The 57,671-nt window shown below is 42.6% G+C and carries 52 protein-coding genes and 2 pseudogenes (1 of these 54 running past the window's edge); 37 read left to right on the top strand and 17 right to left on the bottom strand.

Going from position 1 to position 57,671, the window contains the following annotated elements; genetic code table 11:
- Window positions 1–1,011, bottom strand: the 5' portion of a protein-coding gene (locus tag KL866_RS04635; RefSeq protein ID WP_214993706.1) for a hypothetical protein. Its footprint begins 243 nt before the window's first position; the window shows 1,011 of its 1,254 coding nt (coding positions 1–1,011); the start codon lies at window positions 1,009–1,011; the stop codon falls past the left edge of the window.
- A 268-nt stretch (window positions 1,012–1,279) separates the two neighbouring features.
- Here KL866_RS04635 and KL866_RS04630 point away from each other — a divergent pair.
- Window positions 1,280–1,722: pseudogene (locus tag KL866_RS04630) on the top strand (transposase); the annotation flags it as partial.
- A gap of 176 nt (window positions 1,723–1,898) precedes the next feature.
- Here the strand turns inward: KL866_RS04630 and KL866_RS04625 are convergent.
- Window positions 1,899–2,570, bottom strand: a complete 672-nt coding sequence (locus KL866_RS04625; protein WP_214993704.1) for a haloacid dehalogenase type II — start codon at window positions 2,568–2,570, stop codon at window positions 1,899–1,901.
- Between the two features lie 26 nt (window positions 2,571–2,596).
- Window positions 2,597–3,181 (bottom strand): TetR/AcrR family transcriptional regulator, encoded by a 585-nt coding sequence (locus KL866_RS04620; protein ID WP_214993698.1) that lies wholly within the window; start codon window positions 3,179–3,181, stop codon window positions 2,597–2,599.
- 309 nt (window positions 3,182–3,490) lie between these two features.
- Here KL866_RS04620 and KL866_RS04615 point away from each other — a divergent pair, with 309 nt between their 5' ends.
- The 5 genes from KL866_RS04615 to KL866_RS04600 all read left to right on the top strand — a co-directional run bounded on the left by KL866_RS04615 (window position 3,491) and on the right by KL866_RS04600 (window position 6,419).
- The gene (locus KL866_RS04615) at window positions 3,491–4,039 is read left to right on the top strand and encodes a carboxymuconolactone decarboxylase family protein (protein WP_214993696.1); all 549 of its coding nucleotides are present in this window, start codon (window positions 3,491–3,493) and stop codon (window positions 4,037–4,039) included.
- Window positions 4,040–4,117: 78 nt separating this feature from the next.
- Window positions 4,118–4,918 carry an SDR family oxidoreductase gene (locus tag KL866_RS04610; protein ID WP_214993694.1) on the top strand — a complete coding sequence of 267 codons (801 nt, stop codon included), beginning with the start codon at window positions 4,118–4,120 and terminating at the stop codon, window positions 4,916–4,918.
- 73 nt (window positions 4,919–4,991) lie between these two features.
- Window positions 4,992–5,318 (top strand): DsbA family protein, encoded by a 327-nt coding sequence (locus KL866_RS20150; RefSeq protein WP_311236121.1) that lies wholly within the window; start codon window positions 4,992–4,994, stop codon window positions 5,316–5,318.
- Window positions 5,309–5,605, top strand: coding sequence for a DsbA family protein (locus KL866_RS20145; protein ID WP_251139833.1), 297 nt, complete (start codon window positions 5,309–5,311; stop codon window positions 5,603–5,605). The genes KL866_RS20150 and KL866_RS20145 overlap by 10 nt, the downstream gene beginning before the upstream one ends.
- A gap of 4 nt (window positions 5,606–5,609) precedes the next feature.
- Window positions 5,610–6,419 carry a redoxin domain-containing protein gene (locus KL866_RS04600; protein ID WP_214993692.1) on the top strand — a complete coding sequence of 270 codons (810 nt, stop codon included), beginning with the start codon at window positions 5,610–5,612 and terminating at the stop codon, window positions 6,417–6,419.
- A 68-nt stretch (window positions 6,420–6,487) separates the two neighbouring features.
- Here the strand turns inward: KL866_RS04600 and KL866_RS04595 are convergent, their stop codons facing one another.
- The gene (locus KL866_RS04595; RefSeq protein ID WP_214993685.1) at window positions 6,488–7,405 is read right to left on the bottom strand and encodes a LysR family transcriptional regulator; all 918 of its coding nucleotides are present in this window, start codon (window positions 7,403–7,405) and stop codon (window positions 6,488–6,490) included.
- 153 nt (window positions 7,406–7,558) lie between these two features.
- Between KL866_RS04595 and KL866_RS04590 the strand changes: the two genes are divergently transcribed.
- Together KL866_RS04590 and KL866_RS04585 are read left to right on the top strand one after the other, a co-directional pair.
- Window positions 7,559–7,795 carry a DUF2798 domain-containing protein gene (locus tag KL866_RS04590; RefSeq protein WP_025255263.1) on the top strand — a complete coding sequence of 79 codons (237 nt, stop codon included), beginning with the start codon at window positions 7,559–7,561 and terminating at the stop codon, window positions 7,793–7,795.
- 34 nt (window positions 7,796–7,829) lie between these two features.
- On the top strand, window positions 7,830–8,333 hold the full coding sequence (locus KL866_RS04585; protein ID WP_214993679.1) for a hypothetical protein: 504 nt from the start codon (window positions 7,830–7,832) through the stop codon (window positions 8,331–8,333).
- A 117-nt stretch (window positions 8,334–8,450) separates the two neighbouring features.
- Here KL866_RS04585 and KL866_RS04580 read toward each other — a convergent pair whose 3' ends face one another.
- Window positions 8,451–8,990: a hypothetical protein gene (locus KL866_RS04580; RefSeq protein WP_214993678.1), complete on the bottom strand. Its 540-nt coding sequence runs from the start codon at window positions 8,988–8,990 to the stop codon at window positions 8,451–8,453.
- A gap of 22 nt (window positions 8,991–9,012) precedes the next feature.
- Window positions 9,013–10,611, bottom strand: a complete 1,599-nt coding sequence (locus KL866_RS04575) for a methyl-accepting chemotaxis protein (protein ID WP_214993676.1) — start codon at window positions 10,609–10,611, stop codon at window positions 9,013–9,015.
- 135 nt (window positions 10,612–10,746) lie between these two features.
- On the opposite strand from KL866_RS04575, the gene KL866_RS04570 reads away from it, so the two are divergent.
- A complete protein-coding gene (locus tag KL866_RS04570; RefSeq protein WP_214993674.1) occupies window positions 10,747–11,682 on the top strand; it encodes a LysR family transcriptional regulator in 936 nt (311 codons plus the stop codon).
- A gap of 26 nt (window positions 11,683–11,708) precedes the next feature.
- Here KL866_RS04570 and KL866_RS04565 read toward each other — a convergent pair whose 3' ends face one another.
- Entirely contained in the window at window positions 11,709–12,998 is a 1,290-nt protein-coding gene (locus KL866_RS04565; RefSeq protein WP_214993672.1) for a tyrosine-type recombinase/integrase, read from the bottom strand.
- A gap of 294 nt (window positions 12,999–13,292) precedes the next feature.
- Here KL866_RS04565 and KL866_RS04560 point away from each other — a divergent pair, with 294 nt between their 5' ends.
- A complete protein-coding gene (locus KL866_RS04560) occupies window positions 13,293–13,457 on the top strand; it encodes a DUF2986 domain-containing protein (protein ID WP_081765857.1) in 165 nt (54 codons plus the stop codon).
- A gap of 85 nt (window positions 13,458–13,542) precedes the next feature.
- Here the strand turns inward: KL866_RS04560 and KL866_RS04555 are convergent, their stop codons facing one another.
- Together KL866_RS04555 and KL866_RS04550 are read right to left on the bottom strand one after the other, a co-directional pair.
- The gene (locus KL866_RS04555) at window positions 13,543–14,703 is read right to left on the bottom strand and encodes an MFS transporter (RefSeq protein WP_251139832.1); all 1,161 of its coding nucleotides are present in this window, start codon (window positions 14,701–14,703) and stop codon (window positions 13,543–13,545) included.
- 104 nt (window positions 14,704–14,807) lie between these two features.
- Window positions 14,808–15,701 (bottom strand): LysR family transcriptional regulator, encoded by an 894-nt coding sequence (locus tag KL866_RS04550; protein WP_214993666.1) that lies wholly within the window; start codon window positions 15,699–15,701, stop codon window positions 14,808–14,810.
- A gap of 104 nt (window positions 15,702–15,805) precedes the next feature.
- Between KL866_RS04550 and KL866_RS04545 the strand changes: the two genes are divergently transcribed.
- The 18 genes and pseudogenes from KL866_RS04545 (at window position 15,806) to KL866_RS04460 (ending at window position 37,190) form a co-directional block, all read left to right on the top strand.
- Window positions 15,806–16,990: an MFS transporter gene (locus KL866_RS04545; RefSeq protein ID WP_214993664.1), complete on the top strand. Its 1,185-nt coding sequence runs from the start codon at window positions 15,806–15,808 to the stop codon at window positions 16,988–16,990.
- Window positions 16,991–17,707: 717 nt separating this feature from the next.
- Complete coding sequence (locus KL866_RS20605; RefSeq protein WP_409173978.1) at window positions 17,708–18,442, top strand: methyl-accepting chemotaxis protein; 735 nt, start codon at window positions 17,708–17,710, stop codon at window positions 18,440–18,442.
- A gap of 57 nt (window positions 18,443–18,499) precedes the next feature.
- Window positions 18,500–18,865, top strand: coding sequence for a response regulator (locus tag KL866_RS04535; protein ID WP_214993663.1), 366 nt, complete (start codon window positions 18,500–18,502; stop codon window positions 18,863–18,865).
- Between the two features lie 38 nt (window positions 18,866–18,903).
- Window positions 18,904–21,060, top strand: coding sequence for a chemotaxis protein CheW (locus tag KL866_RS04530; protein WP_214993661.1), 2,157 nt, complete (start codon window positions 18,904–18,906; stop codon window positions 21,058–21,060).
- Window positions 21,057–21,560 (top strand): chemotaxis protein CheW, encoded by a 504-nt coding sequence (locus KL866_RS04525; protein ID WP_025256887.1) that lies wholly within the window; start codon window positions 21,057–21,059, stop codon window positions 21,558–21,560. Before KL866_RS04530 ends, KL866_RS04525 begins: the two co-directional genes overlap by 4 nt.
- Before the next feature lie 51 nt (window positions 21,561–21,611).
- The gene (locus KL866_RS04520) at window positions 21,612–24,515 is read left to right on the top strand and encodes a methyl-accepting chemotaxis protein (RefSeq protein WP_214993654.1); all 2,904 of its coding nucleotides are present in this window, start codon (window positions 21,612–21,614) and stop codon (window positions 24,513–24,515) included.
- Window positions 24,516–24,518: 3 nt separating this feature from the next.
- Window positions 24,519–25,348 (top strand): annotated as a pseudogene (locus KL866_RS04515) (CheR family methyltransferase).
- Between the two features lie 14 nt (window positions 25,349–25,362).
- A complete protein-coding gene (cheD, locus tag KL866_RS04510) occupies window positions 25,363–25,992 on the top strand; it encodes a chemoreceptor glutamine deamidase CheD (protein WP_214993652.1) in 630 nt (209 codons plus the stop codon).
- Window positions 25,967–27,013, top strand: a complete 1,047-nt coding sequence (locus KL866_RS04505) for a chemotaxis response regulator protein-glutamate methylesterase (protein WP_025256883.1) — start codon at window positions 25,967–25,969, stop codon at window positions 27,011–27,013. The genes cheD (KL866_RS04510) and KL866_RS04505 overlap by 26 nt, the downstream gene beginning before the upstream one ends.
- Before the next feature lie 277 nt (window positions 27,014–27,290).
- Window positions 27,291–28,514, top strand: a complete 1,224-nt coding sequence (locus tag KL866_RS04500; RefSeq protein WP_025256882.1) for a methyl-accepting chemotaxis protein — start codon at window positions 27,291–27,293, stop codon at window positions 28,512–28,514.
- 65 nt (window positions 28,515–28,579) lie between these two features.
- Complete coding sequence (locus tag KL866_RS04495) at window positions 28,580–28,945, top strand: response regulator (protein ID WP_025256881.1); 366 nt, start codon at window positions 28,580–28,582, stop codon at window positions 28,943–28,945.
- 37 nt (window positions 28,946–28,982) lie between these two features.
- The gene (locus KL866_RS04490; RefSeq protein ID WP_025256880.1) at window positions 28,983–30,968 is read left to right on the top strand and encodes a chemotaxis protein CheA; all 1,986 of its coding nucleotides are present in this window, start codon (window positions 28,983–28,985) and stop codon (window positions 30,966–30,968) included.
- Complete coding sequence (locus KL866_RS04485) at window positions 30,965–31,468, top strand: chemotaxis protein CheW (RefSeq protein ID WP_025256879.1); 504 nt, start codon at window positions 30,965–30,967, stop codon at window positions 31,466–31,468. The genes KL866_RS04490 and KL866_RS04485 overlap by 4 nt, the downstream gene beginning before the upstream one ends.
- A 3-nt stretch (window positions 31,469–31,471) precedes the next feature.
- Complete coding sequence (locus KL866_RS04480; protein WP_025256878.1) at window positions 31,472–33,778, top strand: methyl-accepting chemotaxis protein; 2,307 nt, start codon at window positions 31,472–31,474, stop codon at window positions 33,776–33,778.
- A gap of 221 nt (window positions 33,779–33,999) precedes the next feature.
- Entirely contained in the window at window positions 34,000–34,833 is an 834-nt protein-coding gene (locus KL866_RS04475; protein WP_025256877.1) for a CheR family methyltransferase, read from the top strand.
- 8 nt (window positions 34,834–34,841) lie between these two features.
- On the top strand, window positions 34,842–35,459 hold the full coding sequence (cheD, locus tag KL866_RS04470; protein WP_025256876.1) for a chemoreceptor glutamine deamidase CheD: 618 nt from the start codon (window positions 34,842–34,844) through the stop codon (window positions 35,457–35,459).
- A 2-nt stretch (window positions 35,460–35,461) separates the two neighbouring features.
- Window positions 35,462–36,508: a chemotaxis response regulator protein-glutamate methylesterase gene (locus KL866_RS04465; RefSeq protein ID WP_025256875.1), complete on the top strand. Its 1,047-nt coding sequence runs from the start codon at window positions 35,462–35,464 to the stop codon at window positions 36,506–36,508.
- Window positions 36,509–36,929: 421 nt separating this feature from the next.
- Window positions 36,930–37,190 (top strand): hypothetical protein, encoded by a 261-nt coding sequence (locus tag KL866_RS04460; RefSeq protein WP_025256874.1) that lies wholly within the window; start codon window positions 36,930–36,932, stop codon window positions 37,188–37,190.
- A 71-nt stretch (window positions 37,191–37,261) separates the two neighbouring features.
- Here KL866_RS04460 and KL866_RS04455 read toward each other — a convergent pair whose 3' ends face one another.
- From KL866_RS04455 to KL866_RS04445, 3 genes are all read right to left on the bottom strand, one after another.
- Window positions 37,262–37,933: a haloacid dehalogenase type II gene (locus KL866_RS04455; protein WP_025256873.1), complete on the bottom strand. Its 672-nt coding sequence runs from the start codon at window positions 37,931–37,933 to the stop codon at window positions 37,262–37,264.
- A 198-nt stretch (window positions 37,934–38,131) separates the two neighbouring features.
- Window positions 38,132–39,931, bottom strand: a complete 1,800-nt coding sequence (locus tag KL866_RS04450) for a diguanylate cyclase domain-containing protein (RefSeq protein WP_214993650.1) — start codon at window positions 39,929–39,931, stop codon at window positions 38,132–38,134.
- A 148-nt stretch (window positions 39,932–40,079) separates the two neighbouring features.
- Complete coding sequence (locus KL866_RS04445) at window positions 40,080–40,973, bottom strand: DMT family transporter (RefSeq protein WP_025256871.1); 894 nt, start codon at window positions 40,971–40,973, stop codon at window positions 40,080–40,082.
- A gap of 275 nt (window positions 40,974–41,248) precedes the next feature.
- On the opposite strand from KL866_RS04445, the gene KL866_RS04440 reads away from it, so the two are divergent.
- Window positions 41,249–41,767, top strand: a complete 519-nt coding sequence (locus KL866_RS04440) for an HAD family hydrolase (RefSeq protein WP_025256870.1) — start codon at window positions 41,249–41,251, stop codon at window positions 41,765–41,767.
- A gap of 3 nt (window positions 41,768–41,770) precedes the next feature.
- Here the strand turns inward: KL866_RS04440 and KL866_RS04435 are convergent, their stop codons facing one another.
- Window positions 41,771–41,926 (bottom strand): hypothetical protein, encoded by a 156-nt coding sequence (locus KL866_RS04435; RefSeq protein WP_197025465.1) that lies wholly within the window; start codon window positions 41,924–41,926, stop codon window positions 41,771–41,773.
- Window positions 41,927–41,998: 72 nt separating this feature from the next.
- Between KL866_RS04435 and KL866_RS04430 the strand changes: the two genes are divergently transcribed.
- Window positions 41,999–45,841 (top strand): ATP-binding protein, encoded by a 3,843-nt coding sequence (locus tag KL866_RS04430; protein ID WP_025256869.1) that lies wholly within the window; start codon window positions 41,999–42,001, stop codon window positions 45,839–45,841.
- Between the two features lie 27 nt (window positions 45,842–45,868).
- On the opposite strand, the gene KL866_RS04425 is transcribed toward KL866_RS04430, so the two are convergent.
- From KL866_RS04425 to KL866_RS04415, 3 genes are all read right to left on the bottom strand, one after another.
- Window positions 45,869–46,192, bottom strand: coding sequence for a DUF3392 family protein (locus KL866_RS04425; RefSeq protein WP_025256868.1), 324 nt, complete (start codon window positions 46,190–46,192; stop codon window positions 45,869–45,871).
- A 63-nt stretch (window positions 46,193–46,255) separates the two neighbouring features.
- Window positions 46,256–47,209: a sugar phosphate isomerase/epimerase gene (locus KL866_RS04420; RefSeq protein ID WP_025256867.1), complete on the bottom strand. Its 954-nt coding sequence runs from the start codon at window positions 47,207–47,209 to the stop codon at window positions 46,256–46,258.
- 54 nt (window positions 47,210–47,263) lie between these two features.
- Window positions 47,264–48,268, bottom strand: a complete 1,005-nt coding sequence (locus KL866_RS04415) for a LacI family DNA-binding transcriptional regulator (protein ID WP_025256866.1) — start codon at window positions 48,266–48,268, stop codon at window positions 47,264–47,266.
- A 374-nt stretch (window positions 48,269–48,642) separates the two neighbouring features.
- Here KL866_RS04415 and KL866_RS04410 point away from each other — a divergent pair, with 374 nt between their 5' ends.
- The 7 genes from KL866_RS04410 (at window position 48,643) to KL866_RS04380 (ending at window position 56,274) form a co-directional block, all read left to right on the top strand.
- The gene (locus KL866_RS04410) at window positions 48,643–49,797 is read left to right on the top strand and encodes a Gfo/Idh/MocA family protein (RefSeq protein ID WP_025256865.1); all 1,155 of its coding nucleotides are present in this window, start codon (window positions 48,643–48,645) and stop codon (window positions 49,795–49,797) included.
- Window positions 49,798–49,833: 36 nt separating this feature from the next.
- Window positions 49,834–50,901 (top strand): sugar phosphate isomerase/epimerase, encoded by a 1,068-nt coding sequence (locus KL866_RS04405; RefSeq protein ID WP_025256864.1) that lies wholly within the window; start codon window positions 49,834–49,836, stop codon window positions 50,899–50,901.
- A gap of 26 nt (window positions 50,902–50,927) precedes the next feature.
- Entirely contained in the window at window positions 50,928–52,145 is a 1,218-nt protein-coding gene (locus KL866_RS04400) for a nucleoside permease (protein ID WP_025256863.1), read from the top strand.
- Window positions 52,138–53,055 (top strand): hydroxypyruvate isomerase family protein, encoded by a 918-nt coding sequence (locus tag KL866_RS04395; RefSeq protein ID WP_025256862.1) that lies wholly within the window; start codon window positions 52,138–52,140, stop codon window positions 53,053–53,055. Before KL866_RS04400 ends, KL866_RS04395 begins: the two co-directional genes overlap by 8 nt.
- A gap of 44 nt (window positions 53,056–53,099) precedes the next feature.
- Window positions 53,100–54,785, top strand: a complete 1,686-nt coding sequence (locus KL866_RS04390) for a GMC oxidoreductase (protein WP_025256861.1) — start codon at window positions 53,100–53,102, stop codon at window positions 54,783–54,785.
- Entirely contained in the window at window positions 54,785–55,402 is a 618-nt protein-coding gene (locus KL866_RS04385; protein WP_214993642.1) for a gluconate 2-dehydrogenase subunit 3 family protein, read from the top strand. Before KL866_RS04390 ends, KL866_RS04385 begins: the two co-directional genes overlap by 1 nt.
- A 104-nt stretch (window positions 55,403–55,506) precedes the next feature.
- A complete protein-coding gene (locus KL866_RS04380; protein WP_214993640.1) occupies window positions 55,507–56,274 on the top strand; it encodes a DUF1080 domain-containing protein in 768 nt (255 codons plus the stop codon).
- Here the strand turns inward: KL866_RS04380 and KL866_RS04375 are convergent.
- Entirely contained in the window at window positions 56,271–57,419 is a 1,149-nt protein-coding gene (locus tag KL866_RS04375; protein ID WP_214993638.1) for an iron-containing alcohol dehydrogenase, read from the bottom strand. The genes KL866_RS04380 and KL866_RS04375 overlap by 4 nt on opposite strands.
- Window positions 57,420–57,671 lie beyond the last annotated feature (252 nt).

Below are 57,671 nucleotides of genomic sequence, written 5' to 3'. Positions count from 1 at the left end.
AGTATCGGGATCGTACACAATAATTACACTGTCCAACTTTAAGTATAAGTCTGACTCGGAGAAAAGAGGGCGCGGTAGTTCCATCAAGTTGTACTTAGATGTGTTCGGAAGCTTTTTCTTTAACTGATATATGAGCGCCTCCAAGCAGTTTTGTTTCTCAAGAGATTTCTTTTTTCCAAAATAGATTAGCCTTCCAGCCCCGTTATCGCAGAAGTCTGCCTCAGCCAACGTAATGCCACTTACCGAAACTTCTGATACATAATCTATATGTCCAAATCTGCAAGGTGTACAATCCCAAGCTGCTAAAAAGTAGCTCTTGTCTGTCATCGTTAGATTAACGGCTACTGAAGCCAATACGAATATGGAAAGTTTGTATACATCATCTTGATTTACGTGTTCTTGACCAAAAGACGCAAACGCGTCAATCAACTGAAACGACTTAATTCTCTCTACTAGAGTTCTGTAAACGCTGTCTTTTGATAAACTTAATTCACTTAGTTTGGAAGCGTCAATTTCGAAAGTATTTGGGTGCCAAAAGTCACTATAGCCGCCGAAGTATTCGTTAATAAGTGTATTCGAAGCATCACAAAAGACTGGGTCAAATATTAACTCATTAAAAATGTGGTCAATTTCGGAGTTAGTCTCTTTAACATCTTGAGCAGTGCAAAAATACTTTTTATAGATAATCAAAATGTCTTGAAGAATTACGCTTTGTAGATATTTTCCACGTGCTTGTATCAACTGCGTTAGCTCCGACGCCGACTTGACAGCTTTGGACCTAGGGAAGTATCGACCTTTGGAGCCTCGAGGATATCCAAACTTCGCAAAAATCGCTTCCGCTTTTACTGTCCTCAAACGGGTAATGCCCTTTTTCATTTCGGATATTCTGCTTTGCTCCTCGTTGAGCTCAAGAGCTAATTCTTTTTGCGATTTACAGTGAGAAAGCGCGTGCTCAATACAAAGCTTAGTTGTTGCTAAAGACTGACTTTGTTTGTGTGGGTTGTAATCCATTTTTTCTTTCCATGGTTGAAATGAATGTCCATTAGGCAGTTTTGTTAATTAGAACACAAAAATATGAATTACGCTTGGTGCGTAATTTTACGAGAAAATATTACGCGAGGTTTCTTTTGGATATTAAATTAGAGGGTGTAGTGTCAACTAGAGAATGTAACAAAAATCTGTTTGTTACCTAACGAGTCCAATTTTATGCCCCCTAAAGTATTTACATACCTTTTTAGAGTTCTTCGGCGTAAACAGAGCCAAGAAAGGAGAACTCCTGATGAAAAAATCTCGATACACAGAAACGCAGATCGTGAAGATCTTAAAGGAAGTGGAAGCAGGCAGACTGGTGAAAGAAGTCTGCCGTGAGTACGGTATTTCTGATGCGACCTATTACAACTGGAAAGCCAAATACGGTGGAATAGAAGCGTCTGAAGTCAAACGATTGAAAGAGCTTGAAGACGAGAACCAGAAACTCAAAGCCATGTTTGCAGACTTAAGCCTGGAACATCGGATCCTCAAAGATATCGTTGAAAAAAAGCTGTAAAGCCAGCGATAAGGCGTGAGCTTGTGAACTATGCGCGAGAGCAGCATGGGGCTAGCTTATGTTTGGCTTGTCGCGTTGATGGCATTAGTGAATCAGTATATCGATATTAGCCGAATGGAACCCACGATTACAAGGTCATTGCGAAGCTGAGGGAAGCGGTAGAACGTTACCCGGCCAATTGTACCTTTCCACATATCTAGAACTAAAAGGTGGGCAGCAGTAGAGATTCGATATATTGCTTTATCGCGTGCTTTGAAAATAAAAGAATTAATTATAGATAGTAGTTTCGAAGAATAAGTTTAGACTGCCATCCGGCAGGCAGCTAAGAGCGCACAACAGACGCTGAATTTAGTCACTTTAACTCAATCAGCTTATCTACAATTTCACCCATTGTATTACCAATAATTGCTGGCTTTTTATAAGTCGGATTATATGGTGCGTTAAATCGGTCTACGAAAGCCGCATTTAATCCAGCGCATAAAGCGCCATGGGTATCCCAGTCATGGGCGGCCACCAATGTCATGTTATGAGAAGTGACATTTAGCTTTTCAACGGCATATTTATAAGCATCTTCGGATGGCTTAAAAGTCTTTGCGTTTTCAACTGAAATTGCGTTATCGAAATATTCGGTTAATCCAGCATTTTTTAACTGAGATTTAAGTAAAGTTTCAGATGAATTTGAGAAAGCAACAAGCTTGAAACCCGCACTCCTCAATAAAACCAATGCAGGCTTAATATCATCATGCGCAGGTAAATTTGCTAATGTACTTATAACATCGCTACATTGCTCACTAGTTAACGATTTACCTAACCGACCAGCGAGTGCATTTAAACTCGCCACTGCTAAGTCTTTAAAGTTTGTTTTTACCTTGGTTGTTAAGCATACTGTGGATGAGTGTAGCAGCATTGAAAACCAAGTATTCAAGAATAGTTCGTTTCCAAAGTACTGCTCAAACTTAGGCTTTAACTGACCTAAATTTAAGACAGTCTCATTGATGTCGAATAAGATAACTTTCTGCGGCATGCTCACTCCCTCATAAACAATAAAAACTAAAAAGGGTAATTAATAAATATGGCTTCTATTTTTTTGTCTAGTAGCTGCTTATCACTATTTATTTTCGCAAATGTACGCAACCCTGCTATTTGAATTTGAATATGCTCCACAAGTTCTTGGGCATCTTTAGCTTTATCTATTTCGCCATTAGCTTTAGCCTGCTCAATCATTAAGACCATCTCATTTGTGATTTCACCAAGATGGTTCTTAGTCACATCAATAAGCTCTTGATTTTGCTCGGTCAATTCCCCTAAGGTTTTAGAAAGCATGCACATACCATTTGGTGCATCAGTTTGTGTATCAATTACTAGCGCTTTAACGAATGCTTTCAGCGCACCGGTGGGGGATTTATTTTGCCCTGCAAAACTTCGCATTTGAGCTAATCCCATATCGGTATAATGTCTTAGTGCTTCTTTAAATAAGCCATCCTTACTACCAAATGCCGAATATATGCTTCCAGGGCGCATATCAATCTCATCTTGTAAATTACGCATTGTAGTAGCGTGAAAGCCTTTCTTCCAATAAAGATTAGTTGCTTTGTCTATCACATCTTTGCGATCAAATTTTGCTGTCTTTACCATTACATCTACCTATAAGGACCGCTTGAACAATCGTTCAATTATAGGTTTCTATCGAGTTCAGGTAAAGCAATAAATAGCTAATTATCTCACTAAGGGATTGCTTGAAAATTTCCTTTTATTTTTATTTTTAATTAATTCAGAAAGATAGCGTAAAAATTCGCATTTATTTGAACGAACGCTCAAAATTAGTGTTGAACGATCGTTCAAGTTGATATAAAGTACACCATATCGACGAGGCGCAGTAAGTATTACGCCACATATACATGACAGGCAGGTTAGGTACTAGCCGAAGATATTTGGAGAAATAGAATGAGTAAATTTACATTTCACACAGTAGAAACAGCACCAGAGAAAAGCAAAGCAATGTTAGAAGGTGCAGTTAAGCAGATGGGAACTGTACCGGGTTTGTACGCAGCTATGGCTGCGTCACCTGAAACATTAAAAGCTTACCAACAGCTACATGAGTTATTTATGTCAACTTCATTTGATGCCGAAGAGTTAACTGTTGTTTGGCAAACTATTAATGTTGAGCATGAATGTACTTTCTGTGTACCTGCTCATACAGCAATTGCACATTCAATGAAGGTTGATCCTGCATTAACTGAAGCATTGCGTAACAGCGAACCAATGCCTACTGCTAAATTACAAGCATTGCATGATTTTACATTAGCTATGGTGCGTCAGCGTGGAAACGTATCTGATGAGCAAATGGAAACATTTTTCGCTGCTGGTTACAGTCAACAACAAGTGATTGAAATTATTCTTGGTTTATCACAAAAAGTAATCAGCAACTATGTTAATCACGTAGCAAAAACACCGGTAGACCCTATGTTCTCAAAATTTGCTTGGACTAAATAATCCAAGACTAAATCAAACAAATTGTACCTCGTCTCTTGGGCGAGGTGACTAGACGATAAGTTTTTAGGATCAAGCATTATGTCTTTTGATTTTAAGCAGAAATATGGTGGATGGGCACTGGTCACAGGTGCAACATCTGGTATTGGTCAGCAGATGGCTAAGCAATTAGCTGCTGATGGTATGGATGTTGTTCTCGTTGCAAGACGAGAACAAGAATTAAAGGACTATGCACTACAGCTAAAAAATGATTTCAACGTTCAAACAGATGTTATTGTCGCTGATCTAAGCAGTGAGCAAGGTGTCGAGAGAATTAAAGCCGTTAGCCACGATATCGGATTGATAGCTCTATCGGCAGGGTTAGAAACCAATGGTGCATTTGAAAAGAATGACTTAGAGGCGGAAAAGCGTCTATTGCAAGTCAATGTGATGTCTACCATGGAGCTAAGTCACCACTTTAGTCAAACTATGGTTGAACGTGGTAAAGGCGGAATTTTGTTGGTTGCAAGCATGTTTGGTCAAATGGCCTCTCCTTACTTCTCAACATATGCTGGCTCAAAGGCATTCGTAATAAACTTTGGTCAATCACTCTACGGAGAGCTTAAGTCAAAGGGCGTTGATGTCAGTATTTTATCTCCGGGGTTAACCCAAACACCTATGGCAGTTAGCACCGGTGTTAATTGGAAAAAAGTACCGATGGCCGCTAGGTCGCCAGAGAAAGTAGCAAAAGTTGGTTTACAAGGTGTTGGTAAACGTGTTTTGACCGTGCCGGGTTTGAGAAACAATATTATGGCGTTTATGGCTGACCTAACCCCTCGAAAAATGATGTCACTTTCGATGCAAAAAATCCTAAACGGTGCATTAGATACTAAACGTCTGTAAAACCTTTTCAATATACCTGTTAGTAGCTTGTGTGATGCAAGCTTTTCCATTGGCGCTGAATAATGACTAAAAAATTAAACTCGACATTATTTCTGATGTTACTTGCCCTTGGTACATTGTTGGTTTTAATCACCTAAACGCAGTAATAGAAGAGTTAGGCCCTCAAGGTAAAGTTCATATACAGTGGCAGCCTTTTGAATTAAACCCTGATATGCCAGCAGAGGGCAAGGAATTACGTGCCCATGTTGCGAGAAAGTATGGCTCTTCAAAAAAGAAAATAGTGATCGAGCCAGAGCCAATATTACCCAAGCAGGTGCTGATTATGGTTTCGAGTTTAACTACTTTGATGCTCACATACTGCTTGATTATGCCCATAGTGTGGGTAAGCAGATGGATTTAAAGATGCGTTTGTTTTCAGCATTCTTTACTGAGAAAAAGGATGTTGCAAAACAAGAGATCTTGTTGGAAGAAGCTAATGCTGTTGGTATCAGTAAAGAGGAGGCATTAGCGGTACTGAACAATGACGAAATCAAACAAAAAGTTAGAACGCTCCAAACGCAGTGGCGGCAGCTTGGTGTTAACGGTGTACCAACAGTGGTTTTTAATCGCACTAGTGCGCTAACTGGTGCTCAACCTCAAGAGACCTTTAAACAGGTATTGCAAGAGCTAGTACAACAAGGGGAATAAAGAGATGTCTGAGGATATACTATTGAGTTTGGTCGGCTTTTTGACTACAGCGGTAGGTGCAGTCTTGTATTTTGCCAAAGTTAAAAAGCGCAGAACACCGAAAGTGCCAGTGCTGTTTATTACTGCACTTGCAATTGGTTCATTGCTTAGCACTATCGCGATCATTCTAACTGTTCAATCATTATCAAGTGGCTCATTACTAGTATTTTTAATGTCAGCCATGCCTTTAATGATGACAACGGTATTTTTCGTTACTTTTAAAGAAGCCAAGCCTCCGTTGGGTAATTTGCAAGTAAAAGTAGGCGACAAAGTACCTCAATTTCAAGCTAAGAATATCGATGGTACTGTATTTGATGCCAACCACCTTATAGGCCAAAGAACGCTATTAAAGTTCTTTCGGGGATCATGGTGTCCGTACTGTAGTACTGAGCTACAAATGTTTGAAGAAATGAAGCCTGTTTTTGATGAGTATAATGTCAACATCATTGCGATTTCAAATGATGATATTCAATCAGCTAAAAAGCACCAAGAAAGAGACCATTTAAGCCATACGCTACTGTCTGATCCTGAGCTAACGGTAATTCGACAGTTTGGCGTGGAACATCACAAAGCATTGGGCGGTGAAAGTGCATCGAGCAAAACGTTCTTTGGTTTGCCCTTCCCTATGATGATGAAATATAAACCTATGGCAATTCCAACAACTTTGTTAATAGATGAAGAAGGAATTATTCGGTGGATAGACCAAGCTGAAGATGTTCGTTTAAGAGCGAATGAATTTAAACTAAAAGAGGCACTAAAAACACTAGTTGAGTAACTTGCTAAGAACCGATCACAATCAGCTCGGTTCTTATATTAAGAGCATCGGTGCAGATATAAAAGCTTTTATTGAAACATAGCGCCCCACAAGTTTTCTGCTCCTTTGTTCATATTGTTAAAAATTTCATCACGAAAAGTTACCACACGGGAAGAAACCATTTTTCTGTCAGTCCAAACAATGTATGCCGTTCCAGTTGGGCACTCTAACTGGGGTAAAATTGGAGTTAGCTTGTTATCTTCTGCTAAACGCTTTAGTGCCACTTTAGGTAATAAGCATATGCCTGCTCCAGCAATAGCTGCCTGAATATTCAACCGTAAGCTGTTAATCGCATACTTAGGTTTTACGGGGATTTTTATCGTTTTGCCTTCTTCTTTTAAATGCCAATAAGGAAAATTATTGCCCGCCAATAGTTGGTGGCCTAGCAGTGCTTCTGCCGAATCCGGTGCTGGGTGGTGTCTTAAATATTCAGGGGAGGCAGCCAAGGCTAGTTCGGCCTCAAATAATCTTTTTTGCACTAAGTTTGGCGATGTAGCTGGCATGGTAACAATCGCCAAATCTATTTGTTCATCGATAAAACCTTCAGCATCAGAGGCAAAGTGAACGAAAATGTTCACGTTGGGGTGTTGCTTCATAAACTCGATAGCTAACGGTTGTAAAAAGAAATCAGCAAAAGGCTCTGGGCAAGAGATATGAATATCACCAGTAAGCTCTCCTTGGCTATTTGATAAGCTGAGCCATTGTTCATCTAGTTGAGCAAAAACATGAGAAAACTTTTTGTAGACTTCTTCTCCTGCATTCGTAAGTCTAAAATTTTTCGCGTTTCGATGAAGAAGCTTTTCATTAAGTTGCTCTTCAAGATGAGCCACTGAGCGGGAAACCGTAGGAGCAGAGGTTTTAGCTTTGATGCTTGCAGCAGCAAAGCCTCCAGATTCAACAGATAAGCAAAACCAATATAAGTTAGTCATTTGTTTTGTATTTATCATATTCCCACCTTCAGACTTGCAGTTAACCTATGGCTACATATATGTATTCTTAAAATGCATTATTGTCTATTTTTGAATGAATGGCGAGCGATTAGAATAACTTCATCGATTAGTTGCAGTGACTAAATTAAGTGAATAGTTTTGGAGTTAAAGATGAAAAAGTTTCCACGTAAATTTCAATATCCGTTAATGATGTCTATGGTGCTACCAACTATGTTATTGGGAATGTCCGGGATAATGGCCTATCGTAATTTGCCTTTAGGGGCGGACTTCTTTAGTGCTTGGGGAGCGGCTATTGCGCAAGTAGTACCACCCGCATTATTACTTTTAGCAGTAGTTGCACCTATCGTTAGATTGTTTGTCACTAAATTCCTTCTGCAACCTGAATAAGCCACCTTAAGCAATACAAATAGGTATAAACATTATGAATACTCAAATTCTTTTGGAAGTTGGTTTGATTAGCGTAATGGCTTTGATAACCCTAACTTATATCTCTCGCTCAAAGGCAAGCAAAGGGAATAAAATTCAAACCTTTGCAATTGCTTTATTGGGCGGTTTTATGATTTTAGGTGGAACGGCCAAGTTCTTTCAGCCTTTTGCAACTATGTTTGCTTCTCAAATTGAGTTAGCCGGATTGCCATTGCCTAAGCTTTCAGGAATTGCTGGACAGTTGGGAGAAATCACTGCTGGTCTCTCATACTTGTTGATATTGAGTAAAGATTGGTTTATCTCTAAAAAAGCTGCAAAAATTGCACTTAATACAGCAACGTTTTTGACTTTAGCTATTATGTCTGTCGCTATATTCGTACATTTGTCGCCAAATGTGCCTAAAGAAGTGTTGCCGTTTCAATCCAAACCACCAATATTGACCTTGGTTGTAATGGCTTTCTCGCTCGGTATTTTCGTTTATGATAGACGTAAAAAGTAATAACCCAAGAGCAATAATGTAAAGCTCCCATCATTGCTTGTCCAAGTGAATTGAATGCTTTGCTTATTGGAACACTACCGCAGCTTAGCTCAGCCAAAGTGTCTTGGGTTTTAGAAATTAATAATACAATAGCGAAGAAGCAAATTTCTCATCGATTTTGTCGTTTAACACTAGTCCATTGGCTATGGAACTCATCAGTGAAGCAGTGCCCACAGACAATACTATTTCCTGAATATAGTCAGAGCTATAGCCAGAATCGATGAGAATCTTTTTTGCTTTTTTTGTCCCACCTAAATCGTTTGAGGCTAATTTTTGGGCGAAAACTAGAATGTTCCTTAACGATTGAGGTTCAACAAGTTTTATTGAACTCCCCAAGCCTTTGGCTAGTGCAGGCGACAGTCCTAAATGTTTGGCTAAAGTTAGATGAGCTATTCCACAATAGTCGCAGTTTTTTTCATTTGCGGTAATTACGAAAATCATCTCTTTGGTCAAACGATCGACTTGCCCTCTTAGAAGCACCGATCGCACTAAGTTCCATGTACTGTATAAGACATCTGGATTTTCGGCTAAGCATGTAAAGAGCTTAGGTACAAATTCAAGCTTAAGCTCTTCTGAAATTTCTCGTAATACATCATCTGAATTTAGATATTTACTCATTTTTAGAATCTTTGTGTGCTACCTAAACTTTAAATACTTTAATGACCTTGGTCATCGACGTTACATTGGTATCTAAGACTTTTGCTGCACTGTCGGTTTCTTTAGCTACTTGTTTGGCCGCTGCTCCTGATTTAGATAAAGCTCCAACGTTATCATTTATATCTCTAAGAACCTGAGTTTGTTCTTCCGCTGCGACAGCAACCTGCGATGCACTCTCCACTATCTGCTGAGAAAGACTGGTTATGTGCCTTAGTACGTCTCCTGAACCTTCGGCTGTTCCCATTGTCTCATGTGCTTGCTCAACACTCGCTTTCATCGCAGCTACTGCATTACTTGAACCCAATCGGAGTTTTTCCGTAATTTTGGCTATCTCTTGTGTCGACTCTTGAGTCCTAATGGCTAGAGTTCGAACTTCGTCGGAGACCACTGCGAATCCTCTTCCGTGCTCTCCCGCTCTTGCTGCTTCAATGGCAGCATTTAACGCTAATAAATTGGTCTGATCTGCAATTTGAGTGATTACATCTAGGACCTGGTTGACTTGCTTACCGCTTTCGGCGAGTTCAGAGACAACAATAGAGGCTTCACTTACTTCGGTAACCAAGCTCTTGAGTTTGTCTATCGAATGAATTACTACACTTTGACCGTTTTCTGAAGCTTGATTTACACTCTTGATATTTGTAGCGACTTGATTAATGTTTTGCGCTACTTCATTTATAGCTATTGTCATTTGCTCGATTGCAAGAGATACCTGTTCTGTCTTTTCGAATTGTTCGTCTACGCTAGCGTTAGAGTTTTTTGCCAGACGTTTTAGGTTGTCACTCTCTTCTTGCAACGATTTATTGGTCTTTGTCACTTCATTGATAAGTAGTTTGAACTCATTGATAAGGCTTTGAAAAGATGACGCAACAATACCTATTTCATCTTCCTTATGTATGTTAACTTTTTGATTAAAGTTTTTCTCCCTCTCCATTTGCGACATATCTTGCTGCAAAGAAACAAGCCCTCTTTTAAAATCTTGGATGACAAAATAAAAGGCACCCAAAAGTCCCGCCGAAATTGCAATACTCAGGATAAGAGTGAAACGAGTAACGAAAACTCGAATCTCAGGAATGATTACTGAAAACTCTTCAGAATGTTGTTTCATTTTTGTAAGCATTGGACTAAGACGTGAGACTAATTCTACGACACTTGTTTGCTTACGTTGAACTTGATGCAATATTGATAGAATTGAGTGACTCTGGTTGACTGATTCTTCACAGATGTCGACCGCTCGACCAAACCCTAATAATTTAAACAGAAGTTTTTCTCCCATGTTAACTGAATCGAGACATGTGTTCGCTTGTTCCAGTGCTTTCTCTACACCTTGTATTAGTCCCATTTTCCGGTAGTCGTCGGTTGGGTTGTCTATCAGTAAAAGTTCTTTATCTGATAGTTCATTTTGTAAACTTAATAGTTTGAAATTTCTATTGGCTACTGCGTAACCAACGAAGTACTCCCTTTCCAAATGAGTAAAATGGCTAGTTTTTGCTATTTCTAACATTCCAAAAATATTAATCATGACAAGAAAAATCAAAGTACCCAGGAGAAGGTACACTTGCTTTACTATTGAAAGGGTTCGCATTAGGTTTTAACCTCAAGTTTGCCAAAAATCCGAGAAATCCCACACTTCGATTCAAGCGGAATAAACTCTTAATGGTATCTAGTTGTCAGTTAGTTAAAAATAACCAATACTGTAAGTTAATATTGCATATTTGTAGTGAATGAAGAGTTGCAGTCCAAAAATCTAGTCGATATCTATCATTTTTGTTTAGTAATAGAGCATGGAGGGTTCACTCGTGCTTCTATGGAGAACAAAGTATCTGCCGCAACGTTATCTAGGTCAGTTAATAAATTAGAGGAAAAATTGGGCGTAAAGTTACTACATCGGTCACCTAAGGTATTAGAACTCACGTCACAAGGAGAACTGTTTTTCAGAAAATATTGCTACTTGGTCGAACGGTTCAGAGAGGTTTGGGATGAGCTGGGAACAGACTGCAAGGGGTTGACAGGAGATATATACATTTCTTGCCCAGAACCTTTTGCTGATTTTTATTTGCAAGACTTAGCATTACGGTTTATGAAGGAAAATCCGGATGTTGGAATACATATTGTGTTCTCTTCCAACACACAACATTATTTGGAAGACCACATCGATTTAGCGATTGTGACAACACCGTCAACAATCCCTTCTTTAGTTCAGAAAAAGCTGTTTACAACGGAGCTTTCTTTGGCCGCATCTCCCAACTATTTAGAAGAGTTTGGCTGCCCTATTTCCCACAAGGATTTAAAAAATCACTGTGTTTTAGCCGGTAATTCGATGCCATATTGGGAGCTAGAGAAAAATGGTCAATCATTCAAAATTGCAGTGAATTCTCGATATTCTATTGATAGTTTGAGATTAGTAACGCAAGCCGCTAAAAAGAATATGGGAATTTGTTTAATTCCTTCGAGTTCCTTAGTTCAGTACGCTGCACGTGAAGAGTTAAAGCCTGTATTGACTGACTACAGATGTGCTCCTGGTGTAGGCTACTTGGTATGGAACGACAGAAAACTTGTTCCAAAAAGCGTGGTTTCATTCCGCGAACTCATTTTAGAAGAGTTATCCGATTCAGAGGCGTTCCTTGTATCTGTGACTGAAAATAAACACGACTAGCGCGGTACAAATGGTCATGAGGTGAATTAGATACATCCGCGCCTTTTGTACTCTTCTGCCCATTCTTTAAAGCGTTTTTCGTCGCGCTCTGCGGTCTTTGCGCGTCTATTTAATGTCTTCCGAGATAATGCTTTGGGCTCTTTTTTATCAAAAGTAACTCCAGATAAAGCGTCGGCAAACATTTCAGGCTTTACGTGACTATAGTGCTGCTCGATCATTTCTGTACTGGTTCCACATTGGTTCGTAATTACGTCCATGCTGGTTCCGTTGAGAAGCTGCCACGTAATGTAAGTGTGTCGGAGAGAGTACAGCGTTCGAGGTCCTCTGGGTGACTCTTTTAATCCGGAACTTTGAAGAGCTTTCTCAAATGCCTTACCTAATTGCCTTGTGGACTCGCCACTTGCTAGCAAAAATAGCTTTTGATTGGGTGTGCGCAATGGAAAGCGTTCTCGTAGGTTCGTTAGGGCTCCTATCACATCACGTTTGCAAACTACTTTACGCGGCCCCGTATATTTTGTTGTTTTACCCTTGGAGACATTGATGAAAAACTGAGCCTTTGAACCTTGAGTTTTAATCTCGATATCTTTCCAAGTTAGGTGTTCCATCTCCGTGCCGGGCCTAATTCCGGTATTAACTGCTATTTCACAGTAATCGTATAGTAACTCACGAATTTGACGGGTCTTTTCACTATGAGCGTTTTGCTCACTTTCATATATTTCGTTGAGGATAACATCATACTCTTCTTCAGAAAAAGCCGCACGACGTGTGCCTGTTCCACCTTTCGAGGAAAGAACAGGTACTTGAGCGGCGATCATCCATTTTTGCTCAATAGCTTCTTTAAAAACGAGCTGAAGAGCAGCATTGTGAGTTAATAATGTAGAGGAGGCTGGAGACTTCTTCATTCGTCCCTTACGCCACTCATCAAACTTAGATATTTCTTCTTGGTCAATTGAGGTGATAAACGTACGCGAAAAGTAGGGGATGTGGTAGTTTTCTAACGCTCGAATATAGTCTTTATAGGTGCGTTTACCGCCCCCGTGTTCTAGTTGCTCTTCAAGCTTTTCGATGACGCGGTCAGCTACGTCTTTGAATCGCTTACTTTGGACTAGTGTGTTATTTTCGTGTCTAATTTGGTGGTCTAAGAAGATTCGATGTGCCATGGCGATAGCTTCGTCTTTATCTTTCTTCTTAGTTGATTTACAGAGCCATTTTTTGTGATTGGTTAGTATAAATCGCGCATACCAGCGCTCACTGTTATCTTGTTTAAAGATATACAGCTCGTCGTTTATGTCGTGTCTTTCAGTCTGTTTTGCCATAGCGCCAGTAAAACAGAAAAGAGTTGTATTTGCAAAGAATTTGCAAAGAAATTAAAAGTCATTTATTTTCAGTAGTTTAAAAGTGGGGTTTGCATTGAAAATCCGCGTGTCCCTGGTTCGATCCCGGGTCGAGGCACCATTATTCAAAGAGCCCTGCATGAAAATGCGGGGCTTTTTTGATCTTAAGCCATTTCCCCTATTTGAAGTTTGTGCTCTTTAAAGCACGTGTAGCCGCTTTAGTTGAGAACACTGTATAATAAAGACAATATGCGAAACTAATTAAGAGAGTAGGGCATGAATCGTCGTAAGAAAATTTTCACTAAACTTAAGAAAAAAGATAAGAAAGCTAAGGCTAAACTTCATAAAAGCAATAAGCCAGCCTATGTTTCTAAAGCTGAACGGGCGAAGCTAGAAGAACAAGAGCAGAATGAATCGTTACTGACCGAAAAAAACACTTAATCAATCTGGCTTTTGTTGGAGCGTTACTTAGTCATGCGTTACATCAAGCGCATAAAGCGTGGCTTGAGCATAGTCACCCTTAATACTACTTCACTCTGTTAATAATAAGACCCGCAATTAAAGCACCGCACGCAATGGCTGAAACGCCGTTCCACCCAAATTGGGAATAAAGCTTCACGCCTGCAGATGAACCTACAGCACCGCCAATGTAATAGCCCAGCATATATACACTGTTCACACGGCTTTGTGCTTCTACGTCTATGGAAAAGACTCTTACTTGGTTAGCTACTTGGGCGCTAAAAACACCAAAATCGATAAGTACGATACTTGCAACTAAGCCCCAAAGCAGGTTCTCTGTGAATATGGAAAGAGCAAACCCTGCGATGATAACTAAAACTGAATAGGTAACGCTTTGGGTCGCTCCCAATTTATTTACCCATTTACCTGCTAATTTAGCGCCTGCGACACCAGCTAAAGCGACTAGGCCGAACATACCGGCTTGTTGGGCGTTAAAATAGAAGGGAGCTTCGCTAACGTGTAGTGCTAATGTAGCCCATAATGCGTTAAAAGCAGCAAACCAAATCATGCCAGTATAGGTAGCCTTTCGAAGTGTCTTATATTTCTTAAAAAGTTGCAGCAAGCTTTTTAGTAGCGACGTATATGACATAGAAAGGTTAGGTTTTTGGTTAGGCAAAATGAAATACAACATAAGCCCAACCAAGCTAGCCAATAGCGCAGACATTACAAAAACAGCGCGCCATCCGAAGTGAGTCGCTATTGTGCCGCTAATGGTACGAGAGAGCAAAATGCCTAGGGTAAGCCCCGTCATAACGGTCGCAATGGCTGGCCCTTTTTTATCGGCACCCATCATCGACGCCACCAGGGGAATGATTTGCTGAGTAATATTGGCACTTAAGCCAATTAACACGCACGCTACGCCAAGCATTACGATATGACTGGAAACTGAAGCGATGCACGCTCCAACAATAAGCAATACCGAGAGCACAACAATAATTTTGCGCCTTGCTAAGACATCGCCTAAAGGTGAGATAAAGATAATCGCTGCCGCGTAGCCTATTTGTGCAAGAGCGGGAATAACACCAAGCGCGCTTTCTTTAACACCTAAGCTTGCGCCTATAAGAGGCAATATAGGTTGGGTGTAATAAAGGTTAGCTGCAGTAGCGGCAACGGCACACGCTAATAGAAAAAGCTGTTTTTTGGTGAGTTCTGAAAAAGAGGGCTGCAAGACAATCTCCCGTATCTTATTGATGGAAAAATTGTACGTGCCCTCAATCTATACTAGAAATGATATTAATGTGCTTCGCTTATCTTATAAATGCATAGATGTATTTATAGCCTAAATGACTCTTCGTTCTCTTTATACCAAGTTAACCAAGCGTTGGTAGTAGCCGATGCTTGAGTAGACCAGTGCATACAAAGTTCTACATGCATGCCTGGGTTTAAAGGAATAAATTTGCAGCCGTTTGTTTGTAAGTTTTGAATGCAGCTAGGAGCAAGTGCTACACAGTTGCTACTGGCAACTTCTGTTAATAAAGCCTGCATGGAATGAGGTTCACTTACTACATCAACACTTAAGTTTCTCTCGTAAAACAAAGCCATAATGTTGTCGAACTGATTGGTTGCATGAGCTCTGGAAAATAATATTAGCGGGTATTTTTTTACAATATCAGGTGAAACTTCATCTAACGTGTGTAGTTCGTGTCTATCTGAAACTACGGCTTGGATTGGATCGTAAGCCACACGTTTTTCTTCAAGCAGTGGTTTGTAAGCATCAGGAATGGGACGGGAAAAACCAATATCAATGGCGTTTTCGCTAAGGGCCTGAAGTTGCTCGGCAACCGTCATTTCATTAATTTTTACTTTTACGTTTTTGTGTTGCTTTGAAAACTGCCGCAACATGTCTGGCAAAAAGTGAGCGCTGGCAGAACTAAGGTAGCCAATTCTCAGTAATCCTTTTCGCCCGCTTTGTATCAATTTCGCATCTTCTTTGGCATCACGGCAGTGTTTAACAATGGCTTGCGCATGGAGAAGGAAGTTTTCTCCCACCTCAGTTAGCTCCACGGTGCGTGTATTGCGTAAAAGCAAGGTCACCTCTAAATCTTCTTCCAGCGCATTAATGTGGCGGCTTATTGCGCTTTGCACTGTGTGTAGCCGAGTAGCCGCGGTTGAAAAACTCTTGCACTGCGCGACTTCAATAAAGGTTTTAAGATGCTTGAAGTTCATAATTTATGCCATTTCGAGATTAGCGAGGTTGAATAATATCATTTAAAGGATTGCTAGCAAGAAGTTAGCATTGCAGGCCAGTTTAACTAGAAAGGGAGCACTTTATGAAAGCCTCTAATCGCCTTTCGCGCACTGGCGAATTTACATTACTCTTATGCGCCACCCTTACAATTATGGTTGGAGCAGCTGTTGCGCCTGGGCTCATTCCCATCGCAAAAGGGCTGCACTTTACTCAATATCCATCATTACTAATTACACTGCCCGCGCTCGGAGCTATCATTTTCGCTCCGCTTTTTGGGCGATGGATAGATAAACACGGGGCAAGAAAAACGCTGTTGTTTAGCTTGTGGAGCTATGGCGTAGTTGGTGTATTTGTTGTATTGCTTAACAATGAAGCTGTCATTGCTACAAACCGCATTATATTGGGAGCTTTCGCTGCCGGTATTATGGCCTCAGGAACCGCTCTTATTTCGCAATGGTACAGTGGTGAAGCGCGGTTAAAAATGATTGCAAAACAAGGAATGGCTATTGAACTCGGTGGCGTAATCTTTCTATTTATTGGAGGGTTACTTGCGCAGGCTCATTGGAAAGCGGCGTTTTTACTGTACGGCATTGCAGCGGTATGTGGGCTGCTACTTACTTTTTCTGTGCCAAGTAATAGCAAATTAACAGCGCCAAAGAACAACTCTGACAGCCCAAAAGCGAAAAATGTTGCTTCGTTTTTTACCGGTATTAAATCAATTCTTAGTTTTGCCATATGTGCGATGACGCTATTTTTCAGTATGGTTGTTTCTTTACCTCAACACCTTGAAGCTCTTGGCTACTCAGAAGCAAATATCGGCTATATCTTGTCGTTTATATCGCTGGTTGCTGTCGTTGCAGCTTTGTTATTGCCCCAATTTGTTAAAGCAATTACAGAAAAAAATACACTTGCCCTTTCATTTCTTTGTTTTGGCGTAGCGCTGTTTCTTTTCGGTACGTTTAGTGAAACAACCGCCATAGTGCTAGCGTCTGTGTTTGCAGGGCTCGGCTTTGGTTTATCTATACCGCTTTTAAATCATGCTACTGTAGAAATAAGCCATGAGGGAAATCGAGGTAAAAATCTCTCTTTCTTTGCGATGGCAGTCTTCGCTGGTCAATTTTTTACGTCGATTATCGACTTTCTTCCTGTAAATCTAAACCTGGTGTTTTTTATTTTCTCAGCCGTGGCAGTGTGCATATCTATTGGCGCTTTATCATCAACACTATTTTCAACACTTCTTAGCAAGTTAGACACAAATAGCGACTAAAACGCTTTTTTTATAAAAAACTCATACATGTTCTTGCCTACTTTTCAAAATGGGTACTACGCTTACATCATATTTGAAAGATAACTAAGTATAACGTTGTTACCTATTTTGGTTGAACACGTTATGACGCTTTCACGAAGGGTTATCTTGTCTACTGGCGCACGCTATGACGTGCGCCACGTTTTGTAATTCACTTATAAGTAACGTGCTTAAATATGAGAAAGCGCTATTAGTGTGTTTAGTCTTGGTGTTTTTTCAAAGGAGAGGTTTTTGTCATTTAACAACTTACCTTCAACGCAACAAGGGGCTTTAAAAAGCATATTTGTACTCTGTGGAGTAGGGGTTGCAGCTTCTTGGGCATTATTCTTTTTTGTGTCTGCGCTCACTGCACTTGCGGTACTAACAGGCGTAGTTGTATTTAGTGCTTTTGGTTATGCAAGGAGCACGGGTGATGACGAGGTTTATCCCAATAACGAACCTCTGGAGCAGGGCGAACAAACGAGTAGCGCTGACATTAAACAAGCAGGTGAAGAGCTTTCACTGTCATTGAATACTTGCGATAGCAATCTGTCTTCGATTAAGTCTACTCAAGACGATGCGGTTGAAACATTGTCTCACGCTTTTAATAGTTTAAAGGCACTTGTTGCACAACAGATACAATGTATTGATGCGTTACTGAGCGTTGATGCTACTCAAACACAGTCTTACTCAGAACGAATGCGTTCTTTTGCACAAGAAACTGATGGAACCTTGACGCAGTTTATCGATTCAACCGAGCAAATGTCCTCATCAACAAAGCATCTAATGGAGCAAGTTCAAACCATTCAGCAGGCTATGCCAACGGTGATAGATGCACTTAGCGGTATTGATGATATTGCCGCGCAAACCAACTTATTGGCCCTAAACGCTGCAATAGAAGCTGCAAGGGCAGGTGAGGCAGGCCGAGGTTTTGCTGTTGTTGCTGATGAAGTGCGCGCATTATCAACTCGTTCCACCCAATTTAGTGACGTAATAAAAACCCAAGTAGAGAACATTCGCAATTTGGTAGACAAGCTTACCGACACCGCAGAATTTGTTGCCTCGCAAGATATATCTCAAGTTGTAAATGCAAAGTCTCACATCAGCGATCAGTTGTCAGAAATTATCACGAAAGCGGAAGCGGACCTTGTTACTACAAAACAAATTGAAGATATAGGGTCTCAGCTTGATGAGTCGATAAATGCGGCTATCCGAGGTATGCAGTTCGGCGATATCAATGGTCAGCATATTCAGTATACCCAAGATATGATCAAGTTCATTTTAGAGCAGTTGGCAACGTTGAAAGCCGGCAATATTGAGAGTTTCATTAGCGAATTAAATGAGTACCAGAAGGGGCTCGCTGCGAAAGGCAAAAATGACCACAACCCCGTGTCTGCAACGTCGATGGACGCGGGTGAGGTGGAATTGTTCTAAGCTAAGAAAGGAACAGGAATAGCAGTCAGAAATGACCTACTTTGGAGAAGTGAGCATATGAGCAAACACATTTTAGTTGTCGACGATTCTGTGTCGATTCGTCAAATGGTAGAGATGACGTTAAAGGGGGCCGGATATACGGTCACCACAGCCCAAGATGGGCAAGAAGCGCTCGATAAATGCAAGAGTGAGCAGTTCAACTTTGTATTAACCGATCAGAATATGCCTCGTATGGATGGACTTACGCTTATTAAAAATTTGCGTGGATTAGGGGCATATAGCAGAACGCCAGTCGTTATGCTTACCACAGAAGCGGGTGATGATATGAAAGCGAAAGGAAAGGCCGCTGGCGCTACCGGATGGATGGTAAAACCTTTTGATCCAAACAAACTTCTTGATGTCACTAAGCGCGTCTTAGGTTAAGCCCATCTTCTAATACCTTAAGTCTGGAAGGATTCAGAATGTCCATCGATATTGAACAGTTCCATAGCGTATTTTTCGACGAGAGCGACGAGCATCTCGACGATATGGAACAGCTATTGATGAGCTTGGACGTCGATTCTCCCGAACCTGAAGAACTAAATAGTATTTTTCGCGCTGCTCATTCCATCAAGGGCGGCAGCGGTATCTTCGGCTTTGATGCGTTGATGAATTTAACCCATGTGATGGAGAACTTATTAGATAAAGCCCGTAACAATGAACTCAGTGTAACCGCTGATATTGTCAATGTGCTTTTAGAAACTCTCGACGTTTTAAAAGACACCCTAAATGCTTATCGCGATGAAACTGAAATTCCTCAAGAAGGCATCGACGAGCGCATCAAAATATTAAACAACGTCATTAATGGGCAAAGTACTGAACTTACACCGGATGGAACAGACAAAGAAGGGAGCTTAAGTACACAAACCGAAAGTGCAAAAGATGACAGCTTTGGCTTCTTTGAAGATGAGCCTTCTGAGGCTAGTTCAGCTACTGACGACGGTTTTGGCTTTTTCGATGAAGAGCCAGTTCACAATCAATCTAGCGAAAGCAGCGAAGCAGAAGATGATGGCTTTGGATTTTTTGATGACGTATCTGATAACCGCGAACTTCAAGATAGCGAAACTACCCAATCGTCACCACAAGCTGATGAAGGTTTTGGGTTCTTTGACGATGAAGAAACCCCAAGTAATCTTGTCGAGTCTCAAGCGGAAAAATCAGAAGCCGGAAAAGCTGAAAGCCAAGGCTTTGGCTTTTTCGAAGACGTACCTTCGGCTCGCCACATAAATACTGCAGTAAACACAACTAACGACCAGCAAAGGCAAAGCGCCAAGACCTCTCAAAATTCGGCAACAACATCTAACGGTGTTAAAGCACCACAAACTGGGGCTGGCTCTACGCCTGCAACGGCTAAAAAGAAAACTAAACCTTCTGCCAAAAAAAGCACTGCTCGAGAGTCGGCTTCAATTCGGGTAGATACCACGAAAATTGATGCTATGGTTAACTTGGTGGGCGAACTGGTAATCACCCAGTCAATGCTTTCCATGATAGGCCAAGATGTTGATGGGCAAGTTGGCGAGCGGCTACAGCTAGCTATTGATGAGTTACAGCGCAACACTCGAGAAATTCAAGAGTCGGTCATGTCTATGCGCATGCTTCCGCTAACTGCAACTTTCAATCGCTTCCCCCGTTTAGTAAGAGACCTAGCAGGAAAGTTGGGTAAACAGGTTGAACTGGTACTTCAAGGTGGCAGTACGGAAATCGATAAAAGCCTAATTGAAAAGATTGTCGACCCGCTTACTCACTTAGTGCGCAATAGCATTGATCATGGCATCGAAATACCAGAAAAGCGTACGGCTGCCGGCAAGCCGGAAAAGGGCACGGTTATCTTAAGTGCCGAGCAAAAGGGCGGCAGTATTATCATCAGTATTATTGACGATGGTGGTGGCCTTCATCGCGATAAAATTCTTGATAAAGCGCGTAGCAACGGGCTTACCGTGTCAGATGACATGCCAGATTCAGAAGTGTGGCAGTTGATTTTCCAGCCTGGTTTTTCAACCGCTGAAGCTATTACTGACGTATCGGGAAGAGGTGTTGGTATGGATGTGGTGCGCCGCAATATTGAATCAATTGGCGGACGCATTGATATTGAATCGAGTGCAGGTGAAGGCTCAGCTTTCTTCATCCACCTGCCGCTTACGCTTGCCATTGTTGACGGCATGTGTGTGTCAGTAGGTAAGCAAATCTTTGTTGTTCCTCTTTTAAATATTATTGAATCTTTCCAACCTACAAAGCAGCAGCTTAAAACCTTGGGTAACGACACCGTACTTTATATTCGAGACCAATATTGGCCTTTAGTGCCTCTTTACGACTTTATGGAAGTAGAGGATGCCGCACTTTCTCCTACAGAAGGCATAGTGGTGTTACTAGAAAGCAGTAAAAAGCGCTTTGGTATTTTGGTAGATGCGCTAGTGGGTCAGCAGCAGGTGGTAATTAAAAGTTTAGAGGAACACTACCGTAAAGTGGCTGGAATAGCGGGGGCAACCATTATGGGTGACGGAAAAGTCGCACTTATCATCGATGCAGACTCCATCGCTACAACCTATACCTCCGGCCAAATAGAGGAGTTACTTTCATGAGTGAAACTGCCTTGCATCAAGCGGTTACTGGCGGACAAGACAAAGAATACTTAAGTTTCGTGCTTGGCGATGAGCATTACGCCCTGGACATAACAACAGTGAAGGAAATCAGAGGGTACGAACAAGTTACCAAAATTGCGAATGCGCCGGCGTTTATCAAAGGCGTAATTAATTTACGTGGTGACATAGTTCCTATCGTGGATTTGCGTATTAAGTTTAACGTCGGCGAGGCCACATATAACGACTTCACAATAGTAATAATGCTAAACATTCAAGAGCGCATTGTTGGCATCGTGGTAGATGGTGTATCCGATGTTATTCGCTTGTCTGAAGAGCAAGTACTTCCGCCACCAGAGTTTGGCGTAGCCTTTGACAGCAGATATCTACACGGCCTAGCCGATGTGGATGAAAACATGGTCATTCTGGTGAACATTGAGAGCTTAATAACCAGCGAAGAGCTGGGTTTAGTTGCACCTGATAGCGTTAACGACGACGCGTAGTTACTAGGTCCTTCACTAAATACAAACACCTGAAAATGGAAAATATTAGTTATGGGCGTATTTAATTTTCTTAACGGCGAAGAATTAAAAATAGCGAAGCACGACGCGCTATTAAAGTCGAATATTTTAAAGGCTAGCGCCTCAAACTTGTTGGTTATCGACAAGTCTGGGGTCATACACTACTGCACACCGGCATTCCTGCATATGGCAAAAGCCTACTCTAAAGACTTTTCTGTCGGCGGTGGCGAATCCACATTATCAGGAAAGCACATTGACGATATTACTGTCAGGGCAAGCACTGCAGAAAATCCGTCTTATTTACTCACCCATTCTACAGGTGGTGACAAGCAGCTTGTTTCACTTGCTGATCATAGCTTTTGCGTAAGTGCATCTTCAATAACAGCGGACGAAAACGGCACTCAGCTTTTCGTTACGCAGTGGCAGGACAACACAGAAAACAAACGTCACAAAGGCATGGTCGATGCCATTATGCGAAGCCAAGCTGTGATCTCCTTTACTACGGATGGGGAAATATTATCGGCTAACGATAACTTTCTATCCGCCATGGGTTATAGCGAGGCTGAAGTCGTAGGAAAGCACCATCGTATTTTTGTAGACAGTGACTACGCACAAAGTGATGAGTATAAAGAGTTTTGGGCAAAGCTAAAAAGCGGAGACGTACACAGCGGTGAGTTTTGCAGAATCAATAAGCAAGGCGACGAGGTATGGATCCAAGCTACCTATAACCCTGTGTTTGACGACAACGGAGAGGTGGATTACATCATTAAATTTGCCTCTGACATTACAGCGCAAAAGCAGAAAAATGCAGATTTCGAAGGGCAAATTACCGCCATTAATAAATCCCAAGCCGTAATCGAGTTCGATCTAGAGGGAAATATTTTAAACGCCAACGAAAACTTTCTTTCCGCAATGGGCTATAGCTTGTCAGAAATTAAAGGACAGCATCACAGTATGTTTGTCGCCCCAAGGTATAAGCTAAGTGCGGAATACGCCGCTTTTTGGCAGAGTTTAAAAGCAGGAGAGCACACCGAGGGTGAATACAAACGCCTTGCAAAAGGCGGCAAAGAAATATGGATCCGCGCGTCTTACAATCCCATTTTTGACAGTACAGGCAAGCCGTTTAAAGTGGTTAAATTTGCCACCGACATAACACAAGATAAGCTAAGAAACGCGTATTTCGAAGGGCAAATCAACGCTATCAGTAAATCTCAGGCGGTCATCGAGTTTGATGTAGACGGCAACATCATTACCGCTAATGACAACTTCTTGAACACAATGGGTTACCGCCTAGACGAAATTAAAGGTAAACATCACCAACTATTTGTTGATGAGGAAAACAGACAAACAGAGTCATATCAACGTTTTTGGTCTGAACTCAAAGAAGGCAAATTCTTCTCTGGCGAATTTAAGCGTATAAGTAAATCGGGTAATAGCGTTTGGATTCAAGCATCTTATAACCCAATAGAAGACATGAACGGCACCCCGTTTAGGGTAGTAAAGTACGCAACCAATATTACAGAAGATAAACTGAAAAACGCCTACTTTGAAGGCCAGTTGAACGCCATAAGTAAGTCTCAAGCTGTTATCGAATTTGATCTTGAAGGCGTAATCTTAAATGCGAACAGTAACTTTTTAGCCGCGATGGGCTACACCCTTGATGAAGTAAAAGGTAAGCACCACAGCATTTTTGTAGATCCTGCCTTTAAAAATAGCCCTGAATACGCGGCATTCTGGGATCAGTTGCGACAAGGCATTTATGCTAGCGGAGAATATAAACGTTTAAATAAACTAGGAAAGCCAGTTTATATACAAGCCTCTTACAACCCTATTTTAGACCAAAACGGCAAGCCATTTAGGGTAGTGAAGTACGCAACAGATGTTACGGGTAGAACCTTAGCAGTAGAAAGTATCAAATCTATTATGGCGAGCCTGACCGACGGCGATTTACTGAAAACGATAGATGAGCCACTAGATGGCGACTTTAAAGTGCTTGGCGAATCTATTAATCACTTTATTGATGAATTGCGCGATACCATTGTGAAAATTCACACTGCCGTTGAAACCATAGATACTGCTTCCAATGAAATAGCTACGGGTAACGCCGACCTGTCTAGTCGTACCGAGCAGCAAGCTTCCAGCCTAGAAGAAACTGCCTCTGCAATGGAAGAGCTAACGGGCACGGTGAAGCTAAATGCAGAAAATGCTGACCAAGCGAAAGGGTTGGCTAGTCAAGCGTCGGATGTGGCGTCCGAGGGCGGCAAAGTTATTGAACAAGTGGTGCATACCATGGGTGAAATAAATGACTCTGCCCAGCGTATTTCCGACATTATCGGTGTAATTGACGGCATTGCTTTTCAAACCAACATACTTGCACTAAATGCTGCTGTTGAAGCAGCAAGAGCGGGCGAGCAAGGGCGCGGATTTGCGGTTGTTGCCTCTGAAGTAAGGACACTGGCCCAGCGCTCTGCAGAGGCGGCAAAAGACATTAAGGCGTTAATTTCAGCATCGGTTGATAAAATTGGCGATGGCAACGTATTGGTGAACAAGTCTGGTGAAACCATGGCCAATATTGTCACTGCCATAAAGCGCGTTAACGACATTATGTCTGAAATTGCTGCGGCATCATCTGAGCAAGCCACAGGCATTCAGGAAGTGAGTAATGCCGTAGTTCAAATGGACGAAATGACCCAGCAAAATGCTGCCTTAGTTGAACAGGCAGCGGCGGCCGCTGACAGTATGCGGCAGCAGTCAGGTGAACTTGCGCAGCGGGTATCAGTTTTCAAAGTAGGAAACAATCGAAAGCCCGAACAGGTCTCTTACGCTCGTTCGTTAAATGGTAGTCATGCATTACCCAAAGAGCGCGAAGTGCCAAAGCAGCGAATTAAAGCGCTGAATCCAGCCGCGCCTGATGCGTCGGATTGGGAGGCATTTTAGTGTATGTCAGCCATACAAAGTACGGATGCGCAAAGGGAGTTTTCATATAGCCGAAGAGACTTCGAGCGGGTAAAAGGTCTGCTTTTCAAACAAGCTGGGATTAACCTAGCCGACTCTAAAGACGCGATGGTTTATAGCCGTCTTGCGAGGCGGTTGCGCACGCTCGAAATAAATAGCTTCAAAGAATATTTAGCTTACGTTGGAAGCTGTGACGATGAAATGGAACACTTCATTAATGCGCTCACCACTAACCTAACGGCATTCTTTAGAGAGCCTCACCATTTTGAAGCATTGGCTGATTTTCTTCGAAAGCGACCTCAAACCAAACGTATTTGGTGCGCGGCGAGCAGTACTGGCGAAGAGCCTTATAGCATTGCGATGACGGTAGCCTCGGTGTTGGCTCTTTTGCTCCCAACGTGGAAATACTCGCCACAGACATTGACAGTAAAGTGTTGCAAAAGGCTCGCGAAGGCGTGTATGCCCAGAACAGTATTAGCCAGCTTTCTTACAACTATAAAAAGCAATTTTTCTACAAAGGAAAAGGGGCACAAACTACTAGAGTAAGGGTGGTGGATGAATTACGAAAAATGGTGCAGTTCAAACCACTTAATTTAATGTCGCCCAACTGGGGCCTAGATGCGCCAATAGACGTAATTTTTTGCCGCAATGTCATGATCTACTTCGACCGATCTACGCAGCGTAAAATTTTAGCGCGTATGGTGAAGTTGATGTGTAGTGACGGTATGTATGTAGCAGGGCATTCTGAGAACTTTACTATGTATCCTGAATTGGTCGCACCCATGGGGAAAACCATTTATCGGCCGGTTGTTTAAAGGGAATTTGTAGTATGAGTCAGGATGAAAATCCCATACGGTATTTTGATAACCGCCTCCAAAAAGAAGCCGTGAAACTTCTACCAGGGCAATACTATGTTACTGCCGCAGACAAAGCTTTGGTAACTATCCTTGGTTCGTGTGTTGCGGCGTGCATTTTTGATCAAGAAAAGAAAATTGGGGGCATGAACCACTTCATGTTGCCAGAGCTTAATTTCACTACAGACCTCGACACTTGCTTAGCAACAAAGTATGGCGTGCATGCTATGAATATGTTGATAGATCAGCTTGTTCATTTAGGAGCACGACGTAACAAGCTGGTGGCTAAAGCGTTTGGTGGCGGAAAGGTGTTGCCAGGCTTTGTGCAGCAAGACATTGGGCGAGTAAATGCAGAGTTTGTTTTAGAGTATTTGGATAATGCAAATATCCCGCTCATAAGCAGCGATTTAATGTCTACCTATGCACGCAAAATCTATTATTTTCCGGCTGACGGAAAAGTTTATATGAAGCGAATTCGCGAGTTTAACAATGCAACGCTTTACGAGCGTGAATCTACGCATCGCGTATTGCTTTCTAAGCAAGCGAAAACGAGCGTTATGTCATTTTCGGAACAGTCACATGCCTATAAAAGTTCTCGTCGTTGACGATTCTGCCTTAATAAGACAAATTTTGTCAGAAATCGTCGCTAAAGCGCCAGGGTTGTCACTGGTTGGCGCAGCGCCCGATGCCTACGTAGCCAAGCGGATGGTACAAGAGTTTAGACCCGACGTTATCACCCTAGACATTGAAATGCCAAAGGTAGATGGACTTCGTTTTTTAGAAGTGATGATGAAGGCGATGCCGACCCCAGTGGTGATGATTTCTACGCTTACTGAGCGAGGTGCTGATGCAACCTTACGCGCATTGGAGTTGGGAGCAGTCGACTTCATGGCAAAGCCAAAGCTAGGTGTGGCGCAAGGTATGACCGAATATGCCGTAATTATTGTTGAAAAGATAAAAGCAGCCGCTCACTCCAAGTTAAGCCATCCCACCGAAACCCGCTGCACTAAGCATGCTTCCATGCGCTACACCGGCACTGAAAAGCTAATTGGTATAGGGGCGTCTACAGGGGGAACAGAGGCGATCAAAGATGTCATCATGCATTTTCCTCGCAATGCTCCAGCAACTATTATTTCCCAACATATGCCACCGGGCTTCACTACCACCTATGCCAAGCGGCTTGATAGTCTCTGCGAAATAACCGTAAGAGAAGCGCAGGGGGGAGAACGCTTGTTACCAGGCTTTGCCTATCTAGCGCCAGGGAATAAGCATTTGAAAGTAGAGCGAAGTGGTGCCGATTACTGCTTAACCCTTGATGATGGCCCTAAGGTGTCGGGGCACAAGCCCTCGGTTGACGTCATGTTTAATTCATTAGCTGAGCATGCCGGTGCAAACGCGGTGGGTGTGTTGCTTACTGGTATGGGGCGCGATGGGGCCGCCGGGCTCAAGAGCATGCATAGCAAGGGCTCTGTAACCTTTTGTCAGGACGAAAAAACCTGCGTCATTTTTGGCATGCCCAAGGTCGCAATAGAAATGGGGGCCGCCAGTTACGTTAAACGATTAGAAGATTTATCTGATAAAATTTTAGATACGCTTGAATCTCTGGGGGCCGGTAGTCGACTTTAAACAAAGCCCCAACCTACTACTTTATATAAATTACAGGCTGTATTCCTCTCTTCTTACGTTATTCACCTCTCAATAGTTACTCGACAGCTCATACCTTTACTTTCTGGATTTTTTAAATTCGCAATTAAAACAATTCGTTACAAAATGTCGCAAATGTCACCAAAGTAATAAAATGTACAAAGTGTTCAAAAGTATAATTGAGGATGGTTAAAAATAGTTCATACTTTGCCTGAGTTTTGTACAGGGGTTAATCCTGTGTAACCATTGAGGTGTAGTTGTGGTCGCCATAGCAGTCAATTATCTAAACAATTTTCTTTCACGCAGAAGCACTGCCTTTGTCGTTGCTTTTCTTATGATGTTAGCAAGTTGGGGGCTATCTTTTACTGCCAATGCACACCTTGCCCTAGCGCTTAGTTCTGTGTGCGTTCTTTTCTTACTTTTTGTGGTGACTAGAGTATCGAGCGCCGGTGAGTTACCTTCTTCGAACCACCAAGCGGAGTGTTCAACAACGTCAAATTCTTTTAATAGTCCTTCACAAGAAAACGATAAAACTACCAATATCCTTGTTGATACTGTGGCTGACGCTGGCGAAATTTTGTCTGTGACTTCATCGAATATTAACGATGTTTATGCTACTCAAAGCGATGCAGTAGCAACCCTTAGTAATGCATTTATCTCGTTACAAACCTTGTTAGGTCAACAAGAAGCAAGTATTAACAATTTACTAAGAGACGACGACAATAGCGACTGTGCATACGCCGACAAAATGCGCGCATTTGCTTCTGATACCGATTCCACTCTAACGCAATTTATCGCGTCAACAACCGAAATGACCAACTCTACAAGAGCGTTAGAAACCCAGGTTCAAACTATTCAGCAAGCAATGCCTACCGTGATTGAAGCGTTAAGCGGCATTGATGACATTTCTTCTCAAACAAATTTATTGGCCCTCAATGCAGCCATCGAAGCAGCCCGTGCAGGTGAAGCGGGCCGTGGATTTGCTGTTGTCGCAGATGAGGTTCGCGCGCTGTCTACCCGCTCTACACAGTTTAGCGATGTGATTAAAACTCAAATAGAAAATATTAAATCGCTTATCGACAAGCTAACAGAAACGGCCGAAGTAGTAGCTTCTCAAGATATATCACACGTGGTAAACGCAAAAGATGCAATTAGCGAGCAGCTAAAAGGCATCATTCGAAAAGCGGAGGCAGATATTCGTGGAGCGAGTGAATTAGAGGCTATTCGTCAGCAACTTTCAGATGCTACAGGCTTGGCTATAAGAGGAATGCAGTTCGGTGACATCAATGGCCAGAACCTCACATATACCCGTGAAATTATCGAATTTGTGGTCGAACAGTTAGCAAACTTAAAGTCAGAAAGTGCCTTAACAGTGAAAGAGAGCTTAGCAAACTACCAGGCATCACTGACAGACAAAGGGCAGGCAGATCACAATCCAGTTTCAGCCACATCGATGGATGCTGGCGATGTAGAACTCTTCTAACAGCAAGACTGAGTATTAGCACAACGTCGTGGGTTTTGAAACGACTCTAAACAGGTAAGTAAATCATGAGTAAAAGCATCCTAATAGTAGATGATTCTGTGTCTATACGCCAAATGGTGGAAATGACCCTTAAGTCAGCAAATTACAATGTAACCACGGCGCAAGATGGGCAAGATGCGTTAGACAAATGCAAGGGTTCACGTTTCGACTTTGTACTAACTGACCAAAACATGCCTCGGATGGACGGTTTGACATTGGTTAAGTCTCTACGCGGTCTCGCTAGTTTTAAGGCGACACCCATTGTAATGCTTACCACTGAGGCAGGTGATGATATGAAAGCCAAGGGTAAGGCTGCAGGAGCCACGGGATGGATGGTAAAACCGTTTGACCCTAATAAGCTGCTCGACGTGATGAAGCGCGTTTTAGGTTAATTCAGGTTTAGATTAAATAGGTGTAGCGGAGTCAATTATGACCATTGATATAAACCAGTTCCACGGCGTGTTTTTCGATGAAAGCGATGAGCATCTCCAAGATATGGAGCAGTTGCTTATGACGTTAGACGTTGATGCACCTGATCCTGAAGAGCTTAACAGTATTTTTAGAGCCGCTCATTCCATAAAAGGTGGAAGTGGAATCTTCGGTTTCGATGCGTTAATGAATTTAACTCACGTAATGGAAAACCTGTTAGATAAAGCACGTAATCAAGAAATGCTAATTACTGCTGAAACCGTTGATATTTTCCTTCAAACGTTAGATGTACTTAAAGATACACTAACTGCCTACAAGGAAAAAACAGAGGTACCTCAAGAACAAATCGATGCAAGTATTAAGGTGCTTGAAGAAACCTTGGCAAATGTGTCTGGTGAGACAGCTGTCATTAATAACGATGAGCAAAACGACAGCAACGAGCTATCGACAGAAAGTGATCAGATTGAGGGCTTTGGTTTTTTTGATGACGAAGAGCCTGCTACAGAAACGCAAGGTGAAGATTTTCCGCCAGCGATTGAAGGTTTCGGTTTGTTTGACGACGAAACACAGAACGAAACACCGCAAGAAAATATAACAGACACAGCATTAAATTCAGAAGAAAGGCCCGCAGCTAGCGCGCAAAGTAAATCAGAAAGTAGTGAACAGGTTTCTACTAAGGATGAGGGCTTTGGCTTTTATGAACCAGAGGCGCTGCCAATAAAACCTACTGCAGTCCAAAGTGCTACAAAAGCGCCTAAGCAGCCCATTGTAAAACCCGTGAAACCTAAAGCTGTAGCAAAAGAAGCTGCGTCTATTCGTGTCGATACTACTAAAATTGATGCGATGGTTAACTTAGTGGGCGAACTAGTTATTACCCAGTCAATGCTTTCTAACGTCGGTCAAGAAGTAGAAGGGCAAGTAGGGGAGCGCTTACAACTTGCTATTGACGAGCTACAGCGAAATACACGTGAAATTCAAGAGTCGGTAATGTCGATGCGTATGCTCCCCGTAAATATGACATTTAACCGCTTTCCTCGCGTCGTACGCGACCTTTCATCAAAACTAGGAAAAAAAGTCGACTTGGTTATCCAAGGTGGCAATACCGAAATAGATAAGAGCTTAATTGAAAAGCTTGTCGACCCTCTTACTCATTTGGTGAGAAACAGTATCGACCACGGTATAGAGAGCCCAGAAAAACGCCTTGAAAGCGGTAAATCACAAAACGGTACCGTCATATTAAGCGCTGAGCAAAAAGGCAGCAGTATAATTATCGGAATTATTGATGATGGTGCTGGGCTCAACAAAGAACGTATTTTAGAAAAAGCCACGCAAAATGGTTTACCAGTGACCCCTGATATGCCAGATAGCGAAATTTGGCAGCTAATTTTTCAGGCTGGGTTTTCTACAGCGGCTGAAGTTACCGATGTGTCTGGTCGAGGCGTTGGGATGGATGTGGTTCGTAGAAACATAGAGTCTATTGGCGGGCGTATCGAAATCGAGTCATCACAAGGTGAGGGTTCTGCATTCTATATTCATTTACCGCTTACCCTGGCCATTGTTGATGGTATGTGTGTATCAGTGGGTGAACAAATTTTCGTTATCCCATTGCTTAACGTTATTGAGTCTTTCCAACCTACCACATCGCAAGTCAAAACAATGGGCAACGACAAAGTACTTTGGATTAGAGAACAGTATTGGCCGTTAGTGTCACTCACTCAGATGATGCAAGTTGATGGTGGTATCACAGAGCCAACGAAGGGCATTGTGGTACTTCTTGAAAGCAGCAAAAAACGTTACGGCGTGCTAGTTGATTCATTGGTTGGTCAACAACAAGTCGTTATAAAAAGCCTTGAGCAGCATTACAAAAAAGTAGCAGGGATAGCCGGCGCTACCATTATGGGAGATGGCAAGGTTGCCATGATTTTAGATGCAGACTCTGTCGCAGCAAACTGTACAAATATCCCTAATGAAGAGGTTTCACTATGAGCGAAGCAGCCTTACAGCAAGCCGTCAGCGCTTCCAAAGAAAACGAGTTTTTAAGCTTCGTTTTAGGCGAAGAGCATTACGCTCTTGATATCACTACGGTTAAAGAAATTCGTGGCTACGAGCAGGTAACAAAAATTGCCAATGCGCCAAGTTTCATTAAGGGCGTAATTAACCTTCGAGGTGACATTGTGCCAATCGTAGACCTTCGAATTAAATTTAACGTGGGAGAAGCCACATACAACGACTTTACTATTGTCATCATGCTTAACGTACATGAACGAATAGTGGGGATTGTCGTAGATGGTGTCTCTGACGTAATTCGCCTTTCAGAAGAAGAAATGCTTCCGCCGCCTGAATTCGGTGTAGCGTTCGATAGTAAATATCTTCACGGGTTGGCGGATGTTGATGAACACATGGTTATTTTAGTAAATATTGAAAGCTTAATTACAAGTAACGAATTAGGTTTGGTTGAAACAAAAACGCAAGCGGTTGAGGGCTAAAAAATGGGTATTATGACGTGGATAGAAGATTTTTCGAAGGCAACAGATGTTAAACAGGCATTGAGAAACAAGCAGGCGTTAGATGCAACGACATGCTGCATCATGATGGCTGATTCAGATAGAAACATCATTTACGCTAATGAGTCGGTAAAAGCGCTTCTTAAAGAAAATGAAAAGAAGCTGCAGAGTGTATTGCCTAGCTTTTCTGCAGACAATTTGGAAGGCCAGAATATCGATCAGTTTCATCGTAACCCTTCTCATCAACGCAATATCTTAGCTGATTTGAAATCGACAATGACATCGACAATCAGCATCGGAGATTTAAACTTCCAATTAACCCTGACGCCGCTATTCGACGAGAGCAATAAAAATATTGGCACTATGGTCGAATGGGTAGACCAGTCTGAATTACTTATTAAAACTACAATGTTAGATGCACTCAACAATGCTCAAGCGGTTATAGAATTTAACGCTGACGGTATTGTTCAGAACGCCAATAATAATTTTCTAAATGCGCTTGGTTACAGCCTAAGTGAAATAGTGGGTAATCATCATAAAATGTTTTGTGATACTGATTATACCCGTTCGCAGGAGTACACCCAGTTTTGGAGCGACTTAAAAAGCGGTCAAGCACAGAATGGTGAGTTTTGCCGTTTCGATAAGTCGGGTAAAGAAATATGGATTCAAGCGACTTACAATCCAGTACTAGATGGTGATGGCAAAGTCATTCGCGTTGTTAAATTTGCCACAGATATAACGGCATCAAAACTTAAAAACGCTTATTTTGAAGGGCAAATTGAAGCGATAAACAAAGCGCAAGCTGTTATCGAATTTGATTTAGAAGGAAAGATCCTACACGCGAATGAAAACTTCACAAACACTGTTGGCTATCATTTAGATGAAATCAAAGGCAAGCATCACAGTATTTTCGTTGAAGATGAATATAAACGCAGTGTGGAGTATGGCCAGTTTTGGGAACAACTTCGTCAAGGTGTACAGTTCACCGATGAATTTAAGCGTTTCGGTAAAGGCGGTAAGGAAGTTTGGATCCAAGCGTCTTACAATCCTATTCTAGACCAGAATGGAAGACCATACCGAGTGGTTAAGTACGCCATTGACATTACAGGCAGAAAACAAGCTGTCAGCGACATAAAAGAAGCAATGAATGAACTGGTTAAAGGGAATTTGGATTGCAAAATCGAGCATGAATTCGATGGTGAATTCCAAGAATTAGGCACATCTATCAACCGTTTTATTGAAGATATGCGACGTATAATTGGCTCGATAAGTGGGGTCATGACACGTCTTTCTGCGGGTGACTTAACAGCTTTACTCGAAGAGCAATTCGAAGGTGAATTCCAAGTCCTTGGCGACGCTATCAATCAATTTGTCAACGAAATGTCGGGTACTATAGGTTCAATTTACCAAGCGGTTGAGACAATCAACACAGCATCTACTGAAATTGCTACGGGTAACTCAGATCTTTCAACTCGAACAGAGCAGCAGGCATCTAGTCTAGAAGAAACCGCGTCTAGTATGGAAGAGCTTACCGGAACGGTCAAACTCAATGCTGAAAACGCTGAGCAAGCTAACAGCCTAGCGGCTCAGAGTTGTGAAATTGCGTCACAGGGCGGTGATCTAATCCGCCAGGTAGTTGAGACAATGTCATCTATAAACGAATCGGCCCAAGAAATTTCAGACATTATTGGTGTTATTGATGGTATAGCTTTTCAGACTAATATATTGGCACTTAATGCAGCTGTTGAAGCTGCACGAGCTGGAGAGCAGGGTCGCGGGTTTGCGGTTGTCGCATCTGAAGTAAGAAGCTTAGCTCAGCGCTCTGCTGAAGCTGCGAAAGAGATTAAAGAGCTTATTTCAGATTCGGTTAGCAAGATTGATGGAGGCAACAAACTCGTCAATCAATCTGGCGATACTATGGAAGAAGTCGTCACGTCTATTAAACGCGTGAACGACATTATGTCTGAAATCGCTGCAGCAAGTTCTGAACAGGCATCAGGGATAGAAGAAGTAAGCAAAGCAGTGGTTCAAATGGATGAAATGACCCAACAAAATGCGGCATTGGTGGAAGAGGCGGCAGCAGCGGCTGAAAGCTTGCAGCAGCAATCGGGGAATTTATCTGAGCGCGTATCAGCTTTCAACATAGGCGATAACGCCTTAATGTCCGACGTTCAACAATCAAAAGCAGCGTTAACTCACAAGCCTCATAAAGCCGCACCAGTTGCAATGTTAAATACTAATAGAAAGTTATCTCCCCAAGCTCCAAGTAGCGATGAGTGGGAATCTTTCTAAAAAATATTGGCGAGTTCCAAACGTGGAATTCGCCTTTTTTCATCTGGGGGATGAACAATGTTCAAAACCCCGGTGGAAGTTAAAACAAGAACGTATTTAAAAAACATGCAGGTTCATTTTTCGAACATGCCAAGTTAAGCAAAGCTATGCTAGACCAAGAGTACCGAAGGTTATTTATATCTCTGGCGAAGATGCATAAAAAATAGCGTGGGAATGTGTTAATGACTGTAGGTATTTCTGACAAAGATATTTCAAGGCCCTTTGTCTTTAATAAAGCTAACTTTAGTAAAGTACAGAGTTTGCTCGTTAAAAAGGCAGGTATTAAGCTAGCCGACAGTAAAGAAGCTATGGTTTATAGCAGACTGTCACGCAGACTCCGTACCCTTAACCTAGATAACTTTAATGATTATCTAGACTTGATTGACAGTTCTGCTTCTGAGTCTGAACAGTTTATCAATGCACTAACGACTAACCTTACATCTTTTTTTCGTGAACCTCACCACTTCACAGCGCTAGGCGAATACTTAACGCTGCATTCGAATGTTACTCGGATTTGGTGTGCTGCTAGCTCTACGGGCGAAGAGCCATATTCAATTGCGATGGAAGTGGCTGAAGCGTACGGAAGTTTTAAAACACCGGTAAAAATCATTGCCACAGACATCGATAGTAAAGTTTTAGCAAAAGCCAGAGCCGGTGTTTACCCCTTAACCTCGATAACGAAAATACCTCAACATCGACAAAAACAGTTTTTTCACAAAGGCAAAGGCGCCAACGAAGGAAAAGTAAAAGTAGTCGATGAACTTCGCAATATGGTGCAGTTTAAACAGCTCAATCTTACCGATTCAACATGGGATATTAAGGGGCCGCTAGACGTTATATTTTGTCGTAATGTAATGATTTATTTTGATAAACCGACTCAGCTAAACGTGTTGCAAAAAATGGCAGGCATGCTTAAGCCAACAGGATTATATATGGCGGGACACTCTGAAAACTTCAATATGTATACTAATGTTGTAAGACCGGTAGGAAAAACTATCTATCGTCCGGTTGTATAGGAGAGGTTGTGGCGTCCCCAAATTTTGAATTACCCATTAGTTATTATGACCAGCGATTTTCCATTGATGCGGTAAAACTATTGCCGGGTCAATATTTCGTTACAACTCATAATAAGATGCTGGTAACTGTATTGGGTTCCTGCGTAGCGGCGTGCTTATTTGACCCAGTGGCAGGTGTTGGCGGTATGAACCATTTTATGCTGCCAAATGTGAATAAAACAGCAAGCGAGCTCGAACAGAGTCAAGGCGTTGCTGCCAAATATGGCATTCACGCAATGGAGCTTCTTATAAACGACCTAGTAAAAGCTGGAGCGTCGAAAAGCCGTATTAAAGCAAAAGTGTTTGGAGGCGGGAAGGTTGTGCCATCTTTTGTTCAAAATGACATAGGAAAGCTTAATGCTGAGTTCGTTTCTCACTTTCTAGATACAGAACTCATTCCCATTTTGGCAAGCGATTTGTGTGATAACTATGCTCGTAAAATTTATTTCTTTCCCCGTGATGGCAAAGTACTCATGAAACGTATTAACGAACTAAATAACACAACAATCATTGAACGTGAAAGCCAGCATCGCTGGGAATTATCAAAGCAAGCGCCAAGCGGTAGCGTAGATTTATTTGAGGACTAGTGATGACAATAAAAGTGTTAGTAGTTGATGATTCAGCGCTTATCCGCCAAATACTTAGCGAGATAATTAAAAGTGAATCTGACATGACATTGGTAGGCGCAGCGCCAGATGCGTTTGTAGCGAAAAAGCTGGTGCTTGAGGAATCTCCCGATGTTATTACGTTAGATATAGAAATGCCCAAAGTTGATGGCTTACGCTTTCTTGAGGTCCTCATGTCCGCCAAGCCAACCCCTGTAGTCATGATTTCTACGCTTACAGAAAAAGGAGCGGAAGCCACCTTGCGATCGCTGGAGTTAGGAGCAATAGATTTTGTAGCCAAACCAAAAATCGGCGTGGCACAAGGAATGGCGGAATATCACCAGTTAATTGTCGATAAAATTCGAACTGCTGCCCGTTCAAAAGTAAAAAAAGCCTCGCCTGCTAAAGTATCTTCAGTCAGTAAAGTGAGTTACTCAGGAACAGAAAAGCTCATTGCGATAGGTGCTTCTACAGGCGGAACTGAAGCTATAAAAGAGGTGCTACGCACTTTTCCTGCCAATGCACCAGCAACAGTGATTACTCAGCACATGCCGGCAGGGTTTACTTCAACATATGCGCGACGGCTAGACTCTGTGTGTCAAATGCAGGTTAAAGAGGCAAAAGGAGGGGAGCGATTACTTCCAGGCCAAGCCTATTTAGCACCGGGCGATAAACATATGGAAATTGAAAGGAGTGGGGCTGATTACCGCATTAGGCTTACTGACGGCGAGCGAGTATCGGGTCATAAGCCCTCTGTCGATGTGCTATTTAATTCGTTATGTAATAGCGCGGGTAATAACGCGATAGGCGTATTGCTAACGGGGATGGGTAGTGATGGCGCTATCGGCCTTCATGAGTTATTTAACGCTGGCTGTGAGACGTTTTGTCAGGATGAAGCAAGCTGTATTGTCTATGGAATGCCTAAGGTAGCCATCGAAAAGGGAGCAGCAAGGCACATACTTAGCCTTGATGATATGGGTAAAGCGATTATGCAAACGGTTGAAAAGCTTTCCGCTGGCAGTCGCTTATAGTGTAACAAGGCATAAACGTGTCTTATACCCTGATTTATGTAAAAGGATTGTTATGCTTCCCTTGTCCCTAAAAAGCTAAGGTGTTTTAATAGCATTGCTTAATAAGTAGGTAATGTTGCTTCAGAATGCTGTTGCTGAAGCCGATACTATGGACAGGCTTACTTTTAGGTGCGTAAAAATATAAAAATCGATACGTAAGTGGAATGGTAAAGTGAAGCATTGTTGCCATAATAATATAAAAGACAATGGTTTATGTGTGATAGAGGCGGCAAAGTAATCAAGGTTTTATTACCGAGTATATTTTGTTGTACCTAATAACAAAAAAAGGCCTGCTATATTCCTTACAGATTTGAGAGCAAATATATGCTCATTCTTACGGTATACACTAACCCGGGATTATAACGAGTAGTTGGGGACTCTTATGAAACAGCAAACGCTTGTAGCGCTATCGACCTTGATTTTTTCTTCTTCTGTTTTAGCAAATGGCGGTTTCGAACCGAATAAGAAAGAATGTGTTAACGTCGGAAAAGAAATCACTCGCGTAAGCACTGAAATGGATGTGGCAAAGTCAGGTATTCAAAAATCATGGCTTAAGCGTCAGCTAAGTGCATTAGAAACGAAACGCAATTCATGCAGTACAAAAGGCTTCAAAGCTAATCAGTCAGAGTTAGCAAAGCTTTAATTGTAAAGTGTGTTTAGAAGCGAAAAAGTCTTACCTTGGTAAGACTTTTTTTGTTTGTACAGTAGATATAGTTAGTCAGTCACAATACCTATTAATTCATTAAGCGAGCCAATGCGATGGTCGGGAGTAAGTCCTAACGGGTACATCATCTTGCCCGAACGCTCGACAAATGTAGTTTGCATGCCTGTTGCCTTTGCACCGCTTACATCCCAGCCATGAGCCGCTACCATCATGGCATCTTCATTCTTCACATTAGCCTGTTGGCAAGCCCAGTGATAGACCGCTGCATGAGGTTTGTAAGTTCGCACGCTTTCCACGCTTAATACATGAGAAAAATACGGCTTAATATTGGCATATTCAAGTTGTGCATCCAGCCCTGCTTTTGATGAATTTGAAAGTGCCACTAAGGTAATCCCTGCACTTTGAAGTGCCTTTAACGCGGGGATAACGTCACTATGAGCGGGTAGCTTGGTTATATGCTGTTTAATGGTGTCTTTCGCGGTAGTTTCATCAACAGCGATCCCCTTACTGTGGGCTACCATGGTTAGCGCAGCCGCCCCAATATCAATGAAGTCATGAAACTGCCCTGACGTAACATCTACCAAACTATGGTGTAGCAAGTTAGCAAACCATAAGTCGACGAGTGTCTCATCACCATCTAATACTGATGCCAAGCCTGTCTTAATAGCCTGCATGTCTAAAAGTGTTTCATTGATATCGAAGAAAATAACCCTTGGCGTCACAATTCACCTTCCTCTTATTGATGACAGAAAACGTTGCGTGTTGTCCTTACGCGTTTGTAGCTTATACCACTGTATAACAGAATTGGTTTTGCTAAAGGCCTATACGACCAATGTCGATGAATTGGCGTTGAGGGGAAACTGTGAGGGTTTTTAGAGCGCGCGGCACTGCAAATGCAGTTCGCGCGTTTTAAATTAAGGCTAATTATTGTTGCTACGGCTGCCCATATCAATCGACATGGCCATGTCATCAAGTATATCGTTTAGGTCCGTTATTTTTTCGTTGGCTATAAATACGCTCATTTGAGATTCAACTACAATGTGGTCTGTAGCGGCGTCAATCTCAAAAGTATTATCTAGTGCACTTTGTACTCGGTCAAAGAACTGGCGTGCGCTTCGTTCCTCAATGTTGTGAAGGCATAAAATGAATTGCTCGGTACCAAATCGCCCTAAAATATCGTTGCCTCGGGTTACATTCTGAAAAGTTTGTGCAATTTGTCGCAATACAAAATCGCCTTTCGTAGAGCCCATTTTACGCGTTATTTCACGTAGGTTACTGATATCGAATATTGCAATAGCAATCGCCCGCCCCGTTTTAGGGGCTTCTAGTTTATTAATGCGGGCGATGGCTGAGTCGGCATTAAGAAGAAGTGTTACAGGGTCGATGGCTTTTCGTGCAAGGTGCTTTTTACGTAAAACGTAACCGGCAATAATAATAAGCAGTAAGAACACAACGATAGCGGTATACAAAGTATTTCTTCTTTGTTCTTCGGCTTTTTCAATGGCCGACTCAAGATCATAAATACGTGTATACAGGTTGGCGGCACCAACTATCATTGCGGTATCTTGGGTAATTTCCCTTCGCTTAATGACCTCTTTGGAGTAGATACTATGGGCTTCTTTTGCGCGCCCTATATCGCCTAAAGCCAAAAATATTGAAACGTTAAAGCTTAAGTAGTCTAGGTTGGTTTCGAAGATCCTTGGAATGACATTTTTATTTAACGCACCTATGTCAGCTAAGTATTGCTTTAAACAGGTTAGATTATTGTTATGTAAGCATAGTTCGGCTTTGTGCCAATCAACCAGCATTTGTCCAAAAGAGCTAGAGATATTGGCTGTCGCCTGTTCTAAATCGGGGATGGTATAGGCTAGGTTATTGTAATCTCTTGTTTTTCTATAATAGATAGACTGTGCATATTGATACAAAAAATTACTAAGTGGCGTGTTAATTTCGCTATTCAGTGCACCTAGCTCCAAAATACTTTGATAGGCTTTGTCGGTTTGACCGCTGCTTAGCAGTGATACAATGGCACTAATGATAATACTTACCTTATTACTGCCTTTGTAAACAAGCAGGCCCATTTCATGCGCTTTCAGATACTGCTCTGCGGCCAAAGCGTGTTGTTCTAAATCACCATAGAGAAGGCCGATAGCGTTGTGGATATGCGCCAACTCGCCTGGGCTACCGTTATCGGAATAGCGTTTAAGCACGCCAAACATTTTACCCAGCCTTACCTCGGGTGACGCAGACTCGGAACAATAGTTAATAAGCCCTAGCGAAGAGCTGGTAAAAATATCACTATGGCGCTCTGGGGAAGATAAATCTTGTGCTTGTTTGTAGTACTTGCAGCGCGCCGGGTTTTCTCTGGCATCATAAGAAAAGCCGATTTGATAAATAGCCGATGCAAACGCATACGAACTTTCATCAATGTCGTTTTGCATAATGGCTTTAAGTAGTAGAGATTCAGCTTCTTCATACTTACCGCGACAAATTAAAAACTGCCCTTTGGCTACAGTTAAAGCAAAGCTCTGATGTGAAGAAATAGACTCTTGAGCTAGGGCAGCTTCAAGCTCGGGTAGCAGCGACTGTGCGGGGCAGTCGTAAGAGGGCGAGCGTACCTTTTCAATAACCGCATCGATGTTGTTCTCTGCCGCCGAAGCAAAACAAGCGAGTGACACACTGATAAATGAAAAGACTGAAAATAGTAACCTTTGAACCATGGGTGATAGTGTTTTAGCTTTTTTCTAATAATATCTATTTGGAAAGCGAACTACTACTAGTGACATTCGAAAGTTGCCGCTTTTTAGTTCGTTCTAGTTTTTATTTGGGTAAAAGAACAAACAGAACGCTAATTCAGTGCTTAAATTGCTAATGCACAGGCGACCCAAAACTTACCAAAATGGCGACCCCGACTAAGGCAACGGCAGACCATGCAATGGTGGCTTTTGTCGCTTTTTCACCAAGCACCCAGGCTACCCCTAACGACATTAACGCACTTGTGGCAATTAACGTTTGAACAACGGCGGCTTTGGCATAAGCGAACGCAAACATTTGTAAGTAGATAGCGGCAGTAGTGCCAAGTAGCGTGGCCAACACAAAAGCGGGCCACACTCGTTTTCCGCTGTCGCTTTGGTAATTAATAACAGGCATATAGCGGGTTTTGGTTAAGGCTATAAGCGGTATCACAAAGGCCATACCGCCTACTAATCGCAAAAATGCTGCACTTGCAGCATCAATTTCACCGGCGCTTAAAATGTCGCGGCTTACTACTGCTCCGATTGCCTGACACAACGCTGCCCCAACACCATATAAATAACCACTGGTAGCAAACACATGAGTAGTGCTGCGTTTACGTGCCTTTATGACCATATCTACCGAGAATAAAACTACTGCTACGCCAACCCACTGCTGCCAGGTAATCCATTCGCCAATAAAGGCCATAGCAAAAAGTGCGGTAAATAAAGGCGCAAGGGTTTCGGCAACCAGTACCGCTTGGCTATCGCCAATGCTCTGTAGGGCTTTAAAGAAACAGGTGTCGCCAATGCCTATGCCTATTAGGCCGCTAAGCAATAGCCACAACACTGCGCTGGTGGTAAGCCCAGTTGGCTGAACGAAAAGTAGCACAACGGCCAAAATGGCAATTGAAATTAAACCTTTCCAAAAGTTCATAGTAAGCGGCGAAAACGCGTTACCCGTACCACGGAATAAGCGCGCAGCAATTGCCCAACAAAGCGCAGTACCTAGCGCAGCAAAAACACCCATAAATTACCTGTTAACAATATGAATAAATGAGAAGGGCAAAGCCTAGTCTGCCAAAAAGAGCGGCTATGCTAATGCAAGGTGTAGTTGGCGTAAACTTAAATCATTCAGTTAGTTTTTAGCCAAAACATCATAGCCTTAAGCAAACGTAACAGAAGCTGAAGGGCTTTCGTGGCATTATATGGATAACAAAAAAGGAGCGAGACCGCGCTGAACTATTTTAGGTGAGCGTTAATCGAGTCTCTAGAATATTACTGAAGTGAAAGGGCTAGAAAACCGTGAGTATTGAGCAGATGAACTTAAGCGGCATAAAAGGTGTAATATTCGATTTAGACGGCACCTTGGTAGAGTCGAGCCTTAATTTCACGCAAATGCGCGCTGACATAGGTTGCCCACAAGACGAAGATATTCTTACCTTTGTTGATGCCCTTAACTGCGCCGAAACCAAAGCGAATGCACACCGCACTATTTTGCAGCATGAACTAGAGGATGCACAGAATGCAAAATGGCTAGCCATAGGCAAAGCCATGGTAGAGAAAGTGCAGGCCCACAACTTACCCATGGCAATAGTTACTCGCAACTGCCGCCAAGCTACCGCTATTAAAGTAGCTAATAACGGTATACCCATCGATTACGTGCTAACCCGCGAAGATGCCCCAGCCAAGCCCGATCCAACCGCATTATTTATGGTGGCGAATACATGGCAGCTTAAACCTGAAAACTGCCTGTATGTAGGCGACTTTATTTATGACCAGCAAGCCGCCGAAAATGCTGGGATGCAGTGGTTGTTGGTTTAGATGTCATCTATCCACATCTGGTTTTTTGGGTTTTATCGGTCCTATTGGTAAAATAAAATAATAACCTCCATCCAATAATGAGACGTTAGTCCCTGCATATACTTTAGTATAGTCTTCCTCAGTCAACTCTTGCATGTTTGTTTTTTGTTCGATATTCATGTCCCTTCCTTTTTTTAATCTTCCTGCTCTTGTGAGCAATTAAAAATTACACGTTATACAGGGATGTAAGATATGACTACTGAGACAGTTCATCGATATCGACTGAAGACTCATTCTTATGTCCTAATTTTCCTTGTCTATTTGATTTTTCTTCCAAAAACGGGCCAAGCCATAGGTGTGAATTTAGAAGGGAGGACCACCTTCGGCGGGATTCCTTCGGGCGTTATCCGCGATATGGAGGTATCAAACAAGGTGGTTTATGTAGCCGCGGAAAATGGTGTGTTCGAAGTAATTGGGAAGGAGTCCGAGCGTTTAAAATTCAACACGACCAGTAATGCTACGGGTATCATCTCTGATATTCACTTGATTGGCGCTAGTTTGTGGGTTGTCGAATATGGCGTGGGTATTTTCGAAATTAATTTGAAAACCAAAGAAGCAAAGCAGCTATTTGCCGATAGAAAGTGGTCACGCTCTGTTTGGGCCATGACAATGACTTCCACAAACTTTTATTTTTCTGTCATCGACGATGTTATACAAGTGAATAGACAATCAAGTCATTCAACCAAGTTAAGCTCCCAATTGGCAGCTTTAAAGTTAAATGGTGTTTACTCTCTTTTCTCTGAAAAAAGTAACGTGCATATAGCTTCAGACAAAGGTTACGTCTCAATCTCAGAAACGGCAGGTAATGTGGAAGAGTATAAACTAAGAGACAAATTACCGTTGCTATCTAGTGCGACGTTTATCAAGGTGATCGATAAAGAGCTATACATTGGAGGTCCAGAGGGACTTTACATATTTGGCAACAAAGAGCGATATATTCCTACCGAGGGAATTAGTGGTACTTATATAAACGATATAATTAAAACAGAAGATAACAAAGTTTGGGTTTCGGATGGGAGGCTATTAATTTTAGAAAACGAGAAGCTTTCAACGCCTCCCTTTATGAACCCAGTGCTTACATCTGAGGCGATTCGCTCTATAACCAAAATTGCGGTTGGTCCTTATGATTCAATGCTTATTGCTTCATCTCAATTGGGCTTAATTTCTTTACCCAAAACAAAGTTGTCGACAAACCTAGTATCGCTTAACGGGAACGCTCTAAGAGAAAATATTCAGAAATCTGCTATCGACGAAACGGAAACATTGGTCAGAATTGAAAATGGTCTATTTACTTTAAATGAAAATAGTGGGGAGCTAACTGAGAAAACTCTAGTAAAAAATAAAGTCGCCCATTGTACGTCACACAAAGAAGAAATTTTTGCTCGGTTAGCAGGTTTAAATCCATTGGAACTGTGTAGAAGTGATTTCATCCATTTTATTCAAGTCAATAAAGACGCTTTCTATTTTTACTTCGATGATGGGGTTAGCGCCAACTACTATTATTTAGTGAATGAAGCCATAAAAGACACCATCAAAGCTCCTCGTAAAATTGTTTATGGCGCTTTGTTAAGTGGTGGTGAGCTAGCTGCTTTTGATGTGTTTGATAATGTGCACTTTCAGTTGTCTAAATTTAACTGGCGAACAATTAGCTCGGACGAAGGGAATTGGTTTGGACTTCAGTGTTTAATTGAGTTTGAAAACGTTTATTTGCTATGTACATCTGGTGCAGGTTTAAAAGAAATCGATAAGAAGAGTGGCTCGGTCAACTCTTCATTTATTCAGGGGCTAAGTGAACTAAGGTTTATTCGCGGGGCTATGGTTACTGAGAGCGGTAATCTATGGGTGGCCTCAAATATGGGGCTTTTCATAAAACCTCGGTCAAGCGAGTCAGCTTTTAATGTAGACATGCAGTTTGGTCTTTTTGATACAGACTTTGAGTACAGAAGCTTTGAAGAACTGCGCACAAAAGTGTTAGTCAAAGGGGATAAATACAGTTACTTGCTCGATGAAAAGAAATTAATACAAAGTCTTAAAGATCTATCCACTGAAGTAGAAACTACTGTTCTAACGCTCATTAAATGGAATGATAAAAAAGGACAGAACGAGCTTCACTTCCCTGAAAGCCTCAATTTCAACTTCGACAGCGATTTCAAAGAGATTACCTTTAATTTTGTCGATAGTGATGTTTATAGCAAGAGCGAGGGGATTGAGTTCAAATTAGACGATAATGCTTGGTTCTCACATAACAAAACATCAATGAGTTTAACTTTAGGTGACTTGGGCTTTGGTACACACACGCTTAATGTAATTAGCAGCGACAATAGAGATACTTCAAATGGATTGACTATAAAGTTTGATATAGCTCCGCCTTTCTGGGCTTCTAAATGGGGCTTCATTTTATATCCGTCTATCGTCATATTGCTTTTTTACTTATGGATGGTGGGTATAGCAAGTAAGCTTTATGAAAGATTCAAAACCACCAATTTATACGCACATCTAACTCGTTATGAAATTACAGATGGGCATTCAAAGTTCGAAAAAATGCTGCGTAGTAAAGAGCGTTTCATCAACCAAATCACCTCTGAACTTCGAACGCCTATTCAAGTGATTAACGGTTCGTTAGAAAAAATTTCTGATGCAGATAAGGGCACGCGCAAAGAATTAGTCTGTGTTCAAGACAACATGAAAAGAGTTGAGCAGTTAATTGACCAAATGAGCCAAGATGTTCCCACAGCCTTGAAAGCGGAAGATTACTACAAGTTATATTCGCCTGAAAATATTCGCTTTATTGTTTTATCTCTTGAGCCTTTAGCTAAACAAAAAAGGCAAAATTTAGAAGTTCGGATAAAGATGAAAAAAGAGGTGTCGCTCATTAGCGGTAGCCTAGAAAAAATCTTAGCTAACTTAGTGCAGAACGCTATCAAATTTACACCAGAGCTTGGCACTATAAAAGTGAGTGCGGTACAAGATAGCAAAGTGCTTAAAGTTACTGTAAGTGACGATGGAGAAGGGATTGAAGACAATCTTCAGAATAAGGTTTTTGAGAGATTTACGAGAGGTAATACAAAACTAGAAGGCGAAGGTGTTGGTCTAGCAACTGTTCAAACCTTAGTAGAGCTGAATCAAGGAGATATCGCTCTTCAAAGTCAAAAAGGTGTGGGGACGAAAGTAATCGTTACGCTGCCTGTCGATGATATTGCTTTTGTGAATGCTCAGGCTGAGAATCTGTCGCCAACAAGTGCTCTAGCTAATAAGAAATCACTATTAATTGTTGATGACAATAGAGAATTTCGTTCCTATCTTTTCGACCTGTTATCCAATAAGTATCGCTGTTTGGTTGCGCGAAATGGCGTGCAAGCTTTAGACGTCATGCAACATTACCTAGTAGACTTAGTCATAACAGACCAAATGATGCACGAAATGGATGGGCTTGGTTTAACTAAGGTTATTCGCCAAAACTCTAGCTACGCAAACATTCCGATATTAATGCTCACTGCTGAAACCGGAGCTGAACTGGAGAAAGCAGCGCTAGAGGAAAAGGTCGATTACTTCTTAGCAAAGCCAGCCTCAAATGAAGAAATAATACTGCGTGTTGAACACTTATTGTCGGTCAGAGAAGCAAAAGAAAAAGAAGAAGATGAAAGTGCGCTTCCCGTTTTCAAATTCGGGTGCTTAATAATTCCAGAATTTGATAACGAGAAGGATATGGCATTCTATCTAAACTTCATCGCTGTTCTTGAGAAGAACTATCAAGATGAAGCATTCAATAGAGATCAAGCTGCTTCCCAGTTATTGATAAGCCCAAGAAGTTTAAATCGAAGGATGTCTGAGTTGTTCGACTACAATTTCAGCGAGTTTCTGTCGCGCTTTAGAATCGAAAAATCTATACCACTGCTGCTAAAAGGAAATAGCATTTTAGATACATGTCTAGACGTGGGTTTTGGAACAGCTGCGTACTTTTCTACCTCGTTTAAAAAGGTCATGCATCTACCACCTAAAAAGTACATAGAGCAATATAGTAAAACAGTCGCTTAGTCTTTCGATGCACGGCAATAAGGCTTATCAAACATACCTACGCCTTTCAGCCAAAAAGCCAATCAACAGAAATGATGCCACATAGCCTGCTCCTTGGTACTGCCAAGGCAAGTAGGCTAGGGTGTGTTTCAAAAAGGGGCCGCCGTACAAGGTTAGTGCACCATAGCCAAAGGCACACAGCACTACAAACAAACTAACGCGAATAATAAAGTGATAAGGTGCCAGTATGCGTTTTACATGGCCGTTAATCAGGTCGCCATACACCACCAAAATTGTGGCCATAAGCATAATGCTCATTTCGGTGTAATAGGGGCTTAATGCGCGAGAAAGGGCACTGAAAAGTTCACTCATAAAATTACTACTATTATGATGCTTTGCTATGTGCCCATTATAACCACGGCAAGGTAAAAAGCGTTAGCTAACGCCTTTATTTAATGCGCTTACTGCTTTAAATCCCTGTTCAATAGTGGCTATGCGGTCGGTGGTTTGGTCGCGCTCTACAAATTTATGTTCAATGCCAGCTAACTTACCGTGCGCAAATATATCTTTAAAGTTAATAGTGCCTGTGCCCACGTCAGCAAAGCTGCCGTCTTCAGCCAAATCTTTCACATGCCAAAGCTTAAATCGACCTGGGTACTGCTTGAAATAATCAACCGGGTTTTTACCTGCTTTTACCGCCCAGTATAAATCAAGTTCCATGGTAACAATGTCTGGATCGGTTTGGGTAATTAGTACGTCTAACGGCGTTTTGCCGTCGCGTATTTCAAATTCGAAATCGTGGTTGTGGTAGGCAAGGGTAATGCCTTCTTTCCTACAGGCTTCACCAATGGTATTTAGCTTATCGGCTAGGGCTTGGTAAGGCGCTATACCCGTACCGCGCTGGGCTTCGCTAAGCCAAGGCACCACTAAGTATTTGTGGCCAACGGTGTGAGCGTCATCTAAAATTTGTGAAAGGTTAGTATCGAACGCATCTAACTGAATATGAGCCGATGGCGCAGTAAGGCCGTTTTCATCAAGCAGTTGCTTAATCTCTTTTGCGCTATGGTCAAAGTAGCCTGCAAATTCCATTTCTGTGTAGCCTACGTCAGCGACCAGTTTAAGCGTAGCTGGTACACTTACCTTCATAATATCTCTTAAGGTATAAAGCTGCAGGCCAACCGCGCTATTATGCATGCCCTTCATCATTGCTCCTTTATCACCGCCATGCCCCTTAGCCGAACTAGTATGTGCCAAAACAGCCGGAGCACTCATAGCCGCCAATAAACCAGACGAGTATTTAATGAACTGTCGTCTAGAAACGCCAGAGCCAATGTCGCTGGCCGCGTCTAAAATTACTGTCTTGCTTAAGTTTGCTTTACTTAAATTCACTGCTTGCTCCTTTTCTGTAGTGGTACATAGGTGATGAAGCATGGCTATCATCAATTAACCCAAAGCTTTGCCCGTACTCTCGCGCACAATAAGTTCAAACGGCATGATAACTTTGGGAGCCTTGCGAATTTTTCCGTTAAGTAAGTCCACTAAAAGCGTAACCGCTGTTCTACCAAACTCTTCTGCGGGTTGTGCAATGGTAGTTAGTGGCGGGTCAACAAACGCTGAGAATGCAATGTCGTCAAAACCTGCCATAGAAATATCGTTTGGAACATGCAAGTTAGCTTGCTTGAAGGCTTGCATGGCACCAATAGCGGTTTCGTCGTTTTCACAAAAAACAGCGGTGGGTCTGTCTTTCAAACAGGCGATAGTTTCACCGGCGTTGTAGCCGGCCTGCAACGTAAAGTCGCCTGGAAACAGCAAGTTTTCCTCAAAGGAAATACCAGCTTGCGTTAGTGCGTCTTGGTAGCCAGCTAACCGGTCTTGGGTTAGCGGGCTTGAGTTTGGCCCTTTGATCATGGCGATGCGGGAATGCCCTAACGATATTAAGTGTTCGGTCATTGCCTTGGCTGCAGCACGATTGTCTAACGACACAACAGGGTATTGACCATCGTCAATTACTTCACAGGCATTGACCATGGGAAGCAGACCGTTGTCGTTAACCATAGAGGCATCAAAAGGATTGTGTGCACGCAATTGTATAAGTCCATCAGCCTGTGAAGTGCTGACCATTTTGGCGTAATGACTTTCTATTTCACTATTACCAAGGGTGTTGGCAAGTAAAATGGAATAACCTAGTTCTGCGGCGGCTTCCTGCATACCGCTAATAACACGGGCAAAAAATACGTTCGCTACCGTGGGCACAAGCACCACCAAATTGTGGCTTTTACCCGAGCGAAACTTAACCGCCATTAAATTAGGTTTGTATCCCACAGCCTGAACCGCAGCCATCACCTTGTTGCGTGTTTTAGGAGAAACACGCTCAGGTTGTTGTAGTGTTCTTGATACGGTAGCAACCGAAACGCCGGCACTATCTGCTACATCTCTAATATTTGCCATTGATATTTTTATTGTTTGTTAGTTCATGTATGCATTGTAAACCCAACCAGCTAACGGTAGGCGTTATACGATGGTTGCGAATTCAAATTTACTTGAATTTAAAATGTAACCGTTTTCATTTCAGGTAAAAGAATACGTACTTTAGCGAGAACGTCAAAGGTTATTTGTAGATTAATTGTAAATTAGAGGCTATTTGCGTTTCAAGCTTAGCTATTTAAATAGCCATTAAAGCAAGTTAGAAACTGAGTTCATGCCCAAAATGTAAACTTTAGATTAATAAAATGCTGTTTTTTGTGTTGACCAATAAAATGTAACGGGTTACATTTTGTCGCATTAGCGACACCAATAGTGCAATTGCACAATGAGGAATTTCGATGCAACCAATACGAATGGGAATGATCGGCGGCGGGGAAGGCGCATTTATCGGTGCCGTACATCGCCATGCCGCAGGGTTAGACGGGAACTACCAGTTAGTGTGTGGGGCATTTAGTCGCAATGAAGACAATAACTCACGCACTGCCACATCGTTAAACGTGCCGTTAACTCGCGCATACAGTAGTTGGCAGGCAATGCTTGACGAAGAAGCTAACTTACCTGAGCAAGAGCGCATGCAGGTGGTGGTAATCGTCACACCTAATCATCTTCATGTGCCCATTTCAATTGCCGCTATTAAAGCGGGCTTCCATGTGTTCTGTGAAAAACCAGCAGGCGTTAGCTTTGCTGAAGTAAAAGAGCTGCAAGATGTTATTCACGCAAATGAATCGCTATATGGCTTGGCTCATACCTACCTTGGCTATCCAATGGTATGGCAAGCACGTCACCTTATTGAAAGTAAAATGCTGGGCAACATTAGAAAAGTATATGTTGAGTACCCTCAAGGCTGGTTGTCTGGCGAAGAAGAAACGCACAATAAACAAGCGCAGTGGCGCACCGACCCAGCAATTTCTGGGGCAACAGGCGCAATGGGCGACATAGGTACTCATGCCTTTGGTCTGGTTGAGTTTGTATTAAACGACAGTGTTACCTCGCTATGTGGCGAGTTGAACACGCATGTTGAAGGGCGTCGATTAGATGATGACGGCGCTGCGCTTATTAAAACTAGAAAGGGCGCGTCGGGTGTGTTGATTGCTTCACAGGTATGTGCCGGTGAGGAAAACGCATTGAAGATCCGTGTATATGGTGACAAAGGCGGTTTACAGTGGCGTCAAATGGAGCCTAACTCTGTTACCTATCGTCCCATCGATGCACCTTATCAAGTGTTTAGAGCGGGCCAAGGTCAAGTTGGGCTATGTGATGAGGCATCTGCACGTTGTCGTGTTCCAGCTGGTCATCCAGAGGGTTACTTAGAAGCCATGGCAAATTTGTATACCGACTTTGCCAAAGCAGTGCGCGCTAATCAAAAAGGCAAAGCCGAAGGCGTTCCCGGAATAAATGCTGGCTTACGCGGAATGGTATTTATCGACGCCATGCTAGCTAGTACTGACAGTGACACTAAATGGGAGTCGGTTAGTCAGGAAGGAGTGCAGTAATGCGACTACAACTTAATACGAAAAAGGTGAGCGCTTATGGCTACTAACCAACAACCTATAAAAGGGCCCGCAATCTTCCTTGCTCAGTTTATGGGAAAAGAGGCGCCTTTCGATACGCTTGAAAATATGGCGAAGTGGGCAGCGTCGCTTGGCTATAAGGGAATACAAGTTCCTACCGACCCTAGTCTTTTTGATTTAGAAAAAGCGGCTGAAAGCCAAGAGTACTGCGACAATATCGCGAAAATCTGTAAAGACGCAGGCGTGGAAATAACTGAGCTTTCTACGCACTTACAAGGTCAGTTAGTTGCTGTTCACCCCGCTTACGACGAATTATTCGACAACTTTGCGCCAAAGCATCTGCATGGTAAGCCACAAGAGCGAACCGAGTGGGCAATCAACCAGCTGAAATGTGCGGCTATTGCTAGTAAACGTTTGGGATTGAAAGCTCACGCTACCTTTTCAGGTGCATTAATGTGGCACTTAGTTTATCCATGGCCTCAGCGTCCAGCTGGTTTGGTTGAGCAAGGCTTTGCTGAACTCGCTAAGCGTTGGAAGCCCATTCTCGATGCATTCGACGATGCGGGTGTTGACGTATGCTACGAAATTCACCCTGGGGAAGACCTGCATGATGGCGCTTCGTTCGAACAGTTTTTAAAAGCTGTAGATAACCACCCACGAGCAAATATTCTTTTCGATCCAAGTCACTTTGTTTTACAGCAGCTTGACTACCTTGACTTTATTGACCGCTACCACAGCCGAATCAAAATGTTTCACGTCAAAGATGCCGAGTTCAATCCGAACGGTAGAAACGGTGTGTACGGCGGCTATCAAGACTGGCAAGAACGGGCTGGCCGTTTTCGCTCTCTTGGCGATGGGCAGGTCGATTTCAAAGGAATTTTTAGCAAGCTTACCCAGTACGGCTTCACCGGCTGGGCAGTACTTGAGTGGGAATGCTGCTTAAAAGACAGTGCACAAGGCGCTGCAGAAGGCGCACCGTTTATCGCTTCACACATTATCGAGCCAAGCAAATATGCGTTTGACGACTTTGCTGGTGGTGCCGTGAGTGAAGCGAAGAATAATCGTATTTTAGGGCTTGAGCGCTAAGCGCCATCAACAGGATAGCAATAACTATGATAACCCTACGCCTGAGTTTGATGATGTTCCTTCAGTTCTTCATTTGGGGAGGCTGGTTTGTAACATTAGGTACGTATTTGTCGAATACCTTGGCTGCTAATGGCGGGCAAATCGGTATGGCTTTCTCAACCCAGAGTTGGGGCGCTATTATTGCCCCCTTCATTGTGGGGCTTGTTGCCGACCGATTCTTTAATGCAGAAAAGATCCTTGGTTTCTTACACCTCATTGGCGCTGTACTTATGTATTGTATGTACCAAGCGAATGATTTTGCCAGCTTCTACCCTTATGTGTTGGCATACATGATTGCGTATATGCCTACGCTGGCACTGGTCAACTCGGTGTCATTTGGGCAAATGGTCGACCCGTCGAAAGAGTTCGGAAAAGTTCGTGTGTGGGGCACTATCGGCTGGATTGTGGCTGGTCTTATGATTAGCTATGTATTCTCATGGGATTCTGCCCAATCTATTGCCGATGGTATGCTCAAAAACACCTTCTTATTATGTAGCATTGCCTCCTTAATTTTAGGTGTGTTCAGTTTTACGCTACCTAACACGCCTCCTCAATCTAGCGGCAAAGCCGTAACCATACGGGATATTCTAGGCTTAGATGCGTTGGCATTGCTCAAAGATAAGAACTTCTTTGTGTTCTTTTTATCTTCGGTACTCATTTGTATTCCGCTGGCCTTTTACTACCAGAATGCTAACCCTTTTCTTACCGAAATAGGCGTTGAAAACGCCACGGGAAAAATGACATTGGGCCAAGTATCTGAAGTACTGTTTATGTTGGCTCTGCCAGTATTTTTAAATCGCTTCGGCATTAAAGCCACCTTAGTGATTGGTATGGCTGCATGGGTAATTCGCTATGCGCTGTTCGCATTTGGAAACGCTGACGAAAGTTTGTTCATGCTTATTATCGGTATTGCACTGCACGGTATTTGTTACGACTTCTTTTTTGTATCAGGGCAAATCTATACCAATGCAAAGGCGGGAGAACATGTAAAAAGTGCCGCGCAAGGGCTAATTACCTTGGCCACGTACGGCGTAGGTATGTTGGTGGGTTTTGCCGTAGCAGGCGCAATTACCGATACCTACACGATGGAAACAGGTGCGCATAGTTGGCAGCAGGTTTGGTTATTCCCAGCAGCGTTTGCCGCGGTGGTGTTAGTGCTCTTTGCCGTTCTATTTAGAAAGGAGAAGGTAAGTGCCGATGCATAACAATGCCCGCAGAAAATTACTTCAAAGCATGGCAATGACTGGGGTAGGAATAGCTGGAGTAGGGCTAACCGCCTCTGGTTTAGCAGCAGCCGAGTCAACCACAGCAGGTAAAGGTAGTAATGCCATGAATACACCGCTTAAAGGCAATGTGAATCACTCGGTAAGTCGATGGACATACGGTGATTTAAGCATTGAAGAGTTGTGCCAAACCGTAAAAGAGCTGGGCTTTAGTGCGATTGACCTAGTTGGCCCTGAAGATTGGCCCGTGCTAAAGCAATATGGCATCGACTCTTCTATGTGTAATGGTGCCGAGATAAGCCTTGAAGACGGCTTCATTCACAGCGAATTACACGATGAATTAGAAGCGCGCTATTTAAAGCACATCGATTTAGTCGCCAATGCAGGTTACACCAACCTTATTTGTTTTAGCGGTAATGCCAGAGGCATGTCGCCAAAAGACGGGCTTGAAAACGCCGTCAAAGGATTACAGCGAATTCTACCTTACGCTAAAAAACGCAACGTAGTGATCTTCATGGAGCTATTCAACAGCAAAGTCGATCACCCTGATTACATGGCCGACAACTCAGCGTGGGGCATAGAGCTTTGCAAACGCCTTGGCTCCAAACACTTCTCACTACTTTACGATATCTATCACATGCAAATTAATGAGGGAGATATCATTCGAACTATTCGCGAGAACCATCAGTACTTCGGTCATTATCACACGGCCGGCGTTCCTGGACGTCACGAAATAGATGCTTCACAAGAACTCAACTATGAAGCCATTGCTAAAGCCATTGTTCAGACCGGATTCAAAGGCTATCTAGCACAAGAGTTTATACCCACACCGAAAAGCAAAGCCAGCAGAATCGCGTCGCTACACCAAGCGATTCAAATCTGCGATGTATAACGTGCGAACAGGCACAGCGACGAATGAAGTTTTAAGGACGTGTTATGGCGAGTAACGAATACGATGCAATAGTCATTGGATCTGGTATCAGTGGCGGTTGGGCAGCTAAAGAGCTTACAGAGAAAGGCTTAAAAGTGCTTATGCTCGAGCGTGGTCAAAATATTGAACATATAAAAGACTACAAAAATGCCCATAAAGAGGATTGGGATTATCCACATCGAGACTTACCTACACAGGCGATGAAAGTAGATTATCCCGTACTCAAGCGCGACTACCCCTTAAATGAAAAAACCTACGGTATGTGGGCAAACGAAAAAGCAAATCCTTACACAGAGGATAAGCGCTTTGACTGGTACAGAGGCTACCATGTAGGCGGGCGCTCACTGTTATGGGGGCGCCAAAGCTACCGTTTGAATAAAGAAGATTTTGAAGCCAATGCTAAAGAAGGTATAGCGGTTGATTGGCCTATTCGCTACGAAGACTTGGCACCCTGGTATGACTATGTAGAGAAATTCGCAGGTATCAGTGGTAACCGAGATGGTTTAGATGTGTTGCCAGATGGCATTTATCAGCCGCCGATGCCAATGAATATTGTAGAGGAAAGTGTTGCAGCCCGCGTTAAAAAAACCTATGAAGGCGCGCGCCACATGGTGCATGGCCGCACTTCAAACATGACACAAAGTAAACCTGAAGAAGGGCGTGTTCATTGCCAGTACCGCAATAAGTGCTGGTTGGGTTGTCCGTTTGGTGGCTACTTTAGTACGCAAGCGTCTACGCTTCCGGCTGCTGTTAAAACAGATAACTTAACACTTCGACCTTTCTCGATAGTGAAAGAGATCTTGTTCGACAAAGACAAAAAGCGCGCGACGGGCGTAGAAATTATCGATGCAGAAACTAACAAGACCTATGTATTCAAAAGTAAAATCGTTTTCGTTAATGCGTCAGCACTTAACTCGGCTTGGGTACTAATGAATTCAGCCACGGATGTGTGGGATGGTGGATTGGGGAGCAGCAGCGGTGAGCTGGGCCACAACGTTATGGATCATCACTTTAGAGTAGGTGCTTCTGCTGAGGTTGAAGGTTTTGACGACAAATACACCTACGGTCGCAGACCAAGTGGCTTCTATGTGCCAAGGTTTAGAAATTGGGGTAGTGATAAGCGTGACTATCTACGTGGGTTCGGCTACCAAGGAAGCGCAAGCCGTTCGGGCTGGCGCAAAGACATTGCCGAGCTTGGTATAGGTGCAGGGCTCAAAGATGCGATTACCGAGCCGGGTCCTTGGACCATCGGCATGACAGCTTTCGGTGAAATTCTTCCGTACCATGAAAACAAAGTGTACCTGAACAAAAAAGTCACCGATAAGTGGGGCTTGCCAGTACTTGCCATGGACGTTGAGATCAAAGAAAACGAACTCAAGATGCGTAAAGATATGCAGCAGGACGCCGTTGATATGTTCGAAGCGGCTGGACTTAAGAATGTTCAAGGATGGGATGCCGACTATGCTCCTGGCATGGGTATTCACGAAATGGGTACGGCGCGTATGGGCAGAGATCCAAAAACCTCCGTGTTAAATGCGCATAACCAAGTATGGGACGCACCTAACGTATTTGTTACAGACGGTGCAGCAATGACATCAGGCAGCTGTGTTAACCCGTCGCTAACCTATATGGCGCTAACGGCTAGAGCTGCTGAGTTTGCCGTGGAAGAGTTAAAGCGAGGAAACCTTTAATGGAACGCAGAGAACTACTTAAACTTATCGCGACAGCCACGGGTACGGCGTTATTTGCGGGGAATGCGTTTGCATACAAAGATATTCCTTCGGTACCGCTAAGCGACACATTATTTAATGAAAAAGACGTGGCTCTACTCAATGAGATGGGGGAGGTGATCATCCCCCAAACAGATACGCCTGGAGCAAAAGCTGCAAACGTTGGTGCAACAATGGCTGTGCTGGTAACAGATTGCTACACACCCTTACTTCAAAAGACGTTTGTCGATGGCATAAAGAAAATATCTTCATTAAGTGAAAGTCGCTTCAATAAGTCATTTATCCAGCTTACCAAGCAAGAGCGCGAAACCTTCTTCAACGATTTGGATGTGGAAGCAAAAGCGGCAAACCTTGCTAACGGCGTTTATCAAGGCGTTGAAACAGGAAAGCCAAGTCAATGGGAACCTGGTACCGATGAGCCAACGCCTCACTACTTCACCTTATTAAAGCAGCTGACACTTTATTGCTTTTTCACATCTCAAGTTGGCGCAACCAAAGTACTTAGATATGTCGCTATTCCTGGGCGTTACGATGGTGCATTTCCTTACAAGAAGGGCGACAAAGCTTGGGCCACGTAAGCCTGGTATACATAAGCCTGATACAAAAGCTTAGTGAATAAAGCAAAAACAAGAAAGCCAATCGCTACATAGTGATGAAACAGATTATAAAAGGTACTTACACAATGAATAAGACTCTTCTCGCCTCTACAGTGGCGCTACTCATGCCACTTACCGCGTGCGCTGCAACAGAAGCAAATTCAGAGAAAAGCGAGTCACGTCTATCTCGTGAACAGCAGGCAGCCAAAACAGAAGTTTGGGAGCCGGTTCCGGAAGTTATTTTTTTTAGTGAGATTGGCGTGCCCTCTGATGCCATCTCTTTAATTGGCAATGACTTATCAAATTGGAGTTCGGTAAAAGAAGGTGAGGCTAAGTGGACGCTTCAAGATGGTGTACTTACCGTAAAACCGGGCACGGGTGATATTAAAACGAACGAAGCATTTTGTGACGTACAGCTGCACGTAGAGTGGAAAGTACCGCAACCAGAGGCGGGTATGGAAGGACAGCAGCGCAATAACAGTGGTATCTTCCTTCAGCAAAGGTACGAAATTCAAGTATTAGACTCATATCAGAATAAGACCTATCCCAATGGTCAGGCGGCAAGTGTATATAAGCAAACAATCCCTTTAGTTAATGCTATGAAGGCCCCTGGCGAGTGGCAAACCTATGACATTATCTATAAAGCCCCTACCTTTAAAGGTGAAGAGTTAGCAACCAAGGGCTATGTTACTGTTATGCACAATGGCGTAGTAGTTCAAAACCATACCGAGATCCAAGGAACCACAGAATGGATAGGTGCACCAGAATATAAAGCTCACGGATGCGCGCCGCTTCAATTACAAGATCACGGTAACTTAGTGAGCTTTAAAAATATGTGGGTAAGACCGCTTTAAAACGCGAGTCGGTATATATCTTCAATCTCTTTAATACTTAATTGCTTGGGATTATTGCGAAGGAGGCGAGTTACTTTACTCGCTTCTTCTGCTAGTTCCCCTACACAAGTTGGCGAAATATTAAAATGGGTGAGTGAAGCGGGTATGTCTACATCCCTACACAGCTTTTCTATAGCACCTAATAGCAGTTTAACTGCTTCTTCCTTTGAATGGTGGCGCTCACATACCTTCAGTAGCTTAGCTACGCAATAAAGTTTGTCTTGGCAGAAAGGCGCATTAACTTTCAAAACGTGAGGAAGCATTACCGCGTTACTCATGCCGTGTGATAAATGAAAGCGCCCTCCTAAGGGATAAGCCAGTGCATGTACTGCGCCCACGCCGGCATTTCCAAATGCAAGACCTGCCATTAAACTGCCGGTGGCCATATCTTCACGAGCTGATAAGTTCTCTCCATTATTATAAGCGTGTAATAATGAATTAAATATAAGCTTAAGCGCCTTCTCTGCAAGCGCGTCGGTAATGGGGCTGGCATTAACACTTATATAGGCTTCAAGCGCGTGAACAAATGCATCTATACCGCTCGCTGCTGTAATTGAGGGAGGGCACGTTTTTGTCATCTCAGGTGCAACAATTGCTACATCGGGTAATAAGCAGTGACTAACAATGCCTTTCTTCATTTGTGCTTTAGGATCAGACAAAATAGCAATGTTGGTAACTTCGGAACCTGTACCTGCGGTAGTGGGGATAACAATAAGAGGGAGATTTCTTTGTGTAAGTGTATTTTCACCGAAGAGATCTACAAGGGGGCCGGTATAGTCATATGTAGAGGCAAGTACTTTAGCGCTATCAATAGCACTACCTCCGCCCAGCGCGATTATTCCGTCTATCTGTTTTTCCCGAAGCAAGCACAACTTTCTTTCTATAACATCTACTTCAGGCTCAGGAGGTATGTCATCAACAATAAGTAAAGGTTTAGAAGGAATAAGCGTGAGTATTTGGTCGAGAAGCCCCGAAGAAGATACGCCTTTATCAGTTATCACAGCACAGTTATTTATGCCTAAACGCTTCATTTCATCAGTAAGGGCTTTAATAGCACCTAGTCCAGTAATGAGTTTTCCTGCGGTCTTAAATTCCGAAACCTTCATAGAGTGCTCCTGATAAGGGCGTTTTTTTGATAGCTACGAGTTATTTAATTTATAGTACAACACAGCGGATACCACTTAACTAACCTTATAGATGGTTAAAAGTGAGGTGAATTCGTGGTTTTAATGAACGTTTTGTGTGTTGTTTGTGCAAACGATCGAAAAATAAGGTTTTTTTCGAAATAAGTGTTGACGTGAGCGCTCATTTCCCTAAAATGCGCATCCGCTTCGGGGGAAAAGCAAAACAGCAACCCT

Origin of the sequence: Alteromonas sp. ALT199 (assembly GCF_018619335.1) — a bacterium.
Taxonomy (GTDB): Bacteria; Pseudomonadota; Gammaproteobacteria; order Enterobacterales; family Alteromonadaceae; genus Alteromonas.
Note: the sequence above shows the minus strand (reverse complement) of the source record. Positions and strands in the feature narration are given on the sequence as shown.

Bases quoted from the DNA above. Each gene is read 5' to 3' on its own strand.
- KL866_RS04625 (WP_214993704.1), bottom strand. From the start codon at position 2,570: ATGCCGCAGAAAGTTATCTTATTCGACATCAATGAGACTGTCTTAAAT.
- KL866_RS04620 (WP_214993698.1), bottom strand. From the start codon at position 3,181: ATGGTAAAGACAGCAAAATTTGATCGCAAAGATGTGATAGACAAAGCA.
- KL866_RS04615 (WP_214993696.1), top strand. From the start codon at position 3,491: ATGAGTAAATTTACATTTCACACAGTAGAAACAGCACCAGAGAAAAGC.
- KL866_RS04610 (WP_214993694.1), top strand. From the start codon at position 4,118: ATGTCTTTTGATTTTAAGCAGAAATATGGTGGATGGGCACTGGTCACA.
- KL866_RS20145 (WP_251139833.1), top strand. From the start codon at position 5,309: ATGGATTTAAAGATGCGTTTGTTTTCAGCATTCTTTACTGAGAAAAAG.
- KL866_RS04600 (WP_214993692.1), top strand. From the start codon at position 5,610: ATGTCTGAGGATATACTATTGAGTTTGGTCGGCTTTTTGACTACAGCG.
- KL866_RS04595 (WP_214993685.1), bottom strand. From the start codon at position 7,405: ATGATAAATACAAAACAAATGACTAACTTATATTGGTTTTGCTTATCT.
- KL866_RS04590 (WP_025255263.1), top strand. From the start codon at position 7,559: ATGAAAAAGTTTCCACGTAAATTTCAATATCCGTTAATGATGTCTATG.
- KL866_RS04585 (WP_214993679.1), top strand. From the start codon at position 7,830: ATGAATACTCAAATTCTTTTGGAAGTTGGTTTGATTAGCGTAATGGCT.
- KL866_RS04580 (WP_214993678.1), bottom strand. From the start codon at position 8,990: ATGAGTAAATATCTAAATTCAGATGATGTATTACGAGAAATTTCAGAA.
- KL866_RS04575 (WP_214993676.1), bottom strand. From the start codon at position 10,611: ATGCGAACCCTTTCAATAGTAAAGCAAGTGTACCTTCTCCTGGGTACT.
- KL866_RS04565 (WP_214993672.1), bottom strand. From the start codon at position 12,998: ATGGCAAAACAGACTGAAAGACACGACATAAACGACGAGCTGTATATC.
- KL866_RS04560 (WP_081765857.1), top strand. From the start codon at position 13,293: ATGAATCGTCGTAAGAAAATTTTCACTAAACTTAAGAAAAAAGATAAG.
- KL866_RS04550 (WP_214993666.1), bottom strand. From the start codon at position 15,701: ATGAACTTCAAGCATCTTAAAACCTTTATTGAAGTCGCGCAGTGCAAG.
- KL866_RS04545 (WP_214993664.1), top strand. From the start codon at position 15,806: ATGAAAGCCTCTAATCGCCTTTCGCGCACTGGCGAATTTACATTACTC.
- KL866_RS20605 (WP_409173978.1), top strand. From the start codon at position 17,708: ATGCGTTCTTTTGCACAAGAAACTGATGGAACCTTGACGCAGTTTATC.
- KL866_RS04535 (WP_214993663.1), top strand. From the start codon at position 18,500: ATGAGCAAACACATTTTAGTTGTCGACGATTCTGTGTCGATTCGTCAA.
- KL866_RS04530 (WP_214993661.1), top strand. From the start codon at position 18,904: ATGTCCATCGATATTGAACAGTTCCATAGCGTATTTTTCGACGAGAGC.
- KL866_RS04525 (WP_025256887.1), top strand. From the start codon at position 21,057: ATGAGTGAAACTGCCTTGCATCAAGCGGTTACTGGCGGACAAGACAAA.
- KL866_RS04520 (WP_214993654.1), top strand. From the start codon at position 21,612: ATGGGCGTATTTAATTTTCTTAACGGCGAAGAATTAAAAATAGCGAAG.
- cheD (WP_214993652.1), top strand. From the start codon at position 25,363: ATGAGTCAGGATGAAAATCCCATACGGTATTTTGATAACCGCCTCCAA.
- KL866_RS04505 (WP_025256883.1), top strand. From the start codon at position 25,967: ATGCCTATAAAAGTTCTCGTCGTTGACGATTCTGCCTTAATAAGACAA.
- KL866_RS04495 (WP_025256881.1), top strand. From the start codon at position 28,580: ATGAGTAAAAGCATCCTAATAGTAGATGATTCTGTGTCTATACGCCAA.
- KL866_RS04490 (WP_025256880.1), top strand. From the start codon at position 28,983: ATGACCATTGATATAAACCAGTTCCACGGCGTGTTTTTCGATGAAAGC.
- KL866_RS04485 (WP_025256879.1), top strand. From the start codon at position 30,965: ATGAGCGAAGCAGCCTTACAGCAAGCCGTCAGCGCTTCCAAAGAAAAC.
- KL866_RS04480 (WP_025256878.1), top strand. From the start codon at position 31,472: ATGGGTATTATGACGTGGATAGAAGATTTTTCGAAGGCAACAGATGTT.
- KL866_RS04475 (WP_025256877.1), top strand. From the start codon at position 34,000: ATGACTGTAGGTATTTCTGACAAAGATATTTCAAGGCCCTTTGTCTTT.
- KL866_RS04465 (WP_025256875.1), top strand. From the start codon at position 35,462: ATGACAATAAAAGTGTTAGTAGTTGATGATTCAGCGCTTATCCGCCAA.
- KL866_RS04460 (WP_025256874.1), top strand. From the start codon at position 36,930: ATGAAACAGCAAACGCTTGTAGCGCTATCGACCTTGATTTTTTCTTCT.
- KL866_RS04450 (WP_214993650.1), bottom strand. From the start codon at position 39,931: ATGGTTCAAAGGTTACTATTTTCAGTCTTTTCATTTATCAGTGTGTCA.
- KL866_RS04445 (WP_025256871.1), bottom strand. From the start codon at position 40,973: ATGGGTGTTTTTGCTGCGCTAGGTACTGCGCTTTGTTGGGCAATTGCT.
- KL866_RS04435 (WP_197025465.1), bottom strand. From the start codon at position 41,926: ATGAATATCGAACAAAAAACAAACATGCAAGAGTTGACTGAGGAAGAC.
- KL866_RS04430 (WP_025256869.1), top strand. From the start codon at position 41,999: ATGACTACTGAGACAGTTCATCGATATCGACTGAAGACTCATTCTTAT.
- KL866_RS04425 (WP_025256868.1), bottom strand. From the start codon at position 46,192: ATGAGTGAACTTTTCAGTGCCCTTTCTCGCGCATTAAGCCCCTATTAC.
- KL866_RS04415 (WP_025256866.1), bottom strand. From the start codon at position 48,268: ATGGCAAATATTAGAGATGTAGCAGATAGTGCCGGCGTTTCGGTTGCT.
- KL866_RS04410 (WP_025256865.1), top strand. From the start codon at position 48,643: ATGCAACCAATACGAATGGGAATGATCGGCGGCGGGGAAGGCGCATTT.
- KL866_RS04405 (WP_025256864.1), top strand. From the start codon at position 49,834: ATGGCTACTAACCAACAACCTATAAAAGGGCCCGCAATCTTCCTTGCT.
- KL866_RS04400 (WP_025256863.1), top strand. From the start codon at position 50,928: ATGATAACCCTACGCCTGAGTTTGATGATGTTCCTTCAGTTCTTCATT.
- KL866_RS04395 (WP_025256862.1), top strand. From the start codon at position 52,138: ATGCATAACAATGCCCGCAGAAAATTACTTCAAAGCATGGCAATGACT.
- KL866_RS04390 (WP_025256861.1), top strand. From the start codon at position 53,100: ATGGCGAGTAACGAATACGATGCAATAGTCATTGGATCTGGTATCAGT.
- KL866_RS04385 (WP_214993642.1), top strand. From the start codon at position 54,785: ATGGAACGCAGAGAACTACTTAAACTTATCGCGACAGCCACGGGTACG.
- KL866_RS04380 (WP_214993640.1), top strand. From the start codon at position 55,507: ATGAATAAGACTCTTCTCGCCTCTACAGTGGCGCTACTCATGCCACTT.
- KL866_RS04375 (WP_214993638.1), bottom strand. From the start codon at position 57,419: ATGAAGGTTTCGGAATTTAAGACCGCAGGAAAACTCATTACTGGACTA.